The organism is Rahnella sp. R3(2024) (genome assembly GCF_042920125.1).
Lineage (GTDB): Bacteria > Pseudomonadota > Gammaproteobacteria > Enterobacterales > Enterobacteriaceae > Rahnella > Rahnella rivi.
Map to the genome: position 1 here is coordinate 3,343,431 of NZ_JBHGBU010000001.1, position 56,824 is coordinate 3,400,254.

General features: G+C 54.0%; 54 protein-coding genes and 1 tRNA gene (2 of these 55 only partly in view). 26 read left to right on the forward strand and 29 right to left on the reverse strand.

All coding sequences use genetic code 11. The features are described from left to right. The 3 genes from ABSH60_RS15000 to tesA all read right to left on the reverse strand — a co-directional run. Positions 1-455: the 5' portion of a co-chaperone YbbN gene (locus ABSH60_RS15000; RefSeq protein ID WP_136374687.1), read on the reverse strand. Its footprint begins 403 nt before the window's first position; 455 of the gene's 858 nt are visible here — the first part of the coding sequence; it begins with the start codon at positions 453-455; its stop codon lies off the left edge, out of view. A gap of 87 nt (positions 456-542) precedes the next feature. After that, entirely contained in the window at positions 543-1,319 is a 777-nt protein-coding gene (locus tag ABSH60_RS15005; protein WP_056771250.1) for an SDR family oxidoreductase, read from the reverse strand. Positions 1,320-1,440: 121 nt separating this feature from the next. Next, positions 1,441-2,070, reverse strand: a complete 630-nt coding sequence (gene tesA, locus ABSH60_RS15010) for a multifunctional acyl-CoA thioesterase I/protease I/lysophospholipase L1 (protein ID WP_122096121.1) — start codon at positions 2,068-2,070, stop codon at positions 1,441-1,443. Between tesA and ybbA the strand changes: the two genes are divergently transcribed. Beyond that, the gene (gene ybbA / locus ABSH60_RS15015; protein ID WP_056771257.1) at positions 2,041-2,727 is read left to right on the forward strand and encodes a putative ABC transporter ATP-binding protein YbbA; all 687 of its coding nucleotides are present in this window, start codon (positions 2,041-2,043) and stop codon (positions 2,725-2,727) included. The two genes, tesA and ybbA, sit on opposite strands and share 30 nt — an antisense overlap. Continuing rightward, entirely contained in the window at positions 2,724-5,156 is a 2,433-nt protein-coding gene (ybbP, locus tag ABSH60_RS15020) for a putative ABC transporter permease subunit YbbP (RefSeq protein WP_056771261.1), read from the forward strand. Before ybbA ends, ybbP begins: the two co-directional genes overlap by 4 nt. A gap of 41 nt (positions 5,157-5,197) precedes the next feature. Here ybbP and purK read toward each other — a convergent pair whose 3' ends face one another. Together purK and purE are read right to left on the reverse strand one after the other, a co-directional pair. Further along, positions 5,198-6,262, reverse strand: coding sequence for a 5-(carboxyamino)imidazole ribonucleotide synthase (gene purK, locus ABSH60_RS15025; RefSeq protein WP_122095979.1), 1,065 nt, complete (start codon positions 6,260-6,262; stop codon positions 5,198-5,200). Then, entirely contained in the window at positions 6,259-6,768 is a 510-nt protein-coding gene (purE, locus tag ABSH60_RS15030) for a 5-(carboxyamino)imidazole ribonucleotide mutase (protein WP_122095978.1), read from the reverse strand. The genes purK and purE overlap by 4 nt, the downstream gene beginning before the upstream one ends. 180 nt (positions 6,769-6,948) lie before the next feature. Between purE and ABSH60_RS15035 the strand changes: the two genes are divergently transcribed. Then, the gene (locus ABSH60_RS15035; RefSeq protein WP_056771997.1) at positions 6,949-7,581 is read left to right on the forward strand and encodes a tRNA-(ms[2]io[6]A)-hydroxylase; all 633 of its coding nucleotides are present in this window, start codon (positions 6,949-6,951) and stop codon (positions 7,579-7,581) included. On the opposite strand, the gene lpxH is transcribed toward ABSH60_RS15035, so the two are convergent. Beyond that, complete coding sequence (gene lpxH, locus ABSH60_RS15040) at positions 7,565-8,287, reverse strand: UDP-2,3-diacylglucosamine diphosphatase (RefSeq protein ID WP_056771271.1); 723 nt, start codon at positions 8,285-8,287, stop codon at positions 7,565-7,567. The two genes, ABSH60_RS15035 and lpxH, sit on opposite strands and share 17 nt — an antisense overlap. 11 nt (positions 8,288-8,298) lie before the next feature. Continuing rightward, on the reverse strand, positions 8,299-8,793 hold the full coding sequence (gene ppiB / locus ABSH60_RS15045; protein ID WP_056771274.1) for a peptidylprolyl isomerase B: 495 nt from the start codon (positions 8,791-8,793) through the stop codon (positions 8,299-8,301). A 227-nt stretch (positions 8,794-9,020) separates the two neighbouring features. On the opposite strand from ppiB, the gene cysS reads away from it, so the two are divergent. Then, positions 9,021-10,412, forward strand: a complete 1,392-nt coding sequence (gene cysS, locus ABSH60_RS15050) for a cysteine--tRNA ligase (protein WP_136375631.1) — start codon at positions 9,021-9,023, stop codon at positions 10,410-10,412. 75 nt (positions 10,413-10,487) lie between these two features. Further along, entirely contained in the window at positions 10,488-11,351 is an 864-nt protein-coding gene (alkA, locus tag ABSH60_RS15055; RefSeq protein WP_390975779.1) for a DNA-3-methyladenine glycosylase 2, read from the forward strand. On the opposite strand, the gene ABSH60_RS15060 is transcribed toward alkA, so the two are convergent. From ABSH60_RS15060 to ABSH60_RS15070, 3 genes are all read right to left on the reverse strand, one after another. Further along, entirely contained in the window at positions 11,348-14,341 is a 2,994-nt protein-coding gene (locus ABSH60_RS15060) for a PAS domain S-box protein (RefSeq protein WP_390974612.1), read from the reverse strand. The two genes, alkA and ABSH60_RS15060, sit on opposite strands and share 4 nt — an antisense overlap. Before the next feature lie 281 nt (positions 14,342-14,622). Beyond that, positions 14,623-16,062, reverse strand: a complete 1,440-nt coding sequence (gene mgtE, locus ABSH60_RS15065; protein WP_056771295.1) for a magnesium transporter — start codon at positions 16,060-16,062, stop codon at positions 14,623-14,625. A 9-nt stretch (positions 16,063-16,071) separates the two neighbouring features. Then, on the reverse strand, positions 16,072-16,290 hold the full coding sequence (locus ABSH60_RS15070) for a YfgG family protein (RefSeq protein ID WP_056771298.1): 219 nt from the start codon (positions 16,288-16,290) through the stop codon (positions 16,072-16,074). A gap of 513 nt (positions 16,291-16,803) precedes the next feature. Between ABSH60_RS15070 and ABSH60_RS15075 the strand changes: the two genes are divergently transcribed. Beyond that, positions 16,804-19,044 (forward strand): EAL domain-containing protein, encoded by a 2,241-nt coding sequence (locus ABSH60_RS15075; RefSeq protein WP_056771301.1) that lies wholly within the window; start codon positions 16,804-16,806, stop codon positions 19,042-19,044. An 84-nt stretch (positions 19,045-19,128) separates the two neighbouring features. Here the strand turns inward: ABSH60_RS15075 and ppx are convergent, their stop codons facing one another. The 5 genes from ppx to purM form a co-directional block, all read right to left on the reverse strand. Then, positions 19,129-20,676, reverse strand: a complete 1,548-nt coding sequence (gene ppx, locus ABSH60_RS15080) for an exopolyphosphatase (protein WP_056771304.1) — start codon at positions 20,674-20,676, stop codon at positions 19,129-19,131. A 23-nt stretch (positions 20,677-20,699) separates the two neighbouring features. After that, complete coding sequence (ppk1, locus tag ABSH60_RS15085; protein WP_056771308.1) at positions 20,700-22,769, reverse strand: polyphosphate kinase 1; 2,070 nt, start codon at positions 22,767-22,769, stop codon at positions 20,700-20,702. A 310-nt stretch (positions 22,770-23,079) separates the two neighbouring features. Next, the gene (gene speG, locus ABSH60_RS15090) at positions 23,080-23,655 is read right to left on the reverse strand and encodes a spermidine N1-acetyltransferase (protein ID WP_056771309.1); all 576 of its coding nucleotides are present in this window, start codon (positions 23,653-23,655) and stop codon (positions 23,080-23,082) included. Between the two features lie 223 nt (positions 23,656-23,878). Continuing rightward, on the reverse strand, positions 23,879-24,517 hold the full coding sequence (gene purN / locus ABSH60_RS15095) for a phosphoribosylglycinamide formyltransferase (protein ID WP_390974616.1): 639 nt from the start codon (positions 24,515-24,517) through the stop codon (positions 23,879-23,881). Positions 24,518-24,552: 35 nt separating this feature from the next. Then, the gene (gene purM / locus ABSH60_RS15100; RefSeq protein ID WP_056771315.1) at positions 24,553-25,590 is read right to left on the reverse strand and encodes a phosphoribosylformylglycinamidine cyclo-ligase; all 1,038 of its coding nucleotides are present in this window, start codon (positions 25,588-25,590) and stop codon (positions 24,553-24,555) included. Between the two features lie 232 nt (positions 25,591-25,822). On the opposite strand from purM, the gene upp reads away from it, so the two are divergent. From upp to hda, 3 genes are all read left to right on the forward strand, one after another. Beyond that, positions 25,823-26,449, forward strand: coding sequence for a uracil phosphoribosyltransferase (upp, locus tag ABSH60_RS15105; RefSeq protein ID WP_056771320.1), 627 nt, complete (start codon positions 25,823-25,825; stop codon positions 26,447-26,449). Between the two features lie 80 nt (positions 26,450-26,529). Beyond that, complete coding sequence (gene uraA, locus ABSH60_RS15110) at positions 26,530-27,822, forward strand: uracil permease (RefSeq protein ID WP_056771322.1); 1,293 nt, start codon at positions 26,530-26,532, stop codon at positions 27,820-27,822. Positions 27,823-27,998: 176 nt separating this feature from the next. Beyond that, positions 27,999-28,706 (forward strand): DnaA inactivator Hda, encoded by a 708-nt coding sequence (gene hda, locus ABSH60_RS15115; RefSeq protein WP_122096119.1) that lies wholly within the window; start codon positions 27,999-28,001, stop codon positions 28,704-28,706. 49 nt (positions 28,707-28,755) lie between these two features. Here hda and arsC read toward each other — a convergent pair whose 3' ends face one another. Together arsC and ABSH60_RS15125 are read right to left on the reverse strand one after the other, a co-directional pair. Continuing rightward, positions 28,756-29,112, reverse strand: a complete 357-nt coding sequence (gene arsC, locus ABSH60_RS15120; protein WP_390974619.1) for an arsenate reductase (glutaredoxin) — start codon at positions 29,110-29,112, stop codon at positions 28,756-28,758. Between the two features lie 23 nt (positions 29,113-29,135). Beyond that, positions 29,136-30,671, reverse strand: a complete 1,536-nt coding sequence (locus ABSH60_RS15125) for a M48 family metalloprotease (RefSeq protein WP_390974621.1) — start codon at positions 30,669-30,671, stop codon at positions 29,136-29,138. A gap of 259 nt (positions 30,672-30,930) precedes the next feature. Between ABSH60_RS15125 and ABSH60_RS15130 the strand changes: the two genes are divergently transcribed. After that, positions 30,931-31,995: an AI-2E family transporter gene (locus tag ABSH60_RS15130; RefSeq protein ID WP_056771333.1), complete on the forward strand. Its 1,065-nt coding sequence runs from the start codon at positions 30,931-30,933 to the stop codon at positions 31,993-31,995. A 77-nt stretch (positions 31,996-32,072) separates the two neighbouring features. On the opposite strand, the gene bcp is transcribed toward ABSH60_RS15130, so the two are convergent. Further along, positions 32,073-32,546, reverse strand: a complete 474-nt coding sequence (gene bcp, locus ABSH60_RS15135; RefSeq protein ID WP_056771336.1) for a thioredoxin-dependent thiol peroxidase — start codon at positions 32,544-32,546, stop codon at positions 32,073-32,075. Positions 32,547-32,571: 25 nt separating this feature from the next. Further along, positions 32,572-33,138: a glycine cleavage system transcriptional repressor gene (locus tag ABSH60_RS15140; RefSeq protein WP_056771339.1), complete on the reverse strand. Its 567-nt coding sequence runs from the start codon at positions 33,136-33,138 to the stop codon at positions 32,572-32,574. A gap of 145 nt (positions 33,139-33,283) precedes the next feature. Between ABSH60_RS15140 and dapA the strand changes: the two genes are divergently transcribed. The 7 genes from dapA (at position 33,284) to ypfH (ending at position 40,461) form a co-directional block, all read left to right on the forward strand. Continuing rightward, positions 33,284-34,165, forward strand: coding sequence for a 4-hydroxy-tetrahydrodipicolinate synthase (gene dapA / locus ABSH60_RS15145; protein ID WP_056771342.1), 882 nt, complete (start codon positions 33,284-33,286; stop codon positions 34,163-34,165). Positions 34,166-34,181: 16 nt separating this feature from the next. After that, positions 34,182-35,261, forward strand: coding sequence for an outer membrane protein assembly factor BamC (gene bamC / locus ABSH60_RS15150; RefSeq protein ID WP_056771343.1), 1,080 nt, complete (start codon positions 34,182-34,184; stop codon positions 35,259-35,261). A 56-nt stretch (positions 35,262-35,317) separates the two neighbouring features. Continuing rightward, positions 35,318-36,031: a phosphoribosylaminoimidazolesuccinocarboxamide synthase gene (gene purC / locus ABSH60_RS15155; RefSeq protein WP_056771346.1), complete on the forward strand. Its 714-nt coding sequence runs from the start codon at positions 35,318-35,320 to the stop codon at positions 36,029-36,031. A 226-nt stretch (positions 36,032-36,257) separates the two neighbouring features. Next, positions 36,258-37,136 (forward strand): neutral zinc metallopeptidase, encoded by an 879-nt coding sequence (locus ABSH60_RS15160; protein WP_390974624.1) that lies wholly within the window; start codon positions 36,258-36,260, stop codon positions 37,134-37,136. A 123-nt stretch (positions 37,137-37,259) separates the two neighbouring features. Continuing rightward, positions 37,260-37,712 carry a DUF441 domain-containing protein gene (locus tag ABSH60_RS15165; protein ID WP_056771350.1) on the forward strand — a complete coding sequence of 151 codons (453 nt, stop codon included), beginning with the start codon at positions 37,260-37,262 and terminating at the stop codon, positions 37,710-37,712. 1 nt (position 37,713) lies between these two features. Continuing rightward, complete coding sequence (locus ABSH60_RS15170) at positions 37,714-39,708, forward strand: GNAT family N-acetyltransferase (RefSeq protein ID WP_390974626.1); 1,995 nt, start codon at positions 37,714-37,716, stop codon at positions 39,706-39,708. Between the two features lie 108 nt (positions 39,709-39,816). Next, on the forward strand, positions 39,817-40,461 hold the full coding sequence (gene ypfH / locus ABSH60_RS15175) for an esterase (protein ID WP_183848872.1): 645 nt from the start codon (positions 39,817-39,819) through the stop codon (positions 40,459-40,461). Between the two features lie 44 nt (positions 40,462-40,505). Here the strand turns inward: ypfH and ABSH60_RS15180 are convergent, their stop codons facing one another. The 4 genes from ABSH60_RS15180 to ABSH60_RS15195 are packed head-to-tail and all read right to left on the reverse strand — an operon-like array spanning position 40,506 to position 42,891. Beyond that, positions 40,506-40,691: a YpfN family protein gene (locus ABSH60_RS15180; protein WP_056771358.1), complete on the reverse strand. Its 186-nt coding sequence runs from the start codon at positions 40,689-40,691 to the stop codon at positions 40,506-40,508. A gap of 10 nt (positions 40,692-40,701) precedes the next feature. Further along, the gene (locus ABSH60_RS15185; RefSeq protein ID WP_390975781.1) at positions 40,702-41,367 is read right to left on the reverse strand and encodes a D-alanyl-D-alanine carboxypeptidase family protein; all 666 of its coding nucleotides are present in this window, start codon (positions 41,365-41,367) and stop codon (positions 40,702-40,704) included. 11 nt (positions 41,368-41,378) lie between these two features. After that, positions 41,379-42,506, reverse strand: a complete 1,128-nt coding sequence (dapE, locus tag ABSH60_RS15190) for a succinyl-diaminopimelate desuccinylase (RefSeq protein ID WP_056771365.1) — start codon at positions 42,504-42,506, stop codon at positions 41,379-41,381. Between the two features lies 1 nt (position 42,507). Further along, positions 42,508-42,891 carry an ArsC family reductase gene (locus ABSH60_RS15195; protein ID WP_056771368.1) on the reverse strand — a complete coding sequence of 128 codons (384 nt, stop codon included), beginning with the start codon at positions 42,889-42,891 and terminating at the stop codon, positions 42,508-42,510. A 199-nt stretch (positions 42,892-43,090) separates the two neighbouring features. Between ABSH60_RS15195 and ypfM the strand changes: the two genes are divergently transcribed. After that, complete coding sequence (ypfM, locus tag ABSH60_RS15200; RefSeq protein WP_112168684.1) at positions 43,091-43,150, forward strand: protein YpfM; 60 nt, start codon at positions 43,091-43,093, stop codon at positions 43,148-43,150. A 194-nt stretch (positions 43,151-43,344) separates the two neighbouring features. On the opposite strand, the gene acrD is transcribed toward ypfM, so the two are convergent. Beyond that, positions 43,345-46,500, reverse strand: a complete 3,156-nt coding sequence (gene acrD, locus ABSH60_RS15205; protein ID WP_390974629.1) for a multidrug efflux RND transporter permease AcrD — start codon at positions 46,498-46,500, stop codon at positions 43,345-43,347. Between the two features lie 303 nt (positions 46,501-46,803). Here acrD and ABSH60_RS15210 point away from each other — a divergent pair, with 303 nt between their 5' ends. Together ABSH60_RS15210 and nudK are read left to right on the forward strand one after the other, a co-directional pair. After that, entirely contained in the window at positions 46,804-47,088 is a 285-nt protein-coding gene (locus ABSH60_RS15210; protein WP_056771375.1) for a helix-turn-helix domain-containing protein, read from the forward strand. A 70-nt stretch (positions 47,089-47,158) separates the two neighbouring features. Continuing rightward, positions 47,159-47,779, forward strand: a complete 621-nt coding sequence (gene nudK / locus ABSH60_RS15215) for a GDP-mannose pyrophosphatase NudK (protein WP_390974631.1) — start codon at positions 47,159-47,161, stop codon at positions 47,777-47,779. A 93-nt stretch (positions 47,780-47,872) separates the two neighbouring features. Here nudK and ABSH60_RS15220 read toward each other — a convergent pair whose 3' ends face one another. Then, positions 47,873-49,048 carry a hypothetical protein gene (locus ABSH60_RS15220; protein WP_390974633.1) on the reverse strand — a complete coding sequence of 392 codons (1,176 nt, stop codon included), beginning with the start codon at positions 49,046-49,048 and terminating at the stop codon, positions 47,873-47,875. Positions 49,049-49,328: 280 nt separating this feature from the next. Here ABSH60_RS15220 and ABSH60_RS15225 point away from each other — a divergent pair, with 280 nt between their 5' ends. Next, on the forward strand, positions 49,329-50,387 hold the full coding sequence (locus ABSH60_RS15225) for a DUF1176 domain-containing protein (protein ID WP_390974635.1): 1,059 nt from the start codon (positions 49,329-49,331) through the stop codon (positions 50,385-50,387). Positions 50,388-50,481: 94 nt separating this feature from the next. Here ABSH60_RS15225 and ybcJ read toward each other — a convergent pair whose 3' ends face one another. Together ybcJ and folD are read right to left on the reverse strand one after the other, a co-directional pair. Next, a complete protein-coding gene (ybcJ, locus tag ABSH60_RS15230) occupies positions 50,482-50,703 on the reverse strand; it encodes a ribosome-associated protein YbcJ (RefSeq protein WP_056771387.1) in 222 nt (73 codons plus the stop codon). Between the two features lie 32 nt (positions 50,704-50,735). Further along, a complete protein-coding gene (gene folD / locus ABSH60_RS15235; RefSeq protein WP_056771390.1) occupies positions 50,736-51,608 on the reverse strand; it encodes a bifunctional methylenetetrahydrofolate dehydrogenase/methenyltetrahydrofolate cyclohydrolase FolD in 873 nt (290 codons plus the stop codon). Between the two features lie 173 nt (positions 51,609-51,781). Between folD and ABSH60_RS15240 the strand changes: the two genes are divergently transcribed. Together ABSH60_RS15240 and ABSH60_RS15245 are read left to right on the forward strand one after the other, a co-directional pair. Beyond that, a complete protein-coding gene (locus tag ABSH60_RS15240; protein WP_390974638.1) occupies positions 51,782-52,693 on the forward strand; it encodes an L-lactate dehydrogenase in 912 nt (303 codons plus the stop codon). Between the two features lie 146 nt (positions 52,694-52,839). After that, positions 52,840-52,916, forward strand: a tRNA-Arg gene (locus tag ABSH60_RS15245). A 100-nt stretch (positions 52,917-53,016) separates the two neighbouring features. On the opposite strand, the gene ABSH60_RS15250 is transcribed toward ABSH60_RS15245, so the two are convergent. Further along, the gene (locus ABSH60_RS15250) at positions 53,017-53,730 is read right to left on the reverse strand and encodes a DUF2461 domain-containing protein (RefSeq protein ID WP_056771397.1); all 714 of its coding nucleotides are present in this window, start codon (positions 53,728-53,730) and stop codon (positions 53,017-53,019) included. Positions 53,731-53,961: 231 nt separating this feature from the next. Here ABSH60_RS15250 and ABSH60_RS15255 point away from each other — a divergent pair, with 231 nt between their 5' ends. The 3 genes from ABSH60_RS15255 (at position 53,962) to ABSH60_RS15265 (ending at position 56,443) form a co-directional block, all read left to right on the forward strand. Next, positions 53,962-54,267, forward strand: coding sequence for a hypothetical protein (locus ABSH60_RS15255; protein ID WP_217204955.1), 306 nt, complete (start codon positions 53,962-53,964; stop codon positions 54,265-54,267). Positions 54,268-54,472: 205 nt separating this feature from the next. Further along, positions 54,473-55,036: a DUF1440 domain-containing protein gene (locus tag ABSH60_RS15260; RefSeq protein WP_056771403.1), complete on the forward strand. Its 564-nt coding sequence runs from the start codon at positions 54,473-54,475 to the stop codon at positions 55,034-55,036. A 396-nt stretch (positions 55,037-55,432) separates the two neighbouring features. Further along, on the forward strand, positions 55,433-56,443 hold the full coding sequence (locus ABSH60_RS15265) for a substrate-binding domain-containing protein (protein WP_390974641.1): 1,011 nt from the start codon (positions 55,433-55,435) through the stop codon (positions 56,441-56,443). Here ABSH60_RS15265 and ABSH60_RS15270 read toward each other — a convergent pair. Beyond that, on the reverse strand, positions 56,440-56,824 hold the 3' portion of the coding sequence (locus ABSH60_RS15270; RefSeq protein WP_390974643.1) for a sucrose-6-phosphate hydrolase. It continues 1,055 nt past the right edge of the window; only the last 385 of its 1,440 coding nucleotides appear in the window; its start codon lies beyond the right edge, outside the window — the gene reads right to left on this strand; the stop codon is at positions 56,440-56,442. The genes ABSH60_RS15265 and ABSH60_RS15270 overlap by 4 nt on opposite strands.

A 56,824-nucleotide genomic window follows, 5' to 3' on the forward strand; every position in this document is an offset into this window, starting at 1 on the left:
CCGATATCACTGCGCTGATTGCTCAGCTGCCAGGCCTCTTTGAGCAGCGGCAGGGCTTCGGCCGCATTGCCTGCCTGCAACAGTTCCTGTGCCTGAGCCAGCTTCAGCTCTTCTTCTTTCGGCAGCACTTTTTGCAGCAGTTCGCGGATCACCTCTTCAGGCTGCGGGCCCTGGAAACCATCGACTGGCTGACCGTCTTTAAACAGGTAAACCGCCGGAATCGAACGCAGACCAAACTGCTGAGCGACCATTTGCTGCACATCGCAATCGACCTTCGCCAGAATCAGCTGACCGGCATATTCCACCGCCAGTTTGTCGAGAATCGGCCCGAGTTGCAGGCAATGCTGACTGCGTTCTGACCAGAAATAGAACATCACCGGCACAGACATGGATTGCTCCAGTGCCTGTTGCAGGTTTGTTTCGTCAATATCAATAATCGTAGGTTGTGCAAGCATGAATTCGTTCTCTCTGACTAAGGCGTTTAAAGCGTTAAAAATGAGATGGGGGCGACTCTTACTGCTTCAACCCCCCGGCGCTTTTACTTAGCTGTTTCCGCGCAATATTTTATCCAGCAACCGGCCGGGCAACAGGCGTTTGAGCACCGTCAGAGCATGGGCGACCAGGGTCACCGGATAACGCAGGCGCGCACGCGGGTTCTCCAAAGCATGGTGCAGTTTGGGTAAAACTGCCTCCGGCTTGAGCGTAAAACGACGGGCGATGCCCGGATTTTCTACCGGCTGGTCAGCTTGTGACTGACTGACGTTGGCGGTGAAATTGCTGCTGAGCGGGCCGGGTTCAATCAGGCTGACCTGAATGCCCGTGCCGTGCAGCTCCATGCGCAGCGTGTCGGACCAGGCTTCCAGCGCGAATTTACTGGCGGCATAAACGCCACGGCGGGGCGTGGTAATCAGCCCCATCACCGAACTGGTCTGAATAATGCGGCCTTCGCCGTGCGGCAGCATGGCGGGCAACAAAAGTTGAGTCAGCTGATGTGTGCCGAACAGGTTGGTGGAGAATTGTTTCTCGAACTGCGCGCGGCTGATGCTGTTCAGCGGGCCGTAAACGCCATATCCGGCATTGTTGAACAGGCCATACAGGCGGTTGCCGGTCAACGCGATCACCTGCGCAGCGGCGTGTATGACGCTCTCTTCATCATCAAGATCCAGCGGTATGGTTTCAAAACCCATCTGCTGAAGTGTGTCGATATCCTGCGGTTTCCGGCATGCAGCCAGCACCCGGTAACCACGGCTGCGCAAATCTTGTGCAGCCACCAGCCCGATACCGCTGGAACAACCGGTGATTAATACTGCTTTTTGCATAACTTTACCTGTGAGGTGTCCCTATTTTTTATGGCTGTGATTTACTAGGGAGTCGGGTGAAAAAGGTAACGTCCTGGTTTTACTCACGTCCCGGTATTATTTTATTTTTCGTATTTTAAACCTAATGCGTCAGCAGCGGCGTGAGTTTTTCAGACATCCAGTCGGCAATAAACGACTGGGCTGCCAGCGCCGGGTGCAAGCCGTCATCCTGCATCCATTCCGGTTTCACGGCGACCTGTTCCATAAAGAACGGCACCAGCGGGATATTCTCCTGCTTCGCCAGCGCCGGATAGATGGCATAGAACGCATCACCGTAGCGGCGGCCATAGTTTGGCGGCAGGCGGATTTGCATCAGCAACGGCTGGGCATCGGCGTGTTTAACCTGAGCGATAATTTGGGTCAGGGTTTGCGAAATGGTTTGTGGCGGGAATCCGCGTAAACCGTCGTTGGCACCCAACTCAATCAGCACCCAGCGCGGATGATGTTGTTGCAGCAGCGCAGACAATCGCGCCAGCCCTTGTTCGGCGGTATCTCCGCTGATGCTGGCGTTAATAATGGTGGGTTTCCCCCCTTCTTTTTGCCATTTTTTATTCAGCAGTGACGGCCATGATTCGGCTACAGGCAGGCGATAGACAGCACTTAAACTGTCGCCAATAATCAGCAAGTTATCAGCAGCAACGGCGCGAAAACTCAATAATCCTAACAACATAAGGAAGGGGAGATGCCAGCGGAAAACGTTCTTGAAGTTCATCATCTTAATAAGCACGTCGGTCAGGGTGAAGGACAGCTCACCATCCTGTCCGGTGTGGAGCTGGTTGTCAAACCGGCGCAGACAATTGCGCTGATTGGGGAATCCGGTTCCGGTAAATCCACCCTGCTGGGCATTCTTGCCGGGCTGGATGACGGCACCAGCGGCGATGTGGTTTTGCTCGGCAAATCTCTCAGTAAACTTAACGAAGAAGGTCGCGCCGCGCTGCGGGCAAAAAATGTGGGCTTCGTGTTTCAGTCCTTCATGCTGGTGCCGACGCTCAACGCGCTGGAAAACGTCCAGCTTCCGGCATTGCTGCGCGGCGAAAGCGACAGCAACAGCCGTCAGCAGGCGGTGCAGTTACTGGAAAGTCTCGGGCTCGGCGGGCGTCTGCACCATCTGCCTGCGCAGCTTTCGGGCGGCGAGCAGCAACGCGTGGCGCTGGCGCGGGCATTTATCGGTAAACCTAAACTGCTGTTCGCCGATGAGCCGACCGGCAATCTGGATCGTGCAACCGGCGAACGCATTGTCGATCTGCTGTTCTCCCTGAACCGCGATGCGGCCACCACCCTGATTCTGGTCACCCACGACGAGCAACTGGCGGCGCGTTGCCAGCGGCGCTTGCGTCTGCGTGACGGGAAGTTGTGGGAGGAAGCATGATCTGGCGCTGGTTCTGGCGCGAATGGCGTTCGCCTTCGCTGCTGATTGTCTGGCTGGCACTGACGCTGGCGGTGGCCTGCGTGCTGGCGCTCGGCAGCATCAGTGACCGCATGGACAAAGGGCTGAGTCAGCAAAGCCGCGAGTTTATCGCCGGTGACCGTGTGCTGCGCTCCGCCCGGCCGATCACTGAAGCCTGGTTGCAGGACGCGGAAAAGCAGGGGCTGAAGGTCAGCCGTCAGCTCTCTTTCATGACCATGACGTTTGCCGGTGAAACGCCACAGCTGGCGGCGGTAAAAGCCACCGATCTGGCTTACCCGCTGTATGGCACGTTGCAAACCGAACCCGCCGGGCTGAAACCTGAGCCGGGCACCGTGCTGGTTGCGCCGCGTCTGCTGGCGCTGCTCAACGTGAAAGTGGGTGACAATCTGGACGTGGGTGACTCCACGCTGAAAATTGCCGGTGTGGTGGTGCAGGAGCCGGATTCGGGCTTCAACCCGTTCCAGACCGCGCCACGGGTGATCATGAATCTGGCGGATGTGCCGAAAACCGGCGCGGTTCAGCCGGGCAGCCGCCTGACCTACCGTTATATGTTTGCCGGTTCGCCGCAGGCGATTCAGATCTATGGCGATGCGATAAAAGGGCTGCTGAAGCCCGATCAGCGCTGGACCGGGATGGAAGATTCCGACGGTGCGCTGGGGAAATCGTTGCAGCGCTCGCAGCAGTTCCTGACGTTATCAGCATTGCTGACGCTGATGCTGTCGATTGCCGCCATTGCCGTGTCGATGGGGCACTACTGCCGCAGCCGTTACGATCTGGTGGCGGTGCTCAAAACCCTCGGCGCGGGGAAAAAAGCCCTGCGCAGGCTGATCATCGGCCAGTGGGTTGCGGTGATGGTGCTGGCGGGGATTTGCGGCAGTCTGGTCGGTCTGGCATTTGAAGCGGTGCTGATGAAAGTTCTGGCACCGGTACTGCCTGCGGCGCTTCCTCCCGCCGGTGTCTGGCCGTGGGTCTGGTCGATGGGCGCGATGGTGGTGATCTCTTTCCTGATTGGTATTCGCCCTTATCGCCAGTTACTGGCTACGCAGCCATTGCGCGTGCTGCGTAATGATGTGGTCGCCAACGTCTGGCCGCTGCGCTACTTCCTGCCGGTTATGATTCTGGTGGTGGTCGGTCTCCTGGCGGCGCTGATGGGCGGAAGTTCGCTGCTGTGGTCTTTGCTGGCTGGCGTGCTGGTGCTGTCGTTGCTGCTGGGCGTGATTGGCTGGGGGGCGCTGTTGTTACTGCGTCGTCTGACTTTCCGTCAGTTGCCGCTGCGTTTAGCCGTTAACCGCCTGCTGCGACAGCCGTGGGTGACGCTCAGCCAGCTGGCGGCGTTCTCCATGTCGTTTATGTTGCTGGCTTTGCTGCTGGTGATGCGCGGGGATTTGCTGGATCGCTGGGAGCAACAGCTGCCGCCGGACAGCCCGAATTACTTCCTGCTCAATATCACCAAAGAGCAAATTCCGCAGGTGACGGATTTCCTGCATCAGCATAAAGCGCAGCCGGAAACCTTCTATCCGATTGTGCGGGTTCGCCTGACCGGGATTAACGACAAGGTCGCCACCGAGATCATCAAACCGGACGACGCGGGCGGTGAAGCCGTAAACCGTGAACTGAATCTGACCTGGATGGAAGGGCTGCCGGATCATAATCCGCTGGTGGCAGGCAACGGACCGCCGAAAGCCGGTGAAGTGTCGATCGACGAAGGGCTGGCGGGGCGTCTGGGGCTGAAACTCGGCGATACCGTTACGTTCAGCGGCGATACCCAGGAGTTCAGCGCCAAAATAACCAGCCTGCGAAAAGTGGACTGGGACAGCCTGAAGCCGAATTTCTACTTCATCTTCCCGCCGGGCGCGCTCGACGGCCAGCCGCAAAGCTGGCTGACCAGCTTCCGTTATCACGGCGATGACCGCACCATCACGCAGCTCAACCGCCAGTTCCCGACGGTGAGCCTGATGGATATCGGCTCGATCCTGCGTCAGGTAGGGCAGGTATTGCAGCAGGTGAGCAGGGCGCTGGAAGTAATGGTGATTCTGGTGATGCTGTGCGGCGGTTTACTGCTGCTGGCGCAGATTCAGGTCGGCATGCGTCAGCGCCGTCAGGAGCTGATCGTTTACCGCACGCTGGGCGCCAGCAAAAAGATGCTGCATCGCACGCTGTGGTGTGAGTTTGCCGTGCTCGGGCTGGTGGCCGGTGTCGCTGCCGCCATCGGTGCGGAAGCCGCATTGTGGCTGCTGCAACGCAAAGTGTTCGATTTCCCGTGGGAACCGAATTACCTGATGTGGATCGCCGTACCGGTGGTGAGCGCGTTGCTGCTGTCGGTCTGCGGTGGCTGGCTGGGTGTGCGGTTACTGCGGGGAAGGGCGTTGTTCAGGCAATATGATTCGTAGTGTTTAAACTCCTCCCCTTCACAGGGGAGGAAGCCTGAAAATCACAGCTTTTCAATCGCCCATTCAATACCGCTGGCGTATTCTGCCGGCAGCATCGGGATCAGTGCGTTGAGATTGTCTTTCAGCAGGCTGGCGCTGGCGTCGTTGAGATTCAGGTGTCCGACTTTACGCCCAGGACGCACTTCCTTCTCATACCAGTGCAGATTGACCAGCGGCAGACTCAGCCATGCTTCTGACACCTCTGTTCCAATCAGATTCACCATCACCGACGGCGTACTGACCACCGGTTGCGGCAACGGCAGACCGAGGATCGCGCGCAGGTGCATTTCAAACTGGCTGTAGGATGCACCGTTTTGCGTCCAGTGACCGCTGTTGTGCACGCGCGGGGCCAGCTCGTTAATCAGCAAACCTTCACTGACCACGAAACATTCCATCGCCATCACGCCGACGTAATTCAGTTCGTTGAGGATGGCTGACAACATGCGTTCAGCCTGCTGTTGCAGGGCGGCGTCCGGCTGCGGCAGCGCGACGCTGGTGCGCAGAATGCCATCCTGATGCAGGTTATGGGTTAGCGGGTAAAACACGGTTTTGCCGTCATGACCCCGCGCACCGACCAGCGACACTTCGCCGGAAAAATTGATGCCCTGTTCAACGATGCATTCACCGTAGCAATCCTGCGGCAGCGTATTTTCTTCGCCGGAGCGCAAACGCCACTGACCACGGCCGTCGTAACCGCCGACGCGACGTTTCACAATCGCCAGTTCGCCAATTTCGGAGAATACCTGCGGCCATTCGGCGGCATCGGCCAGTAACTGCCAGGGTGCGGTTGCCAGACCGAGCTGATCGAGCAACTGTTTTTGCGTCAGGCGGTCGGCCAGACGCGGGAAGATTTCGCGGTTAACAAACGCATTGTGTGTCGCCAGTTCGCGGGTCAGCGCGGTTTCCGGCCAGCGTTCGATTTCAGCGGTAATAACGCTTTGCTGATACGGCACGGCTTCCGGTTCGGCATCCAGGCCGACGGGAAAAACGGCGATCCCCAGCGGTTCACCGGCCTGACGCAGCATTCTGCCTAACTGGCCGTTTCCGAGCACGCAAACCGGCTTCATGCTTGCTCCCGTGGATCGGGATTATTCAGCACTTCATCGGTTTGCGCGGTGCGCCATGCGGCCAGACTTTTCGCAATCTCAGCATCGTGCAGCGCGAGAATCTGTGCGGCCAGCAGCGCAGCATTTGCCGCACCGGCTTTACCAATCGCCAGTGTCCCAACCGGAATGCCGCGCGGCATTTGTACGATGGAATACAGGCTGTCGATGCCGCTCAGCGCAGCACTTTGCACCGGCACACCGAGCACCGGCACCAACGTTTTCGCTGCCAGCATACCGGGTAAATGCGCCGCGCCGCCTGCACCCGCGATGATCACATCAAAGCCATTCGCCGAAGCCTGTTCAGCGAAAGTGAATAATTTGTCCGGCGTGCGGTGTGCGGAGACGATATCGACATGGAAAGGAATATTCAGCGTTGTGAGGACTTCGGCGGCGAACTGCATGGTCGCCCAGTCACTTTTAGACCCCATAACGATGGCGATTTTTGCCGGGGTAACGTTGGATGACATGTCTGTAAAGCTCCTGTGATTCGGAAATAGAAACTGCGAGGGCGCAAATGATATCATGCTCACGGAGCAAGGAAAACGGTTGCGTCGCCGGAATACGGTGCATTTTTGATGAGAAGTGGCGGGCAGATTTGTATAATCCGGACCACACTATGATGAGCAATCAACACTGGAAACTGAATGATGACGCAGGCTTTACTGGCACCGATTTATGATTTTCTGCACTGTGAAACACCGGCTTTGTGGGTGGATGTGGCGCTGGAAAATCAGGCGGTGATGCTGATTGATCACGCCAACTGTGAAAAAAAAGCGGCGGCCACGGCGATGAGCCTGATGACGAAATATCTGGATCGCACTGAACTGCTGTTTTGCGCGGCGCGCCTTGCGCGGGAAGAACTTCATCATTTCGAGCAGGTGGTGGAAATCATGCAAAAACGCAATGTCACCTACACTCAGCTTTCACCGTCGCGCTACGCCAGCGGGATGATTAAACATACCCGTCATCATGATGATTTAAATATTCTGGTCGACCGCCTGATTATCGGGGCGTATATCGAAGCGCGTTCCTGCGAGCGTTTTGCCAAAATCGCGCCGCATCTCGATGACACGTTGTCGCGTTTTTACACTTCGCTGCTGCGCTCAGAATCACGTCATTTTGCCGATTATCTGGCGCTGGCGGAGCAATATGCCGGAGGAGACATCAGCGATCGGGTAGAGTTTTTTGGCAGAATAGAAGCGGAACTGATTTTGGCGCCGGATGAGCAATTCCGTTTCCACAGTGGTACGCCGGTGTGCAGCCTTAAAACGGGAAACTGATCAGCTCTACGTTATCGGCGGTGACTTTGACCATCGACCCTTCTTCGTGCCACGCCCCTAACACCACGCGGTGGCCGGTTTTCGCCCCAAGCTGTACATCATGGATAGCGGGGCGATGGGTGTGGCCGTGGATCATCCATTCTACGCCTGCCGCCTGCATGTCATTCACCACCGCCTGCGGGTTCACATCCATAATTTCCTGTGATTTTCCCTGATTAGACGCTTTGCTGTTGGCGCGCATTTTGGCGGCAATACCTAAACGCCATTTCAGCGGCAGCATCAGGAACAACTTTTGAATCAGCGGATTATGCACTTTCTTGCGGAAGTTCTGATAGGCAACGTCGTCGGTACACAACGTATCGCCGTGCAGGATCAGGACGCGGCGGCCATAGAGTTCGAGGACTTTTTTCTCTGGCAGCAGGGTCATCAGGCTGTCGCGCGCAAAGCGGCGGCCAAGCAGAAAATCGCGGTTGCCGTGAATGAAGAAGCAGGGAACGCCTTGCTGGTGTAAGTGGTTTAACGCCGCAGCGATGTCTGCGTGTAACGGCTGTGGATCATCGTCGCCAATCCAGGCTTCGAATAAATCCCCGAGAATGTACAGCGCGTCGGCCTGCGGCGCATCTTCGCGTAAAAAACGCAGAAAACCGGCAGTGATTGCCGGTTCCTGTGCGCAAAGATGAATATCTGCGATAAAAAACGTGGTCATCCCGACGTTGATTATTCGCTGACTGTGACGCTTTTGATCACAACATCTTCTTTTGGAACATCCTGGTGCATGCCGCTGCGGCCGGTTTTCACTGCGCGGATCGCATCAACCACATCCTGACCTTCAACCACTTCTGCGAATACGCAGTAACCCCAACCCTGTGCGTTTTTGCCGCTGTGGTTCAGGAAATCGTTGTCAGTTACGTTGATGAAGAACTGTGCAGTGGCAGAATGCGGATCGTTGGTACGCGCCATCGCCAGCGTGCCTTTGGTGTTTTTCAGGCCGTTGTCTGCTTCGTTTTTGATCTGTGCGTCGGTGTTTTTCTGGTTCATGCCTGGCTCAAAACCGCCGCCCTGGATCATGAAACCATCGATAACACGGTGGAAAATTGTGTTGTCGTAGAAGCCTTTACGGCAATAGTTCAGGAAGTTTTCAACCGTAACGGGTGCTTTGTCAGCAAAAGTTTTTACTACGATGTCGCCGTGGTTGGTGTGGAAAGTGACCATATTAATCATCCTGCTTATGTTGATGTGTGCTCTCAGTAAGAGCCGCTACTATAGCCTTTTCTTATACCATAACTCAAAAGTTGCCGTCAGCAGGCGGTTTGTGAGGACTAAAGCCCGTCCGGCGGCCTTATGCCGTTTCGGTGAAGGCGTTTTCGTTATATTATGAGCCCGAGCGTCGCGAAAGCGCGCAACCATCATTTTCTACGCCCAACACACGGAATAGCCTGATGCTGAAGATTTTTAATACCCTGAGTCGCCAAAAAGAGGAATTCAAGCCAATTCATGCCGGTAAAGTCGGGATGTACGTGTGTGGGATCACTGTTTACGACCTGTGTCACATTGGTCATGGCCGGACTTTTGTGTCTTTCGACGTGGTGTCGCGTTACCTGCGTTACCTCGGTTATGACCTGAAATACGTGCGTAATATCACTGACATCGACGACAAGATCATCAAACGTGCCGCTGAGAATGGCGAGAATTTCTCCGCACTGACCGACCGTATGATCGCTGAAATGCACAATGATTTTGCTGCGCTGAATATTCTGCCGCCGGACTCTGAACCGCGCGCGACGCAGCATATTCAGGAAATTATCGATATCGTGCAGAAGCTTATCGACCGCGATCACGCCTATGTGGCCTCAAACGGCGACGTGATGTTCTGGGTGGAAAGCGATCCTGATTACGGCCTGTTGTCCCGTCAGGATCTGGACCAGCTGCAGGCGGGCGCCCGCGTGGAAGTGGAAGCCAATGTAAAACGCAATCCGATGGATTTCGTGCTGTGGAAAATGTCCAAGCCGGGCGAGCCGAGCTGGACGTCACCGTGGGGCGAAGGCCGTCCGGGCTGGCATATCGAATGTTCTGCGATGAACTGCAAACAGTTAGGCGATCATTTTGATATCCACGGCGGCGGGTCTGATCTGATGTTCCCGCACCACGAGAACGAAATTGCGCAGTCCAGCTGCGCGCATGACGGCCCGTATGTGAACACCTGGATGCATTCCGGCATGGTAATGATCGACCGCGAAAAGATGTCCAAATCGCTGGATAACTTCTTCACCGTGCGCGATGTGCTGAAATATTATGATGCCGAAAGCGTGCGTTACTTCCTGATGTCTGGTCATTACCGCAGCCAGCTGAACTACAGCGAAGAGAACCTGAAACTGGCGCGTACCTCGATGGAACGTCTGTACACCGCACTGCGCGGGACGGATGCTGCCGCAACGCCAGCCGGTGGTGACGCTTTCGTTGCCCGTTTCCGCTCCGCCATGGACGACGATTTCAATACCCCGGAAGCCTACTCCGTGCTGTTCGATATGGCGCGCGACATCAACCGCCTGAAAGCGGAAGACCTGTCGGCGGCCAACGGTCTGGCGGCAGAACTGCGTCAGCTGGCGGGTGTGCTCGGTCTGCTGGAGCAGGATCCGGAGCAGTTCCTGAAATCCGGTGCGCAGGCGGATAACGACGATGAGGTCGCTGAAATCGAAGCGTTGATCAAACAGCGCAACGATGCCCGCGCCAGCAAAGACTGGGGTATGGCGGACAAAGCGCGTGACCGTCTCAATGAAATGGGCATCGTGTTAGAAGATGGTGCGGCGGGCACCACCTGGCGTCGCAAGTAATCTCATTGCTACCTGAAATGACACCAATGGCTCCCAACCGGGGGCCATTTTTATAAGGATTGTCCTGTGAGCAACATGCTTCTGACGTATCAGCCTCCGTATGACTGGCAGTGGATGACGGCGTTTCTCGGCGCGCGGGCGTTGCAGGGCGTTGAGCAGCAGGACGGCGATGATTATCAGCGTACCCTGGCGGTGTTACACAACGGCGAGCGGCTGACCGGCTGGCTGCGGTTGCGGCCTGTACCGGCGGAAAATCGCGTTGAACTGGAACTCTCACCGTCGCTGGAGCCGGCTGCCGAAAAGGTTGTGCAGCAGGTGCGGCGTTTGCTGGATCTGGATGCCCGACCCGACGTGATTGCCGCCGGGCTGGGGGCGCTGGCGGACAATGCGGCGGGACTCAGATTACCGGGATGCGTTAACCGTTTTGAGCTGACGGTCCGGGCGATCCTCGGGCAACTGGTCAGCGTTAAAATGGCGGCGACGCTTGCCACCCGGCTGACGGAAAAATGGGGCGAACCCGTGAACACGCCGTTTGCGGCCCTGACGCATCTGTTTCCGTCTCCGGCCGCAATCGGGCAATTAACGGTGGATGATTTGCGCGGTATCGGCGTGCAGGCCAAACGCGCAGCCTGTCTGATCGGGCTGGCGCAGGCGGTCGAAGCAGGGGAGTTACCGCTGGATACCATAACCGATGCGCAGGAAGGGATCCGATTGCTGCTGGCAATGCCCGGCATCGGCAGCTGGACCGCCAGTTATGTCGCGATGCGCGCCTGGTCGGCGCCCGACGTTTTTCTCGGTGGGGACTATCTGATTAAGCAGCGTTTTCCCGGGATGACGCCGGGTAAAATTGCCCGTTACGCCGAAGTCTGGCGGCCATGGCGCACTTATGCCACGCTGCATTTATGGTTCAATAATGACTGGCAGCCCGATACGCCTTAGTGAATGCCGAAGTAACCGGTATTGAGCAGTTTTTCCAGTGAGGTTTCCGGGGCAATGGTATCGCCGCCGACCAGATCGATGCCAATGCCGGTGAGTTTATCCAGCGTCTCATTGATATCCGCCGGGCCCGCCAGCGTCTGCGCATTTAAGCGGTGAGTGTTGCCATGCAGGATCGTCACCAGCACTTCATGCATCTGGTTGTAGTGGATCTGTGCCATAAAGCTCGGATCAATCTGCACGTAATCCACCATATTCGCCTTCAACTGGTTAAATTCGAGCATATTTTTGCCGATATTCTGCACCACGATCTTACATCCCTGCTGACGGATACCGGCGATAAACGTCCGCAAATCGGGATGCTTGAGCAAGACGGCATCATCAATCATCAGGGTGATCGACGACAGCGGCAGCGGCGTGGTCTCCAGCAGATGCAGCAATTCATCACGCAGCGCCGGTTGCAACAGACCTTCGGTTGAGAGCGGGATGGCCACACAAATGCCTTTATTGGCGATGCCTTGTCCGTAATCCAAAAGCACGCGCCGTAACAGCCAGCGGTCAACGTCCGCCATCATGTCGTAAAAATGGGCGGCCTGCAGGAACAGCGCTGCCGTTTGCACTATCTGATTGGGGATCGCCAGCTGTACCGATATCTGATAGAAACACACCGACAGCGGCGTTTTCGGCGGCGATGCGGCGCGGCAATGCAGCGTCAGCTGATTTTCGGTGAGAATGCGGGTGATATCTTCCGGGCGGAACAGCGCCGTGTGTGAAGACAGTTGCAGTTTTTGCCGCGATTCATAGGTAAAGACCCGGCCGCGCCCGTTGTGTTTGGCGGTGTAACAGGCGACGTCGGCCTGCGCCATATATTCGCTGCCGCTGATCCTGGCATCGTTAATTTGCGTCAACCCGGCGCTGGCGCCGATGCGGTAAATCTGTTCTTCCCAGATAAACTGGAACGCGTTGATTTTGTTCACCAGTTGCTGAAGGGTTAACAACCCCTGTTCCAGCGGACAATCAAACAGGATCAGTGCAAACTCATCGCCGCCCAGGCGTGCCAGACGGTCGCTGTTACGGATGTGATCCTGCATCAGCGTGCTCAGCTGGCGCAGCAGTTCATCCCCCGCCGCGTGGCCCGCCGTGTCATTGATCGCCTTAAAACGGTCAAGATCGATAAACGCCAGACTGTGCGGCTGCTGATGTATGGCGGTCAGGCTCAGTGCTTTTTTCAGGCTCTTTTCAAAGCTGCCACGGTTGGCTAAACCGGTGAGTAAATCATGTGATGCGCTGTAGCTGAGTTTGCGCATCAGTTCGCGGGATTTACTGACGTCCTGCAACACCAGCACAATGCCAATGGGTTCATCTTTTAGGGTGCGCAACGGCGAGACGGCCAGCTGGACGTCAAACATGCCGGTATTGTGGCCGTGCAGCACCAGAGACTGTTCGACGGAGGAGTGCAAATTCTCGTTGATATCGAACTGCTGCAAATTACCCAGCAGCGGCCCCTCCGGCCCTTTGGTGATGTGTACAATGCGCCCGACCGGCTGACCCTGTGCCTGAAACTCTTTCCAGCCGGTCATGTTCTCGGCGACCGGATTCATGAAGGTGACGTTCAAATCCCGGTCGGTGGAGATCACGGCTTCGTTAATGGAATTGAGCGTGATGTGCAGCAGTTCTTTTTCTTCATGCAGCGCTTCGGACAGCCGTTTGTTAGTCACTTCGGTATGTTTCAGCTCGGTAATATCTTCGATTTGCGAGATGAAATAGAGCGGTTTCTGATCTTCATCACGCACCAGGGAGACGGCCAGCAACACCCAGACCATTTCACCATTGCGGCACAGGTAGCGCTTCTCCATGGTGTAGCTCTGAATTTCGTCATCCAGCAATTGCTGGAGCAAGGCGAGGTCTTTACCTAAATCTTCCGGATGAGTGATGTCCTGAAAAGACAAGGTTTTCAGGTAGTCGGCTTCATAGCCCAGCAGCTTACACAGCGATTTATTCACCTGCAGCCATTTACCCTGCGGGGAAACCAGCGCCATACCGATTGCCGAGTATTCCATGGCATTGCGAAAGCGGTTTTCGCTCTGCGTGATATGTGACTTTTCAGTACGCAGGGTGTGCATCGCCATCGCCATCGCATTGGCGGGCAGCAGGATCAGTAACAGCGGCAGGAAGATCAGCCCTTGCGGGATCTGTATGGCATGGGGCTGGACGGTGATAATACCGCTGGTTTGCAGCAGGGCGATCATCAGCGTCATCGACAGGAAAATAATAAAGGCTTCAAGGCGCGGCAGGCGGATAGCTGACCAAAGCAACGGAATAGTGATAAAGGCAAAGGTATAAGGCAGCCATTTAAGCGCCATAAAACCGAGTGCCAGCGTGATGACCAGAGTGGCAAGCAGTTCAACAAGACGACGTGAAGTCAGAATTTGTTTGAGGTAGCCGCGCTGATAAATCAGCCCCAGCGGCGTCAGCGCGAGGATAGCCACCGCTTCTGACATATACCAGGTGGCAAAACGATCCTGCAATTCCGCCGCGGTGTGGATGTGCAGAATGAACAGCATCATAAACACCGAGCTTACCAGCGGGCAGAAGATCACCGCGATCACCAGAAATTTGACCCAGTGGCTCAGGCCGGAAAGTGGATCTTGTGCCGGTAACGCGCGGCGCAGCAGCAAGGCGCAGAGCGTGGCTTCAATCAGATTATTCACCGTGTAGGGCAGGTAAAGCAGCACCGGCGTACCCGCGATAAAATGCGCGGCAACAATCCCCAGCGCCGCAGCGCAGAGCAGCGGGATCCAGTCGAGATAGCGGTGATGAAACAGCACCGGGATCAGCAACGCCGTCGGCAACCACAATCCGGCCAGACTCGAGGTTTTTTGAATGATTCCCAGGCAGGCAAGGGCCAGCAGACAAATGGCAATGCCCGTCAGCAGAGGCACCTTCCAGTTGACCTTTTCCGAAAAGAAAGTGGTCTGTTTTATTTTTTCCACGGTGCAAACCTTTTTCTGACTGGCCGTGAGTGGCAGGCAGTTACGGTGAAACTTGTTTTTTCTGTTATTAACCCCCGCATCACCTGAGACAACGTCTGTTAAGACGACATTCTTCGCGTCGGAGGGATATCTATTTTTTTAAGATTATTAGTATGAATTCTACATCACTCTTACAGCGATAACGAATAATCAGTAGCAGAAATCAAACGCGTTTCTCAGCGGGTATTATCGGGAAAATTCTGCGGGAAAGCGTTTACCGGCCCGCAGGCCGGAAAAGAGGTTTAGATCAGGAATATAGTGGCGAGGCCGAGGAAGATAAAGAAGCCGCCGGTGTCGGTCAGTGCGGTAATCATCACGCTGGAACCGATGGCGGGGTCGCGGCCCATGCGGACCATCGTGAGCGGGATAATGACGCCCATCAGCGCCGCCAGCAGCAGATTGAGGATCATGGCCAGGGTCATTACGCCGCCCATCTGCCAGTCGCCGTACAGCAGCCAGGTGACGATACCCATCAGTCCGCCCCAGACCAGACCGTTAATCAACGCCACGCCAAGCTCCCTGAACATCAGAAATTTCAGGTTCCCTACCTGAACATGGTGCAGCGCCAGACCGCGCACGATCATCGTGATGGTCTGATTCCCGGTGTTACCGCCGATGCCCGCCACAATCGGCATCAGGGCGGCGAGCGCCACCAGCTGCGAAATCGTGTGTTCAAACAGACCAATCACGCGCGAAGCCACAAAGGCGGTACACAAATTGATAGCCAGCCACGCCCAGCGGTTGCGTACCGCTTTGCTGACCGGAGAAAAGACATCTTCTTCCGGGCTTAACCCGCCCATCCGGCGCAGATTGCTGTCGGTGTCGTTGTTGACGAAATCAACGATCTCTTCCACCGTCAGCCGTCCCATCAGCTTGCCTTTTTTATCCACTACCGGCGCGGTGATCAGGTCATAACGTTCGAACGCGCTGGCGGCGTCTTCGGCTTTATCTTCCGGCTCGAAGCTGGTGAGATCGGTAATCATCACGTCAGCGACTTTCGTCTCCGGCGGATTGAGTAAAATGGTGGTCAGCGGCAATTCGCCAAGCAGGGTGTTTTTGCGGTCAGTGACAAAGAGCTTGTCGCTGGCCTGCGGAATGATTTTGCGGGAGCGCAGAAAACGCTGAACGGCGCCGAGCGTGACGTCCGGACGGACGGTCAGCAGCTCGAAATCCATGATTCGGCCAACGCATTCTTTGTTGAACTTCATCACTTCGCGGACTTTTTCCCGCTGCTTTGGCTCCAGCGAAGTCAGTACACGGCCAGTCAGGTCACGGGGAAGATATTCTGCCAGATACACCTGATCGTCTACATCAAGCAGCGACATGGTTTTCAGCAGGTCTTTGTCGCTCATCTCTTCAATGAGGCTGTCCCAGACGGTTTCGGAGACTTCGACCAGTGCTTTACCGCGCGCTGCCGGTTCGACCAGACGCCACAGCGCCAGACGTTCGCGGATCGGCAACGCTTCCAGGACGTCGGCGACGTCGGCTGCGTGGAGTTTTTGCACCCGCGAGCTGAGCTCTGCGGTGTAATCCATCAGTTGCGCGCGCGTGGCGTCATCAACGTCAGGTTCCTCGCCCAGAATACTGTCGGCGAGGTCATCGGTGTTCAGAAGGAGATCGAGGATCCTGCTGCGGCTTTCGGCCAGTTTCTGGCCGTAGTTTTTCGGTTTTTCACCCGACATTTGAGATCCTTAGTCCTTTGAGTAACGGCAGGTTTTCAGCGTACCGGTACAGGTTTTTTCCGGCGTCTGTTGCTGTGGCCCCACTGTCTGCGTATCGGTCTGCGTTTGCTTTTGATTCTGGTGATGTGAATACGCGCCGAAAGCGGAGTAAACCAGTCGCCCGAACAAAATAATGAAGCTTACCGAAAGAACAATTTTCGTCATCTTGATGTTGGATTTTCGAGACATAGTCGTGTCGGCTCAGTGGATCTTTGCTCCGGTAGAAGTGATGAAAGAGTGTAAATGATAACGTTTACAATATAACGCACAACTAAACGACGCTCCAGATAAAGGAAAAATGCAAAAAGTGCGGTTTATTTTCACCGGTAAGTAAAGTCGCACGATAACTTTACCATTCAGACAATCTATACGTTTAAAGTTAATCTCATGGATTTGAATGTATTTATTATTTGGTTAATCACGTGCGAAATTGTTTGAGCTTCATTTAGCGGATATTTGGAAGAATGTGTTTATTGATCAGCATCAAGAGCATTAATATAAAGCCGATTAGAATTCAGCCATAATTTGTGATTCATGACACCAACCTCCGCTGTTTCTATTCTTTCTGCGTTTTTCAGTGAAAAGATGTTTATGCCGATAACTGCGCGCGGAACCCGTTGTCACTGTCACCCGGCGTTTTACACACGCCCGTTTCATCCTGACACCTATACTGCGTCATGACTTTCATACGCGAAACTTACGATGGATCCGATGCAAAAACTCTTCTCGTGGAATGAACTGCGCCATAAATGGTGGGGGCTTCCGATCTTCTGTGCGCTGGTGCTGATCCCGCTCAGCTCGTCGCTTTCTCCGATCATTTTCTTGCCGGAAGGTCGCACCTATCTGATTTACATGCCGCTGGCGACCTGTGTGGCCTTGCTGATGGTGTTTGACTGGGCGGCATTCCCCGGCATTGTGCTGACGCTTTTCCTGCGCTACTACCTGCGCGTGGGCGCGGAAATGGGAACGCTGATGACGGTGATTTATTTCACGTCACTGTTTCTTGCCTGGCTGGGCTACCGCTGGCAGGCGGGAAGCCGCTGGTCTGCACCGCTCGGGCTGATGAATCAGGCCTGGGTGCGGGTCGGCTGGCTGCTGATTTTCCTGACGTTCTTCTTCATTATTGTGCTGCAAATTGTCGTGGAAAGCGGCCTGCTGCCAGAATATCTGGGGATGGCGACACGCGATTTTATGACGCTGCGTACGCTTATCAATCTTCAGGCGATGATTCTGGGTATTCTGCTCAACTCGCATCTGATCTATCTGATTATCCGCATTATCCGCCGCCCGCGTTACTGGCGCGTGTTGCGCATGATGTTGCGAAAACAATGTGCGCCCGGTGTGAAACCGGCTGAAATGGTGCTGTGGTTTATTGTGCTGGGCACAATGGTGGCGCTGCTTTGCATTCAGGGGCTCAGCGAGCCTTTCATGAAAATCCTGCTGAGTGATTACACGCTGACGTTGCTGTTCCCGGTGTTACTGTTCGGTGCACTGCGCTATGGCTATTACTTCATCAGCATTGTCTGGACTATCACGCTCACCATTTTATTCCATTATTATCAGGGTTTTATCTCTGACACTAACTTTGTCCATAATCTGGTTTTCGTCTCTGCCCTGATGCTGGTTTATACCATCACGCTGTTGCTGATGGCGGTGATCTCCTCCCGCCAGCGGCTGCTGATGAAAAAATTCAAAGCTGCCGCATTACAGGATCCGGTTTTCGCCTTGCCAAACCTGCGCGCTTTTAACCGTGATTTGGCGATTTATCCGCGCTCCTTGCTGTGCTTTGTTCGTGTTTCCGATATGGATGTGCTGAGCCGTAACTACGGTATGCAGCTGCGTATTCAGTTTAAGCAGCAACTGGCGATGGGGCTGAAGCCGTATCTGCAGCCGGGCGAAAAAGTGTATCACTTACCGGGTTACGATCTGGTGCTGCGGCTTAACAGTGAAGACGTGGAAGGCAAACTCCAGCAACTGTATGAGTATGTTGAAGATTTTCGTCTGATCTGGAACGGATTACCGCTCCATCCTAATATCGGTCTGTCTTATTGCACGGTCTACTCACCGGTCGAGCATCTGCCAATCTTGCTGGGCGAACTGAGCGGGATTGCCGAAGTGTCGCTGACCACCGGTAAACCGGAATCGAACAAAAGCGATCACAGCCAGGTGCAGCTGGAAATCAGAGAAAAGGTCGATATGCTGCATAAAATCCAGCGCGCGCTGGATGACGATCGCTTCGTTCTGATGGCGCAACCTATCTCAGGCGTGCGGGGTGACAATTATTATGAAATCCTGCTGCGCATGTTCGATGGCGCGCAGGAAAATCTGGTCATGCCGGATAAGTTCCTGCCGGTTGTGCATGAGTTTGGGCTTTCCTATCAGTTAGATATGTGGGTGCTCAGGCACACGCTGATGTTTATCAACGCGAACCGTTCGCGTCTGCCGAGCCTGCGTTTTGCCGTCAACTTTACGCCATCGACGCTGTGTCGCCCGACGTTCACCCGTGATTTCAAAACCCTGATGGCTGAGTTTGAGGTGGAGCCTTTCCAGATCGTTCTGGAGGTGACGGAATCACACTTATTGCAGGACGTGAAATACGCTGACTCTGCCATGCGCGAGCTGCGTAATTACGGCTGCCGGATTGCCATCGACGATTTCGGTACCGGTTATGCCAGTTATGGCCGTCTGAAAGCCATTCAGGCCGATATCATCAAAATTGACGGCAGCTTCGTCCGTAACATGCTGACCAATTCGCTGGATGGCTATATCGTGCAGTCGATCTGTCAGGTCGCCAGAATGAAACATCTGAGCATTGTGGCGGAGTACGTCGAAACCGAAGAGCAGAAGGCAGCACTGCATGCGCTGGGGGTTGATTACATGCAGGGTTATCTGGTGGGCAAACCTGAACCTTTGGCGTCCCTGCTGGCGTTTCGCAAAGACTGACCTTCAGTTTTCATCCTAAGAATAAAAAACCTCTGACGCCTTCGCGTGCAGAGGTTTTTTTTAGTGGTTTATCGCCGGGAAGGCTTAGCTTTCTGAAGACCCCACGTCTTCTTCTTCCAGCATCAGTTTCCAGCCGGTGACGTCATCCCAGTAACTTTGTTCACGTTCGAAATCCAGCTGAACCAGGTTGTTCTGCGCCAGATAACCGGCAGGGAAGCGCAGCGTCCAGTGATTATCATCCGTCGATAACCGCAGAGATTCCGGCGTCGTGGTGGACTGACGCTGGTTATTGAGCAGTGCCCCGAGGCGCAATAGCTGGATCAGCGGAATATAGTGCTTCTTCTTAAACAAATTCAGGCGCGGCAACTCTTCCAGCTTGATCGCTTTACGATGGAAACGCACCAGCGTTGCCAGCAGCGTTTGCTGTTCCTGATTGAACCCCGGCAAATTGGTGTTTTGCAGAATATAGGAAGAGTGACGGTGCATACCGGTGTGGTTGATGCTCAAACCTACCTCATGCAGCATGGCGCTGAATTTCAGCAGTGATTCGAGCTGCGGCTGAACCAGTTTGGTGTTCTGCGCCAGCCACTGGCTGTAAAGCTGCTCGGTGGTTTCCAGTACGCGGCGCGCCTGTTCCCGGTCGATGTTGTAATGCTCGGCCAGGCTTTTCGCGGTACGCGTGCGGATATCCTGATGACGGAAGCGGCCTTCCATTTCATACAGCACGCCTTCACGCAGCGCGCCGTCAGAAAGACGCAGTTCTTTGACCGCCAGCGCATCAAATACGCCACGCAGAATGGCCAGCCCCGGCACGAAAACTGACTGACGATCTTCTGACAGCCCCGGAAGATCCAGCGCGTCGAAGTTCTTGAAGTTCAGCACCGCTTCGGTAAGCATTTCCAGACGTTCAGGCGTAATCAAACCGTCCTTTTCGCCCATTTCCACCAGGACTTCATGCGCGGCCTTAATACTGCCGGATGCGCCAAGCGCATACTGCCAGCCTTGCAGACGGTATTGCCATGCCAGCGTTTCCAGTTTTTGTGCGGCGGCGAGCTGGGCGCGTTTAAAATTGCTGCGGCTGATTTCACCGTTGGGGAAAAACATCTGCGCAAAACTGACGCAGCCCATGCGGCGGCTCTCGGCCAGCAATGGCTCGAAATCCTCCCCGATGACCAGTTCCGTAGATCCGCCACCAATATCGACCACCAGTTTGCGGCCTTTTTCCGGCTGCGTATGCTCCACACCCATGAAAATCAGGCGAGCTTCTTCCTGACCGGAAATGATTTCGATCGGGTAGGGGATGACTTCTGCGGCGCGCTTGAGGAATTCCTCAGCATTCACCGCCTGACGCAGAGTGTGCGTCCCGACGATGGTGACGTTGTTATCCGGAAAACCTTGCAGGCGTTCGGCAAACAAAGCCAGGCAATCCAGCCCACGTTGAATGGCTTCTTCACTGAGCACATTTTTACTGTCGAGGCCGTCAGCCAGATGAACGCGTTGTTTCAGGCGACCTAAAACCTGTAATGCGCCGTTAACGACGCGCGCGATCACCATGTGGAAACTGTTCGACCCGAGATCGATCGCCGCAATTTCCTGTGGCTTGGCACTCAATGAGCTGTTTTTAAGGGGCATAGTTATGTAACGCTCCAGGGGGTTCAGGCTTGCTGACTCTGTTGTTCCAGATCTTTCAGATAGTCGTAAATCGCCAGCTGCGCACGGACTTTGCGGCGATTTCCGCGTGGAACATACCGGTTGCTCAGTTCTTTATCAATCACTCTGGCTTTGACTGTGTCATTAAACAGCAACTCCAGAATGTCCAGCACGCGCTGTTTAAGCCGCGGATCGAGCAACGCGACGGCCACCTCGATACGGTAATCGATATTACGCGTCATCCAGTCAGCGGAAGACAGGAACACTTTGGCATCGCCGCCGTTTTCAAACACGTAAACGCGATCATGTTCAAGATAACGGTCGATGATACTGGTGACCTGAATGTTTTCGCTAAAACCGGGCAGATTAGGCACCAGTGAACACATCCCGCGGATCAGCAGACGGATTTTCACCCCGACGTTGGATGCCACGTAAAGACGGTCGATCAGCCCTTTGTCCACCAGGTTGTTGATTTTCAGCGTAATACCGCCGGTGCCGCCGGCCTGAACATTGGCAATTTCCCGGTCGATCAACCGGTATAGCATGTCCCGCGAGTTCTGTGGCGATACCATCAGATGCTCAAAGGACACCGGACGGTAAGGGTTTTCGATAAAGTTGAACACCCGACGGACTTCGTTAGTGATTCGCGCATCCGCGGTGAGCAGCGAATAGTCGGTATAAAGGCGTGCCGTTTTCTCGTTAAAATTCCCGGTCCCAATATGAGCATAGCGGACAATTTCGTCGCCTTCGCGGCGGGAAATAAGAAAGAGTTTTGCGTGAATTTTCAGGCCCGGCGCAGAGAAAATAACGTGTACACCGGCTTCCGTCAGACGTTTCGCCCAGTGAATATTTGCCTCTTCGTCGAAGCGCGCCTGTAACTCAACCACCACAGTGACTTTCTTGCCGTTGTGCGCTGCGTGGATCATCGATTCAATAATGCGCGAGTCTTTGGCGACGCGGTAAATATTGATTTTGATCGACAGCACGTTCGGGTCGAATGACGCCTGACGCAGCAACTCAAGCACGTGTTCAAACGTGTGGTACGGATAGTACAGCAGCACGTCCTGCTCGCGGATCGCTGCAAAACCATTGCGGAATTTATCGAACCAGAGATGCCGCAATCTTGGCAGCGGGCGGTTCACCAGATTGGCTTTACCGACATTAGGGAAACCGATGAAATCTTTGAAATTATGGTATCGGCCACCGGCGATCACTGAATCGTAGTTAGAAATGCCGAGCTTACCGCGCAGCAATTCGACCATCTCATTGGGCATATCGCGCTGATAAACAAACCGCACGGGTTCGGCGGTCAGACGCTGTTTCAGGCTCGATGACATCAGTTCCAGCAGGCTCGATTCCATTTCCGTGACCAGATCGTATTCGGCGTCACGGGTCATTTTCATCGAATAGGCGTTCAGCGCGTCGTAATCGAAGAAGCCTTTGAAAATGTCGTCCAGACAGTAACGCAAAATGTTGTCCAGCAGGATCATTGGCTTACGGCGGCGTGGCGCTTCCGGCGGCAGATTGACGAAACGTGGCACTTTATCGGACGGGATTTCCAGCAGCGCGTAATGGATCTCTTCGCCACGGATAATTTCGACCGCCAGATAGGTGTAATCGTCTTTCAGGAACTGCACCAGATTGGTGTCGTGATTGATAAGAATTGGCGTGATAAATTGGCGCAGATGATGTTTGAAGTACTGTCGCAGCCAGAGCTGTTGATTCTCAGACACCTGACGCTCGTTAATCAGGAAAATCTGATTACGCGCCATTTCCAGCAGCAAATCGTTATAAAGGCTGTCGAATTCCTGATCGATGCGCAGCACCTTCGCCTGAATTTTTTTCAGCAAATGCCGGGAAGCGCCAAGAAATCCCTGCTCCTCACTGATGAGGATGCGTCGTTTTAAGTCGGCAAACCGGACTTTGTAAAATTCATCGAGGTTGTTGGAATAAATGCCTAAAAACCGCATCCGTTCGATCAGGGGATTACTTTTGTCTGCTGCTTCCTGCAAGACGCGTTCATTGAAGGACAGCCAGCTTAGTTCTTTCTCGATATAAAGCTTTTCCTGACCCATTTTCACTCCGTTCGTTTAGCTTGCAACCTGGCCCATACAGGCAAAATTTTGCCTGAAAACACCGCAATTTAGCTCAACATCATCTTCGTGCCGTTCGCTTTTCGAAACCGTCAGCGTAACAGCAAGCCTTTTGTGTGAGGGGCCTAGTGTCTACTAACAATATTGCGAAAGATTGACAGGAAAGTCCAACATAACAGGGAGAGTTTTAGAAGAAGGAATAAAAGAGGGGGAAATAGGGGAAAAGTCTTACGGGTGAAGGACATTCACGCCCTTCACCCGCAGAAAATGAGTCAGGATCCGCTGAATTAAATCAGACTGCGCCTGCGCCAATCACCGCTTCCGGTTTGATCTGCACCGGTTTGGTTTTATATTTCGCCAGGAATTGCGGCTGGAAAATACACATGCGGATGGCGCTGCGATATTCTCCGTTCACAAAGAACTCCTGTTTCAATTCGCCTTCCAGTTCAAACCCTAATTTGCTGTAGATATGGATCGCCTTTTGGTTTTCTTTATCGACGATTAAATACAGTTTATAGAGGTTGAGCACAGAGAAGGCGTAATCCATTGCCAGACGCACGGCGTCTCCGGCGAAACCTTTGCCCTGATGCTGCGGGTCAATGATGATCTGAAATTCCGCGCGGCGGTGGATGTGATTAATTTCCACCAGCTCCACAAGGCCGACAGGTCCGCCCTGGAATTCAATGATAAAGCGGCGTTCGCTTTGGTCATGAATATGCTTGTTATAAAGATCGGTCAGCTCGACAAAGGCCTCATAAGGCTCTTCAAACCAATAACGCATAATGCTGGCGTTATTATCAAGACGATGAACAAACGACAGGTCGTCCTTTTCCAGTGGACGTAATCTGACGCTGTTATTGCTAAACATGGGGTGTTCCTCAAAAAATCAAAAGCCGTTTTACCTGAGGTAACCTTCCTGAAGATGAAATCTGAAACGACTGAGTTTCAGACGAAGGTCGGCGCACAAACGACGTTTAAACGTGCGCCGGGAAGGGGATTATATCGGCTAAACTGTAAACAAGTGTCAAATGACAGGAAATAAAAAACCGGCACTGGGCCGGTTTCTGGTGAAATCATCGCGATAAGGCAGATTAATCCGCCGCGTAACCCTGTTCGGGGAGTGGATTATCATCCAGTAAAACTTGATCGTTTTTCAGGGATAAACGTCCTTCAACGAACCAGCTGACCACCAGCGGATAGATATTGTGTTCCTGCGTTTGCACGCGGGCCACCAGATCGTCTTCGCTGTCGTCACTGAATACCGGCACTTTGGCTTGCAAAATAACCGGGCCACCGTCGAGTTGCTCTGTCACGAAATGCACGGACGTACCGTGCTCATCATCCTGATTGTCAATCGCCTGACGGTGAGTGTGTAAACCGGGATATTTCGGCAGCAGGGAAGGGTGGATGTTGATCATGCGCCCGGCGAAACGCTGGACGAAATCCGCGGTAAGAATACGCATATATCCCGCCAGCACCACCAGATCAGGCTGATAAGCCTCGATGGCATCGGCAAGCGCCATATCAAATGCCGCGCGGTCTTCGTAGGCTTTAACATCCAGAGCATGTGCCGGAATGTCTGCCAGTCGCGCGCGCTCCAGACCGTAAGCGGCGGATTTATTACTGAAGACAGCGCTGATCTGCGCGTTAATTCGTCCCTGCTGGCAGGCATCTATCAGAGCCTGGAGATTGCTCCCTTCGCCCGATACCAGAACCACAATCCTTTTCATATCAGTACCTGTCTTCAGTCAGTTGATTTACCTGATTATTCAATGATTACGCGTTCAGCGGAATCAGAGGCTTTAACATAGCCAATTTTCCACGCTTTTTCACCATTGTCATTCAGTAAAGCAATCGCCTGGTCGGCAAGCTCTGCCGGAAGTGCCACGACCATGCCCACGCCACAGTTAAAGGTGCGGTACATTTCATGACGGCTGACGTTACCGGTGGTTTGCAACCAGGTGAAGACGTCCGGCCATTCCCAGCTGGATTCGTTGATAATGACCTGCGTATTGTCCGGCAAAACGCGGGGAATATTTTCCCAGAAGCCGCCACCGGTCAGGTGAACGATGCCGTGAACATCCACGTTTTCGATCAGATTAAGGATCGATTTCACGTAGATTTTGGTCGGTGCCAGCAGGTGATCGGCCAGCGGTTTGCCTGCCAGATCGGTGGTTTCCGGATTGGTGTTGCTGACTTCCAGAATTTTGCGCACCAGAGAATAGCCGTTGGAATGCGGGCCACTGGCGGCAAGACCGATAAGCACGTCGCCGTCAGCCACTTTGCTGCCGTCGATAATTTCTGATTTTTCCACCACGCCGACACAGAAACCAGCGACGTCATAATCTTCGCCGTGATACATGCCCGGCATTTCAGCGGTTTCACCACCGACTAACGCACAGCCCGATTGCTTACAGCCTTCGGCGATCCCGGTGATTACGCTGGCGGCGATATCGACGTCCAGTTTGCCGGTGGCATAATAGTCGAGGAAGAACAGCGGTTCAGCACCCTGAACGATTAAATCGTTGACGCACATCGCGACCAGATCGATACCAATAGTATCGTGGCGTTTCAAATCCATCGCCAGACGCAGCTTGGTGCCAACGCCGTCGGTGCCCGAAACCAGAACGGGTTCACGGTATTTTTGCGGCAGCGCGCAGAGAGCACCAAAACCGCCCAGTCCACCCATCACTTCCGGGCGGCGAGTCTGTTTTACTACACCTTTAATGCGATCTACCAATGCGTTACCGGCATCGATATCTACGCCTGCGTCTTTATAGCTGAGAGAGGTTTTGTCGGTCACTGCGAAGTCCCCACGGCGGTTTGGGTTGGTGGTTGAAGAATAAAGCGGGGCAATTCTAACAGCGCAGGCAAACGTTTGCGAGCGCCTTATTCGATGATGATTTTTAGGCTGTCTATACTCTATCGGGGCTCCTGATGATCCAGATCAGGCTATAAGCTATGGCGTTGAAAAAAAATGGCGTTATAATCTCGCGATTTTTTTTTGCAGCTCAACCACCTTAGGAGAATAAAAAATGAAGATCGTCGAGGTGAAACACCCGCTGGTGAAACACAAGCTGGGCCTGATGCGTGAGAACGACATCAGCACGAAACGTTTTCGCGAACTGGCTTCTGAGGTGGGAAGTCTGCTGACGTATGAAGCGACTGCCGATTTAGAAACTGAAAAAGTGACGATTGAAGGCTGGAATGGCCCGGTCGAAATCGATCAGATCAAAGGTAAGAAAATCACCGTTGTGCCTATCCTGCGTGCCGGTCTGGGCATGATGGAAGGCGTACTGGAGCACGTACCGAGCGCACGCATCAGCGTGGTTGGCGTGTACCGTGATGAAGAAACCCTTAAGCCTGTGCCGTATTTTCAGAAACTGGTTTCTAATATCGAAGAGCGCCTGGCGCTGGTTGTTGACCCGATGCTGGCGACCGGTGGTTCTATGATTGCCACCATCGACCTGCTGAAAAAAGCCGGCTGCCAGAGCATTAAAGTGCTGGTACTGGTGGCTGCACCGGAAGGGATTGCCGCGCTGGAAGCTGCGCACCCTGACGTTGAGTTGTACACCGCCTCGATTGATCAGGGGCTGAATGAAAAAGGCTACATCATCCCGGGACTCGGTGATGCGGGCGATAAGATATTTGGTACGAAATAAGCAGCAAGCAATAAGCCGACTAAGCAGTCGGCTTTTTTTTGAGATTTTTTTACCCGCCATTTTTTACAGAGGATCAATCCATGACCCGTCGTGTCATCGGGGTAAGCGAACGTCCGCCGTTATTGCAGACGATTCCCCTGAGTTTCCAGCATCTTTTTGCCATGTTTGGTGCCACCGTTCTGGTGCCGATTCTGTTCAAAATCAATCCGGCGACGGTGCTGCTGTTCAATGGCATAGGGACTTTGCTGTATCTGTTTGTCTGTAAAGGGAAAATACCCGCTTATCTCGGTTCGAGTTTTGCCTTTATCTCGCCGGTACTGCTATTGCTGCCGATGGGTTATGAAGTGGCACTCGGCGGGTTCATCGCCTGCGGGCTGTTGTTCTGCCTGGTGGCGCTGATTGTGAAGAAAGCGGGCATTGGTTGGATCAACGTGATGTTCCCTCCGGCGGCGATGGGCGCAATCGTTGCCGTCATCGGTCTGGAGCTGGCCGGTGTGGCGGCGAATATGGCCGGGCTGCTGCCTGCTGATGGCGCACCGGTGGATTCCACCGCCGTGACCATTTCAGTGGTGACGCTGTCGGTGACCATTTTGGGTTCGGTGTTATTCCGTGGTTTTCTGGCGATTATCCCAATCCTCATCGGTGTGCTGGTCGGTTACGCGCTCTCCTTCTTTATGGGCGTGGTGGATGTTTCCGCGATTGCCAGTGCGCACTGGTTTGCACTGCCGACCTTCTACACTCCGCGTTTTGAATGGGTGGCGATCCTGACCATCCTGCCTGCGGCGCTGGTGGTGATTGCAGAGCACGTCGGGCATCTGGTCGTGACGGCAAACATCGTCAAAAAAGATTTGCTGCGTGACCCCGGCCTGCACCGTTCAATGCTGGCGAACGGCCTGTCGACGGTGCTGTCTGGATTCTTCGGTTCTACGCCCAATACCACCTACGGCGAAAATATCGGCGTCATGGCGATCACCAAGGTCTACAGCACCTGGGTCATCGGCGGCGCGGCAATACTGGCGATCCTGCTGTCGTGCATCGGTAAATTAGCGGCAGCCATTCAGGCGGTGCCGGTTCCGGTGATGGGCGGCGTGTCGTTGTTGTTGTACGGCGTGATCGGTGCATCGGGTATCCGCGTGCTGATCGAATCAAAGGTCGATTACAACAAAGCGCAGAACCTGATCCTGACGGCGGTGATCCTGATCATCGGCGTCAGCGGGGCTAAGATCCACATCGGCGCGGCGGAGCTGAAAGGCATGGCGCTGGCGACCATCGTCGGCATCTTCCTCAGCCTGCTGTTTAAGGTGATTGAGATCTTCCGTGGCGAAGAAAAGATCATTGATATTGAAGACGAGCGGGAGAATCCGCCTGTCTGATGGCGATATTTTCACGAAACACCTGACCGGCGGGCGCAGCGCTTCCCGGTCAGGTGCTCGGATCACAAGCGGTTGCACTCGGCAGAGTTCATTTCGTTGCGGATCCTTGCTAGAATTCGGTCGTTCCTTTTTATTGACGAGACAACATCTGCGGTCTTCATACCGCTTTGGTTGAGGTGCTTCTGAATACGCCGGCACAGCTTTCCCTGCCACTTTATCTTCCCGATGATGAAACCTTTGCCAGTTTTTATCCGGGTGAGAATCCCTCTCTGCTATCTGCTATTCAGACCGCATTGCATCAGGAACACGGCACGTATATTTATTTCTGGTCACGCGAAGGCGGCGGCCGCAGCCATCTTCTTCACGCGGCCTGCGCGGAATTATCCCAGCGTGGCGAAGCCGTGGGGTATGTGCCCTTAGATAAACGCGCCTATTTTGTGCCAGAAGTGTTGGACGGCATGGAGCATCTTGCGCTGGTCTGCATTGATAACATCGAGGGCATTGCCGGAGATGACGAATGGGAAGCGGCAGTTTTCCATCTCTATAACCGCATTCTTGAAACCGGCCGCACGCGTCTGTTTATTACCGGCGACCGTCCTCCGCGCCAGCTGAACCTCAGCCTGCCGGATCTGGCTTCGCGCCTCGACTGGGGGCAAATCTATAAACTGCAGCCACTCTCCGATGAAGAAAAACTTCAGGCATTACAGTTGCGCGCAAAACTGCGCGGATTTGAATTGCCGGAAGATGTTGGCCGTTTCCTGCTTAAACGTCTGGATCGGGAAATGCGCACGCTGTTCACAACGCTCGATCAGCTCGATCGTGCATCGATTACTGCTCAGCGGAAACTGACCATCCCGTTCGTGAAGGATATTCTTGGGCTGTAAGCGGAAAGGTGTCCGGGTTCGCATCACGAACCCGAACCGGCGTGCGGGGTTACAAAATCTCTTTGACTTGTTCCGGTGGCCGCCCTAAACGCGCTTTGCCGTTTGCCAGTACAATCGGACGTTCAATCAGCTTTGGATTTTCAGCCATCGCCTGCAACAGCTGTGTTTCACTCAGGCTTTTCTCACCCAGATTCAGTGTTTTATACATCTCTTCGCCTTTGCGCATCAGTTCGCGTGCCGAACTGAACCCCAGCTTGTTCAGCAGATCCTGCAAGGTCGCAACGGTCGGTGGCGTCTCCAGATATAAAATCACTTCCGGTTCGATCCCGGCATCTTCCAGCAATTTCAGCGTTTCGCGGCTCTTTGAGCAGCGCGGGTTGTGGTAGATAGCGACATCTTTTGGCATACACTCTTCCTTAATCATCAAATTCAGCCTTTCTGATACTGGCGGAAACGTCCCTGCAACTGACGCAACTGGTCGATACGTGCGTCGTAGCGGGCTTGTTCCAGACTGCCTAATTTTTGCAATGCGCTGGCGTTACTCAGCATTTCTATCGCCTGATCTAACCTGCCGATCAGCGCCATGCTTTCAGCGCGTGCAGCCAGTTCCTGCGCGCGCATCCCCTGCGCGGCAGACGCCTGAGACAGTAAATCCCATCCGTTAGGATCGCCCGGATAATTGAACGTATAACGGTTGAGGATCCTGCTGGCATTGGCCGGTTTCGCGCCTTCTAAATAGGCATTCGCCAGATTGAGCTGAAGCACCGGATTGGTGCTGCTGGCGGCCCCTGCGGCTTCGAGACGGGCGATAGCCTGAGGTGCGCGTTTACTTTCGAGATCGTTATCAGTTGATAAATCCAGCAACCAGTCATTGCCCGGATTCTGCGCCAGCAGCGGATCCAGTATTGCCCGTGCCTGATCGTATTTTTTGGCTTTATAAAACTGCAGCGCCTGACCGTATTTCGCGGCGAGTTGTTCGCGCACGTTGCCGTTGCTCAGTTTTTGCAGATAGTCATCGGTCAGCGGGAAGCTTTCAGAACCGTACATACCGAGCATTCGCACTTTCGCCATCAGGTAATTTTGCGAAGACTGCACCACCGTGTGCGGCATCTGATTGGCACGGTTACGCACGTCCGCCAGACGGCTGTCGGGCAGGGGGTGCGTCAGCAGCATTTCCGGCGGACGGGTGGAATAACTTGCCTGATCGGCGAGTTTCTGTAAAAACGCCGGCATTGCCTGCGGATCAAACCCGGAGCGCTGTAAAACCTGCAAACCGATACGGTCCGCTTCCTGCTCGTTGCCCTGGGTGAAACTGATCATCCCCTGTTGCGTGCCTGCCAGGGTGCCGGTCAGCGCCGCCATCCCCATTTGCGGGCTGGCCATCGCCAGAAGAATAGAGCCCAGCGCGCCGACCCAGGTCAGTGGCGCATTGCGCTGCTGATCTTCCATCGCACGGGCCAGATGGCGCTGGGTGACGTGGGAGATTTCATGCGCCATCACCGATGCCAGCTGGCTTTCGTTGTCGGTATAACGAAACAGCGCGGAGTGAAGCACCACGTTGCCACCGAAGAAAGCGAAGGCGTTAAGCTCGTCGTTATTCACAATAAAGAAATGGAACGGCGTGCGGACTGAATAGGCATGAGAAACCAGACGCTGCCCGAGTTCATTGATGTACTGATTGAGCAAAGGGTCGTTAATCAGCGGGGTACTGGCGCGCATCTGACGGACGTAGAAATCGCCCATCTGCAATTCCTGATTAATGCTTAACGTTCCGCCCGCCGTGGTGCCAATATCCGGTAACTGATCGCTCACCGAAGGCGCTAAGGGGGATGTCGTCGTTTTGGCGGAAGACGTGGCCGGTGTCGACCAGAATGAACTGTCATCAGCGCCTGCCGGAAAAATTGCGCTACTGAACAGGCTGCCCAGACACAGGGCGATCACGGTTTTTTTCAATCGCATTACCATATACATTTGCTTCCCAATAATTTATCCGCACACCGATGAGCTTTAAGAGCTTTTCTTCCGTGAACTGAAGGGATGAACATTATTTCTGGCGCTATTGTTTGCGCTGAACTTTATAGTAGCTATCCTCGTGAGAGTTTAAAACACTCTGCGGCTACAGTTGTGTGACAACAAATATAAAAGATAGTTACTTGTGTCAGAGTGCGCAGGGAACGAAGAGCGCAACCCTACCAGATACCGGAATTTACAGGAGCATTCTCTGATGTTGGACATGTTATTACAGTGGTATCGCCGCCGGTTTACCGACCCGCAAGCCATTGCGTTGCTGGCAATTTTGGTTGCAGGTTTTTGTATTCTCTACTTTCTCAACGGTATTCTGGCACCCCTGCTGGTGGCGATAGTGCTGGCGTATTTGCTGGAATGGCCAACTGTGCGCCTGCAACATGTCGGGCTTTCGCGCACGCTGGCGGTCAGCGTGGTGCTGATTCTGTTCGCCGGTATTCTGATGCTGGGCATTTTTGTTGTTGCGCCGGTGACCTGGCAACAGGGCGTTAATTTGCTGGCGGATTTACCCAGCATGCTTAACCGTTTCTATGATTTTGCCGCTACGCTGCCCCGGCGTTATCCGGCGCTGGTTGATGCCGGTATCATCGACATGATGGCCGAAAATATGCGCAGCAAACTTTCCGGGCTGGGCGAATCGGTCGTGAAGTATTCAGTGGCCTCGCTGGTTGGTTTGCTGACGCTGGCGATTTACCTGATTCTGGTGCCGATGATGGTCTTCTTCCTGCTCAAGGATAAAGAGCAAATGTTGAATGCCGTGCGTCGCGTTCTGCCACGCGATCGCGGGCTGGCGGGGCAGGTCTGGGCAGAAATGAATCAGCAGGTCACTAATTACATTCGCGGCAAAGTGCTTGAGATGATCATCGTGGGTGTCGCCACCTATCTGGTGTTCTGGGTGATGGACTTGCGTTATTCGCTGCTGCTGGCGGTGCTGGTGGGGATCTCGGTGTTAATTCCTTATATCGGCGCCATGCTGGTGACCATCCCGGTGGTGATTGTGGCGATGTTCCAGTGGGGACTGGGTGCCGATTTCTGGACGCTGCTCGTGGCCTATCTGGTGGTACAAGGCGTGGACGGAAACGTGATTGTGCCGCTGCTATTCTCGGAAGCCGTGAATCTGCACCCGCTGGTGATTATCCTGTCGGTTGTCGTGTTCGGCGGGTTGTGGGGGTTCTGGGGCGTATTCTTTGCGATCCCGCTGGCGACCCTGGTCAAAGCTGTGGTGCACGTTTGGCCGGATGAACTGCTCAACGAAAGCGTCTGAACCGGCAGGGCGAAATGAAGGAAATAAAAAAAGCGCGTCTGCGCTTTTTTTTATGAACGTGGGTCACCCGTGAGTTATCAGGCGGACTTCTCGTTCAGATAGGCCATCACGATGTCATGATGGTTAGTGGTTTTGAAGTCGTCGAACACTTTCTCGACCTTGCCAGTGCCGTCAAGCAGGAAGCTGATGCGATGAATACCGTCGTAGGTTTTCCCCATAAAGGATTTTTCACCCCAGACGCCAAACTGCTCGCAAACCTGATGATCTTCATCGGACAACAGCGTGAAGTTCAGCAGCTCTTTCTCAGCAAAACGCGACAGTTTTTCAGGTTTATCCGTGCTGATACCCAGCACTTCCACACCCTCACTTTTCAACTGATCCATGTTATCGCGCAGTCCACAGGCCTGTACGGTACAGCCAGGGGTCATAGCTTTTGGATAAAAATAAACCAGGACTCTCTGTCCCTGGAAGTCGGCCAGATTAATTTGTTCACCGTCTTGGTCGGGTAAACTAAATTGCGGCGCAGGATCACCGGCTTTCAGTGGGCTCATTGTCTTTCTCCGTATCTCTTAGCGATTACTGCAGTTTATTTTCATTCTCGGAATAACTGACGACGTTAATACTGCCTTGCGCATTCAGTTCTGTACATAGCTGATGAAAGGCTTGTTCAATAATTACCGGATCGGTATTAGCAGCACTGTGCGCCGTCATCTGAATGGAAAGCTGGGCGGGCGTTGTGCCCTCAGCAGGACGGGTTTTTGACGCCAGTTCTGCAATGTTCATCTGGTGCGTATCGAATAAATCCGTGAAACGCTCGATCAGGTGCGGGGAGTCTTTGACTTCCACTTTCACCCATACGGTCGCTGGCATCGGCGGGCGTTCCGGCGCGTTGGTGCGCTTCATCACGATCAGCAATTCCAGCTCGGCGCCTTTTTGCGGCAGTGTCGATTCAATCAACGTAATCGCGTTCCAGCTGCCGGAAAGCAGCATGATGAAGGTAAATTCATCACCGAGCATCGCCAGCCGGCTGTCCTCAATATTACAGCCGCAGCTGCTGACCTGGCGGGTGATGGTATTGACGATACCTGAGCGATCGGCACCTAACGCGGTGATAACCAGATAATGTTGTTGTGGCTGCGGCAAAATGGGTCTTCCTGTCGTGCTTGGGAGTATTCCCAAGGTAAACATAAAAAAAACCGCCGGACAAGCGCTTACAACACGTTGTTTGCTTGCTTTTGCAGTGGTGTCAAAAGTACCATGAGTGACCTGTTTGTGGAGGGGAAGGTCAATGTTTACGGGAAGTATTGTTGCACTGGTTACGCCGATGGACGCCAAAGGTGCTGTCGATCGCGCGAGTCTGAAAAAACTGATTGATTATCATGTGTCCAGTGGTACTGCGGCGATCGTTTCCGTTGGCACAACAGGCGAGTCGGCGACGTTAAGTCATGACGAACACGGTGACGTGGTCATGCAAACGCTGGAACTGGCCGATGGACGCATTCCTATTATCGCAGGCACCGGGGCAAACGCCACCGCCGAAGCGATTTCACTGACGCAACGTTTTGAAAAGAGTGGCGTTGTGGGCTGTCTGACAGTCACCCCATATTACAATCGTCCGACTCAGGAAGGTCTGTTTCAGCACTTTAAAGCCATCGCTGAAAATACCTCTCTGCCACAAATTCTCTACAACGTGCCTTCACGTACCGGCTGCGATATGTTGCCGCCGACCATCGCGCGTTTAGCCAAATTAAAGAATATTGTTGCTGTTAAAGAAGCAACAGGGAACTTAAGTCGTGTTAGTCAGATCCAAGTGCTGGTTGATGATGAAGATTTCATTCTGCTGAGCGGCGATGACGCCAGCGGTCTGGACTTTATGCAACTCGGTGGCAAAGGGGTGATTTCTGTGACGGCCAACGTGGCTGCGCGTGAAATGGCTCAACTTTGTGAACTGGCGGCATGTGGCAACTTTGCCGAAGCGCGTCGCCTGAATCAGCGCCTGATGCCGTTGCATCAGAATTTGTTTGTAGAAGCAAACCCAATCCCGGTGAAATGGGCCTGTAAGGCACTGGGGTTGATGGCAACAGATACTCTGCGTCTGCCTATGACGCCGTTAACAGATGCTGCCCGTCCGGTCGTGGAACACGCATTAAAAAGCGCCGGTTTGCTGTAACTCTTAGGAAGATTTGATGGCCTCTTTATTTGACAAGAATAGTTTCCAGATGACCCGATTGCAGAAATCAGCCGTAGCGAAAGTGGTTGGGGTTTCCCTGATCATGCTGCTGGCGGCCTGTTCAAGCGACCAGCGCTACAAGCGCCAGGTGAGCGGCGATGAATCCTATCTGGATGCACCCGCCCTGCATGAGCTGAAAGCCCCTGCCGGGATGATTCTGCCTGTACAGAACGGAACGTACGATGTTCAGGCCGGTGCAATGCAAGGTGCGGTGGGCAAACAGCTCGACATCCGTCCACCGATGCAGCCTCTGGCCTTGCTGAACGGTTCACAAACGCAATTCTCCGGCGACAGCAGTACCGTGCTGCTGGAAAACACCGCTCAGAACCGTGATTTGTGGAACAACGTGGTGAAAGCCGTTCAGCAAAACAATTACACCATCGCTAACCGTGATGATGCTAACCAGACGCTGACCACTGATTTCGTTAACTGGAATCGTGCAGATGAAGACTTCCAGTATCAGGGCCGTTATCAGATCAGCGTGAAACAGCAGAGCTACCAGTTAGCCCTGACCGTGAAAACGCTTGAACTGAAACAGCAGGATAAAGCGGTCACCACATCGGCTGAAATCCAGCGTTATAACAGCCAGATGATGAACTCCATTACCGCAAATCTGGATAAAGTGCAGCAGGATACGCAAGCCCGTCTCGATAATCGTCGCGTTGGCGAGATCGACGTGCAGAGCGGCGCAGACGATACCGGCCTGCCGGTGCTGATCGTGCGTACCAGCTATGGCGTGGTGTGGGATCGCTTGCCGAATGCCCTGGCGAAAGCCGGCATGAAAGTGACCGACAGCAGCCGTCCGCAGGGCACAATATCCGTCACCTACAAACCGTTGAATGACGATGCGTGGCAGACATTGGGTGCGAAAGATCCGGGTCTGTCATCCGGTGATTACAAACTTCAGGTTGGCGACCTCGACAACCGCAGTAGCTTGCAGTTCCTTGATCCAAAAGGACATGCTCTCAGCCAGTCGCAGAACGACGCGATGGTGGCGGTCATGCAGGCCGCATTTAGTCAGAGCAGTGCAAAATAATACCAAGGGGCTTCGGCCCCTTTTTACATCTGTTTTTTCCACTGGAGTAAGTAAAGATGCAAAAGTTAGCTGAGTTGTATCGCGGCAAGGCGAAAACCGTCTACACCACAGAAAACCCGGACCTGCTGGTGCTGGAATTCCGCAACGATACGTCAGCACTGGATGGTCAGCGTATTGAGCAGTTCGACCGTAAAGGCATGGTTAACAACAAATTTAACCATTTCATCATGGCTAAGCTGGAAGAAGCCGGTATTCCGACACAAATGGAACGCCTGCTGTCTGACAACGAAGTGCTGGTGAAAAAACTGGATATGGTCCCGGTTGAATGCGTTATCCGTAACCGTGCTGCAGGATCGCTGGTAAAACGTCTGGGCATTGAAGAAGGTCTGGTACTCAATCCACCGTTGTTCGATCTGTTCCTGAAAAACGATGCGATGCATGATCCGATGATCAATGAGTCTTACTGCAAAACCTTCGGTTGGGTGAACGAAGAGCATCTGGCACGGATGAAAGAGCTGAGCTACAAAGCCAACGACGTGCTGACCAAACTGTTTGATGATGCCGGTCTGATTCTGGTCGATTTCAAACTCGAGTTCGGTTTGTTCAACGGTGAAGTCGTACTGGGTGATGAATTCTCGCCAGATGGCAGCCGCTTGTGGGATAAAGAAACCCTGAACAAGATGGATAAAGATCGCTACCGCCAGAGTCTGGGTGGCCTGATCGAAGCCTACGAAGAAGTTGCTCGCCGCATCGGTGTGAAACTGGACTGATCGTCAGTCAGTTTTCAGCCCTGACGCGCAATCGTTTACGTAGCGGGGCTGTATCAAACCGGGTGGTATTTGTGTGCCACCCGATTTCTTCCTGCGCATTTAATTTCCCCTTTTCCCCACTGTTTTATTTCATTTAATGCCTTCTGACCTAAAATTACGTCCTTGCGCAGATGGTATTAACCGCGCGCGCTGGCTAGTCTTTATAAAAACAGTCTGGAGGTGGAGTATGCGTTGGCAAGGGCGTCGCGAAAGCGACAATGTGGAAGACAGACGCGGACAGGGATCCAACTCCGGTGGTGGTCCGGGCGGTGGCGGAATGCGTCTGCCGATCCGTGGGAAAAGTGGCATCGTGATTATTATCGTGGTGCTGGTCGCCGGTTATTACGGCATTGATCTGACACCGCTTATCGATGGCGGGCAGTCCGGTGGTGTGCAAAAGCAGACACAATCGCAATCCATCAGCCCGAAAGATGACGAGCAGGCGAAATTCACCTCGGTGATCCTCGCTTCTACAGAAGACACCTGGAAAGAAATCTTCCAGAAACAGGGGATGACTTACCGCGAACCGAAACTGGTGATGTACCGTGGCGCAACCCGCACCGGCTGCGGTACCGGCCAGTCGGTTATGGGGCCGTTCTACTGCCCGGCGGACAGCACGGTGTATATCGATCTCTCCTTCTATCAGGAACTGCAGAACAAACTGGGCGCGGGCGGTGATTTTGCACAGGGTTACGTCGTGGCGCACGAAGTCGGCCATCACGTACAAAATCTGCTGGGCATTGAACGCAAGGTGCGCGAGATGCAGCAGGGCGCATCGCAGGCGGCGGTGAATCAGCTGTCGGTGAAAATGGAACTCCAGGCTGACTGCTACGCCGGCGTCTGGGGACATGCCATGCAGCAACAAAATGTGCTTGAAGAGGGCGATCTGAAAGAGGCGCTGGACGCCGCGCAGGCGATCGGCGATGACCGTCTGCAACAGCAAAGCCAGGGGCGCGTGGTGCCGGACAGCTTTACGCACGGCACATCTCAGCAGCGGTATACCTGGTTCAAGCGCGGTTTTGATACCGGTAATCCCGATCAGTGCAACACCTTTGCCAGCCTCTGATTCGGCGAAATGCAGGCTATTCAGTTCTGGTCTGGCTGCAAAAACTGTTCAATAATCAATGACCGATTCAAAAGGCTCCCCGGAGCCTTTTTTACTTCCTGACAGGAAAACGCAGGGAACGCTATGGCTTTTCTCGATCCAACCCTTTTGATCTTACTGGTGTTTGCCGGGCTCGGCATTATCAGTCATAACAGCGCGGTGACTATCGCGATGTTTTTCCTGCTGACGGTACGTATCACGCCGCTGAACAACTTCTTCCCCTGGATAGAAAAATACGGCCTGACCATCGGCATTATCATTCTGACTGTCGGAGTGATGGCGCCTATTGCCAGCGGGAAAATCAGTGCCAGCACCATTGTGCATTCCTTCCTGCACTGGAAATCTATTGCCGCTATTTTGGTCGGCGTGCTGGTGTCGTGGCTGGGCGGGCGCGGTCTGACGCTGATGGGAACGCAGCCCCATCTGGTTGCAGGTTTGCTGGTCGGCACCGTGCTCGGCGTCGCGCTGTTTAAAGGCGTGCCGGTCGGGCCGCTGATCGCCGCCGGTTTACTGTCGATGCTGGTAGGGAAAAGCTGACATGCCTGCCACGTCCCTGACCTCATTACAGCATCAGATGCAGCACCAGGGTGTGCGGCGTTTACTGGTATTTAGCGGGGAAGCGGGCTGGTGTGAAGAGCAGGCCAGACATGTGTCGGCAGGCTGCGAAGGCGACTGGCTGTGGCTCAGTGATTCGCCGCCCGCCGGCGTGAACGCCTGCTCACCCTCTGCGGCCCGGACGCTGCTGGGTCAGGACGTTTTACACGGCATTTTTGATGCGCGCAGCGGGCTGGATGTTGAGGCACTGGCTGCATTTTCCGGCACGCTGAAAGCAGGAAGCTGGCTGATTTTGCTGGTGCCGCCATGGCAGCTTTGGGCGCAACAGCCCGACAGCGACAGCCTGCGCTGGAGTGAACAGCCGCAACCGATCGCCACGCCCCGTTTTATCCATCGTTTTCAGCGTTTGCTGCAAAACGCGCCGCACGTTGCACTGTGCAGACAAGACACCGATTTTGAACTTTCCCCGTTGCCCGTTGCGGCACGGTGGCTGCCGCCTGATGGTCAGCCAACGCCGCAGCAGCAGACGATTCTGCAACGGCTGATGCAGGCAAAATCCGGTGTGTGGGTGCTGACTGCGCCGCGTGGCCGTGGCAAATCAACGCTGGCAGGTATGCTGACAGCACAGTGGCCGGGCATCTGCTGGGTGACGGCGCCGGGCAAACGTTCGGTTGATCACATTCTCTGTCATGCACCGGAGTCGGTACGGTTTATAGCGCCTGATGCTCTGCTGACCTTGTGTCGCGAAGGGGCGGTCAACGGCGCTGACTGGCTGATTATCGACGAAGCCGCAGCCATCCCTGCGCCGATGCTTTCGGTAATGGTCAAAGCTTTCCCGCGTGTGTTGCTCACCACCACGGTAGAGGGCTACGAAGGCACCGGGCGTGGTTTTTTGCTGAAGTTTTGTGCATCACTGCCGCAATGGCACGATCTGCGGCTGCGCGCACCGATACGCTGGTCGGAACAGGATCCGCTCGAGCCATTGATCAGTGAACTGCTGCTGTTTGAAGAACATCTGCCAGACGTGCATAACACCGGTGAAACACCGGAAATTTTCCCGGTTGATGCCGCTCGCTGGTGTCAGGAGCCCGCGCTGCTAAAGGATTTTTACGGCCTGCTGACCAGCGCGCATTACCGAACTTCGCCGCTGGATTTGCGTCGTTTACTGGATGCGCCGGGGATGACCTTCAGCGCCGCCAGACAAGGTCCGACGTTAACCGGTGCGCTGTGGCTGGTGGATGAGGGCGGACTTAGCGAGGAGCTGGCGCAGGATGTCTGGGCGGGGCGGCGGCGGCCGCGTGGCAATCTGGTGGCACAGTCGCTCGCGGCTCACGCAGGTTTCCCCGAAGCCGCCGTATTACGTTCACGGCGCGTCAGTCGCATTGCAGTACATCCGGCGCTGAGGCGGCAGGGGATCGCCCGCGATTTACTGGCGGAACAGCAAAAGCGTGCGCAGCAGGCGGGGCTGGATTTTCTGTCGGTAAGTTTCGGTTATACCGAAGAACTTGCCGCGCTGTGGCATCAGGCCGGTTTTCAGCTTGCGCGTATCAGCACGCAGAAAGAAGCCGGTAGCGGGTGTTATGCCGCGATGGCGATATTACCGCTCAGCCCAGCGGGGCATGAACTGGCTCAGGCAGCATTAAATCAGCTTCACCGTGACTGGCGCTGGCTGTCGACATTGACCGATATCCGGCTGCCGTTCCCGCCTGAGGGTGATACCCGAATGAATGACGCCGACTGGCGCGAACTGGCAGGATTTGCCTTCGCGCATCGGCCTGCACAAAGCAGTCTTCCCGCCCTCAGCCGCCTGCTGATGGCCAGCCCGCTGCCGCTGCAGGCGCTGCGTGCCTGGTTACAACAGGGAAAAAGCACCGCGGAAATTGTGCAAATGTTGCAACTAACCGGCCGCAGGGCGCTGCTGGCCCGCTGGCGACAGGAAACGCAGCAGGCACTCAAAGCCTGCGGACGGGGGGAATAACGGGCAGATTTCATTGCAAAAAATGGAAAGACTCATTCAATAAAACCCGATTTCACTCACCGGCAGGCGGCGTATAGTGACGGCATTAACCTAAAACGGGAGAAACCCATGAGCTCAGAACAGATTATCGTCCAGCAGCCGGAAGCGCGTGCTAACCAGCTGATTTTATTATTTCACGGCGTGGGCGATAACCCGATTTCGATGGGTGAAATTGGCAAGTTTTTCGCCGTCTCTTTCCCGCAGGCTCAGGTCGTCAGCGTCGGCAGCCCGGATATTTGTGACTTTGGCCGTGGGTTTCAGTGGTTCTCAGTACAGGGCGTGACGGAGAAAAACCGCCAGCCGCGTATTGATGCCGCGATGCCGCTGTTTATTGAGATTGTCCGCGACTGGCAGCAAAAAACCGGTGTCACTCCTGAAAATACCACGTTAGTCGGTTTTTCACAGGGCACCATCATGGCGCTGGAATCCACCAAAGTGGAAGAACATCTCGCTTCGCGCATTATCGCTTTCAGTGGCCGTTTCGCTAATCTGCCGGAAAAACCCATTGCGGCAGGCACTGTGGTGCATTTTATTCACGGCGAGCAGGATCCGGTGATCAATCCGTTCCAGTCCAGAAGTGCGGCCGAACGACTCAACGCTTTAGGCTGCGTCTGTACCCTGAATATTCAGGCGGGCATGGCGCACGGGCTGGATTCGCACATGATCAACACCGCCATTTCGCATTTGCAGAATGACGAACCACCGGTGCATTGATCAAAAAAGGTAGCCAGTTTGGCTGCCTCCGTTTTTAACTGCTTTTACTTCTTCTTCGGCCATTCATCATCTTTGTCCCACTCGGCATTATTATCGCGATGCGGTGGAATTTCAGGTTTGTCGTTGAGGTATTTTTTCACATCAACGCGCCGCAGTTCTTTCACACCGCTGATCAACATACCAATCAGAATGATCAAAATGATCCACCAGTAATCTTTAATCCACTCCATGGCGTGCTCCTTAAATGTTGTTTGTTGGTAGGGCGATGAATCTCGGGAAGAGGGTAGCCATCTCACTGATAACCCAGTCAGAACCCGCCACATCTTGCCCTTGCCATGCACTGATAAGCACCTCCGGCGTCAGTTGCGATGCACACAACTGCGCCAGCGGGCGATAACTCAGGTGCCAGGGTTCAACAGCTACCCCGCCACGGTCTTCAGCATACGGACGATAAAAACCAAACTCCGCCATATGGTCTGACATCCAGTTGTTCAGCGAATAAAAATACCCGCCTTGCTCATATTCCCACGGCTCCAGCTGTAACGTCTGGCCGGCAGGCACCCGACGCGGATCGTACACATCCAGATCGCTGCCCCAGTGGTGGCGGCTGGCGCCCGGCAATGCCGACCAGCGCATGATCAGTTCGCACCGCTGTCCGGCAGACAATCCGCTGACGTCTGCTGGCTGGCTGTCCTTATCTAATACTGGTCGCTCACCGCGAAATTTTCCATTCCAGATAGCCAGTTGGCGATCAAAATCACGAAAGGTACTGGCTGGCTGGAGATCAAACCCCGCTTCACGCGCTGCCTGCTGCATCCGGGCAAACGCCTGTGCCGCCTCTGGCTGCAAACGGTGTGGGCCGTCGCCCAATGTGACCAGGTGAGCGGTAGAGCGTCCGGTCAGCATCTCTTGGGTTATCATGCGACTAACTGCTCCATGATGCGCTGATACATACGGCTGAGAACCTGAAGATCGGCGGCATGAACGCATTCGTTGATTTTGTGAATGGTGGCGTTTACCGGCCCCAGTTCGACCACCTGCGCGCCCATCAGTGCGATAAAGCGTCCGTCGGAGGTTCCGCCGGTGGTTTGCAGCTCGGGAGTCATCTCAGTGTAGTGGCGAACCGCGTTAACCACGGCTTCGACCAGTGCCCCGCGTGAGGTCAGGAACGGCTGGCCGGACACCACCCAGTTCAGGGTATATTGCAGATTATGGCTGTCCAGCAGCGCGGCGACGCGCTGTTTGATGATTTCATCAGTCAGTTCGGTACTGAAGCGGAAGTTAAACTGCACATACAGCTCGCCGGGAATGACATTGTTGCTGCCGGTACCGGCATTGATATTGGCGATCTGCATGCTGGTTGGCGGGAAGAATTCATTGCCATTATCCCACAGGGTAGCCACCAGTTCGTTCAGCGCAGGCATGGCGCGATGCACCGGATTGTCAGCCAGATGCGGATAGGCTACGTGTCCCTGAACGCCGTGAACGTGAAGGTTGGCGGTCATGGAACCGCGACGGCCATTTTTCACAATGTCACCTACGCGGGTGGTGCTGGAAGGCTCGCCAACCAGACAATAATCCAGGCGCTCATTACGTTCCATCAGGGCATTGACCACTTTTACCGTGCCGTTGACCGCGCTGGCCTCTTCGTCAGAGGTAATCAGAAAGGCAAGACGCCCTTTGTGATGCGGGTTGGCGGCCACAAAGCGTTCTGCTGCAACCACCATTGCCGCCAGCGAACCTTTCATGTCCGCCGCGCCGCGGCCATAAAGCATGCCGTCGCGCAGGGTGGGTTCAAACGGGCCGGTGACCCAGAGTTTGTGATCGCCGGTCGGCACCACGTCGGTGTGTCCGGCGAAGGCCAGCGTTTTGCCTTCACCGCGCGTCGCCCAGAAATTCAGGGTATCGCCAAAATGCATCGGCTCAACGTGGAAACCAATGGCCTCGAGGCGGGCGATCATGATCTCCTGGCAGCCTGCATCGTCCGGGCTGAGTGACGGACGACGGATCAACTGTTGGGCAAGATCGACAACGGGACAGCTCATGTTATTTTACCTCCGCAAGGAATTGCTGATAGCTCTCTGGTTTGAATCCCAGCAGAGACTGGCCATTGGGTGCCAGTAAAAAAGGGCGTTTGATGACAGCCGGATGCGCCAGCATCACCGCTTTAGCGCGGGCTTCATTGTCACAGCCTGCACGGGTTGTTTCATCGAGCTTGCGCCAGGTGGTGCCACGGGTATTTAGCATCGCTTCCCAGCCCTGTTTGTCGATCAGGTTCTGCAACAGGCTGTCATCCAGCCCCTCAACCCGGTAATCATGAAACTGGCAACTGACACCGTTTTCTTCCAGCCAGCGACGGGCTTTTTTCACGGTATCGCAATTTTTAATGCCATAAAGAATAAATGGGGCTGAAGCCGAAGTCGTTGCCATAGAAAAACGTAACCTGTCAGTAATTATGAACTTTTCACCAGCACAGAATGCGGGCGCGAGGATAGGGCACATAATGAGGCAAAACGCGGGCAGGATCCAGACGGGGCGGGATTGTGATCCAGGTTATATAAGCGGTCGGTATAATTTGTTTGTTTAAAATATAACCGTATAATCCCCTCATCCAATCAAGGGGAGCAAAATGTTAGAGCAAGAATTAGGAAACTGGAAAGACTTTATCGACCGTATGTTGAACGCGTAACAGCCACACCGTGACAGTAAAAGCATAGCCGGTAAAGCACACAGATTTATTCTCAGTGTCAGCACGTCATTATAAAAAACGTTTGTTCAGGAAGACCATTACGTCCAGTTAGCGACGGTTCTCACAGCCAGTAAATCAATAATAAAAAAGGCGTTAATTCTCATTAACGCCTTTTTTGTCGACTTTTTTTACCGTTATTTGAGTTCTGCCGGTGCTGTCTCAACGATATCGGCTATCACCGGTTCCGTGGTTTTCCCCGGAAAACGACGGCGGATCAGCACGAAGAACAACGGCACGAAGAAGACTGCCAGCACAGTCGCGGAAATCATCCCGCCGATGACGCCGGTACCCACCGCGTGCTGGCTGCCAGAACCTGCGCCGGTGCTGGTCGCCATCGGCAGTACGCCGAAAATAAAGGCCAGCGAGGTCATCAGGATAGGGCGCAGGCGCATTCTCGAGGCTTCCAGCGTAGCTTCTAACAGTTCCCGGCCCCTGACGTTCAGATCATTGGCAAATTCGACAATCAGAATGGCGTTTTTCGCCGACAGCCCGATGATGGTCAGCATCCCGACCTGGAAATACACGTCGTTTTCCAGCCCGCGCATCCAGGTGGCAATCACCGCACCGAGCACGCCGAGCGGCACCACCAGCATGACTGAGAACGGAATCGACCAGCTTTCATAAAGTGCCGCCAGACACAGGAACACCACCAGCAGGGAAAGGGCATACAGCGCAGGCGCCTGTGAACCGGATAAACGCTCCTGATAGGACAACCCGGTCCATTCGAGGCCAATCCCGGTCGGTAATTTCGCCACCAGCTTTTCCATGGTATCCATCGCCGTACCGCTGCTGACGCCTTCTGCCGGTTCCCCGACAATCTCCAGCGCGGAATATCCGTTGTAGCGCTCAAGGCGCGGCGAGCCGGTCAGCCAGTATGATGTGGCAAACGCGGAGAACGGCACCATGGTTCCTGTGGCGTTTCTGACATACCAGCGGTTAATATCGTCCGGCAGCATACGGAATTTTGCACCGGCCTGAACGTAGACTTTTTTGACGCGGGCGCGATCAACAAAGTCGTTGACGTAAGTCGACCCCCAGGCGGTGCTCAGCGTGCTGTTGATATCTGTGATCGACACGCCCAGCGCCTGCGCTTTGACCTGATCGATGTCGATTTGCAACTGCGGGCTGTCATCCAGACCGTTATGACGCACGCGGATCAGATTGCTGTCTTTGGCGGTCATATCCAGCAACTGATCACGCGCTGACATCAGTGCCGCGTGGCCCAGCCCGGCGTGATCCTGCAATTCCATGTCGAAACCGGTGGCGCTGCCGAGGCCGTTAATGGCTGGCGGACTGCTGGCGATCACTCTGGCTTCGGTAATCTTACTGAATTCTTTGGTGGCCTTTTCAATCAGCGCAAAGGAGGAGTCATCCGCACCTGTACGCTCATCCCACGGGGTCAGGCGCACGAACATACGAGCGACATTTTGCCCGTTACCGCCCGGCCCTGCGCCGATGGTGGAAAACACCGAAAGCACATCTTTTTTATCGGTTTTCAGGAAGTAGTTTTCGACTTTCTCGACCACTTTTTGCGTTTGCTGCAGCGTCGAACCCGGCGGTAACTGCACCTGAACCGTGAAGACACCACGGTCTTCCAGCGGCAGGAACGAGGTCGGTAACTTAATAAACATAAATGCCAGCAACGCCACCAGCGCGGCATAACACAGCATCCAGCGCAGGCTGTTGCGTAAAATCCCCGCCACGCCGTTTTCATAGCGGCGTGCGTTGCGGTCAAACATGCGGTTAAACCAGCCAAAGAAGCCGCGTTTGCCGTGATGGTGCCCCTTCGCAATAGGTTTCAGAAGTGTTGAGCACAGCGCCGGTGTCAGCGTCAGCGCGACAAACACCGACAGCACCATCGCTGACACAATCGTGATGGAGAACTGACGGTAAATCGCGCCGGTGGTGCCGCCAAAGAACGCCATCGGCACGAACACGGCGGAGAGCACCAGGGTGATACCGACCAGCGCACTTTGTATCTGCCCCATCGATTTACGCGTAGCGTCTCTGGGGCTGAGGCCTTCCTCGCTCATCACGCGCTCAACGTTCTCCACCACCACAATGGCATCATCCACCAGCAGGCCGATCGCCAGTACCATCGCAAACATGGTTAAGGTATTGATGCTGTAGCCGAACTGATGCAGCACGGCAAAAGTGCCGAGAAGCACCACCGGCACGGCAATGGTCGGGATCAGCGTTGCGCGGAAGTTTTGCAGGAACAGGTACATCACCAGAAACACCAGCACGATGGCTTCAAACAGCGTTTTCACCACATCAGTGATCGCCGCTTTAACGAACGGCGTGGTTTCATACGCCACTTCCGCTTTCAGGCCGTGAGGGAAGTAATGGGAAAGTTCTTCAAGGCGCGCGCGCACCGCTTTGTCGGTTTGCAGTTCATTCGCGCCGGACGCCAGTTTCACCCCCATACCGGACGCGGCCTGACCGTTGTAGCGGCTGAGCAGGCTGTAGTTTTCAGCACCCAGACCAATTTCAGCCACATCACCCAGTTTGACCTGCGAACCATCCTTATTCACTTTCAGCGTGATCTGGCGAAATTGCTCCGGCGTCTGTAATTGCGATTGCGCATTGATCGTGGCATTCAGCGCCTGGAAATCGACAGAAGGTGCGCCGCCGAGCTGCCCGACCGCCACCTGACTGTTTTGCGCTTTGATCGCGGTGACCACATCGGCAGTGGTCAGCTGGTAATTAGTGAGTTTGTCCGGGTCAAGCCAGATACGCATGGCGTACTGTGAACCGTAAGCATCGATGCTGCCAACGCCGTCCACGCGGCTCAGCGGATCCTGAATGTTCGAGGCCACATAATCGGCGATATCCTGCTTATCCATACTGCCGTCGGTGGAGACAAACGCCACCATCATCAGGTTGGTATCACCGGTTTTCGAGACGGTCACCCCCTGCGTTTGCACATCCTGCGGCAAACGTTTCAGCGCCTGTTGCAGCTGGTTCTGCACCTGTTGCAGCGCTTCATTCGGGTCAGTGCCGGCGGTAAAACTCAGTGTAATCTGCGATTTACCGTCATTACTGCTTTGCGAAGACATGTACATCAGATTGTCGAGGCCGGTCATGTTCTGCTCGATAATCTGGGTAACCGTATTTTCTAATGTTTGTGCTGATGCGCCGGGATATGTTGCCGAGATGCGAACATTAGGAGGGGCGAGATCGGGATATTGTTCGACCGGCAAAAAGTAAATCGCCAGTGCGCCGGACAAAGACAGAATGATCGCTAATACCCAGGCAAAAATCGGGCGATCGATGAAAAGATTGGCCATGCGTCAAAAACCTCGTTATCACTCTGGCGGGAGTGACTCACATCAGCAAACAAACAGAATGTCAGTAATCTGACAAAAAAATCCACTGAGAAGATTTTCCCAGCGGCAGTACTGTCCAAACAGGACGGAGTGAATGTTAGAGTGTCGTTCTACGTCTAAGCACTTTACCTTCTCAGGGCGAATAAAACGTGGAGAAATAAAGGAGATAATGTAAAAAAGCCCACCTGAACACGGGGTTATATTTCACCAGACAGTCTACGCTTTTGATGGATCCTTTTAATGACAACGCCCGGAGCGTTCAACATGATGTTAAATTCGGTGTTTGCCCGCCGCCTCTACCTTTGCTGGTTGCTGGACAACGAACAAAAACCCAACGTGCCGAAGCTGATGGAAATCACCGGCTGGCCGCGCCGCACCTTGCAGGACGTACTGAAAGCGCTGCCGGGAATGGGCGTTGAACTGGATTTTATCCAGCAGGGAATACGCAATAATGACGGCTACTACCAGCTTTCCAGCTGGGGGCCGCTGGACAGGCAATGGATTGAACGCCACCGCGAACAGCTTATCGCGGCAATAGCGCAGGGTTGAGTATGGCGGGAGAAGTAGAATACGGCTATGATGCCTGGCTTCTCTCACCACTTCTGAGCGGGGGCATTGAATGTCATCTCACGACACTTTTTCTCAAGAAACAGCATCTGACCCAACATCTTCCAGAATCGAAAATGTCCAGAGCGAGTTGCTCTCTGACAACTGGTATGTTCTGCGTAAATTCTCCTACGACTTAATCAAACGCAATGGCGAACGCCAGCCGCAAACCCGTGAAGTGTATGACCGTGGGAATGGCGCGACGATCCTTCTTTACAGCAAAATCAAAAAAACCGTCTTGCTGATCAAACAGTTTCGTATGCCGACCTACGTCAACGGCAACAGCACCGGAATGCTGCTGGAAACCTGCGCGGGCCTGCTGGACAACGATTCCCCTGAAGATTGCATCCGTAAAGAGGCGATCGAAGAAACCGGTTTTGCAGTCGGTAAAGTCGATAAACTGTTTGAGGCTTACATGTCGCCGGGCAGCGTGACGGAAATCGTGCACTTTTTTGCGGCGGAATATGATGAGTCGCAGCGTCAGAACGCCGGCGGTGGGGTCGAGGACGAAGACATCGATGTGCTTGAGGTGCCGTTCAGCCAGGCGCTGGCCATGATCAAAGACGGGCGTATCAAAGACGGTAAAACCATCATGCTGTTGCAATACGCCCAGATTCAGGGATGGATGGCCTGAACCGCGCTGGTACGTTCAGCACTGATTTCAGCACTTAAGAATGAAGAAGGCACCCGAAGGTGCCTTTGTTGTTTTTGCATGACGCTACAAGCGTTACTGCACCGTGGCGACCGCGGCAGTGCCAGCCTGCTTCTTGATCGCTGACCACGGAAGAACTGACCATTCAGGCCCTTCGCATGAGCGCTGAACACGGGCAAAACTCGGATCAAAATAGAGCCCGGCAGGGGTGAAATACCACGCCGGGAACTGCCAGATTTCCGGTTGCGAGTAATCGCAATCGTCATCACTTTCTTCGGTCGGTTTCTTCATTTCTGCCGGATGCGCCAGCGTCAGCTCTTTAACCAACCAGGGCGCCCATTTCTTGTCGCGATACTGAGCAAAGGTGTCGAAATCGACATCATTTTTACCGGTGGAGACGCCATCTTCTGCATTGAGATAATGGAAAGGGGCGCCTTCGCCGACCCAGACCACGTCTTCCAGCGTCAGCGATTCTGCCGTTTTGGCATTCATATTCACCGGCGCTTCACCGAAATCAGGGTGCGCACCACCGCAATCGTAAGAGGTGAAAATACTGATACTGACGATGTCTTTACTCAGGTATTTCGGCGTCACGGTTTGCATATATTCACCCTGACCGAAGCGGTTTGCGCCGAGCATACAGGCATGCCAGCCGCTGACTTCCTGCCACAGGCGGGTGCGCAGCTTCTGATTGATCGCGTGCAGCTCGGCGTCAAGGTAGCCTGAGGCAATTTCGAACAACGTAATTTTGGATTGCGGCTCCGTCCACCATTGCAGCTGATACCCCATGAAATTTTCGCTTTTACCGGCGGTCAGTTGCAGGCCTGAAAGGCGTAAAAACTCATAAGGTTCGATGTGAGCAAGTGCGGTCAGCCAGGCATCATCGGTGGTGACGGCAGGTAACTGCGCAGGTTGCAGTTTCACCGGCAAGGTTTTGCCTTGCGGATTGGTCCAGCTCCCTTGCCAGTTGCCTTTCTCATCTTTGGTCAGGGAAAACTCAGGGCGCGGGGTGTCATCAAAATCATCCAGACCTTCCTGAAGTTTCAGCTCCTGCCCGTCCAGCGAGCCATTAAGCGGCAGGTCGAGACGGTATTTTTGATAGAAGTAACGGCCCGTCACTTCATCGGGTTTATTTAAATCCAGCTCGACCACAATACTGGTTTTACCCAGCGTACCGGAATACACCACAGGCGGCTCTTCAGCCAGAGCAGGCAATGCAAGCAGGGCTATCAACCAAATCCACAACTTCATCAGTATCTCCCAGAGAAATAAATCATCCTTTGCGCCATTATTTTTTCGTTATAGGCAATGACGTGCGAAAGCCAGTGTACTGAAAGTTTCGTTACGTCACCATTACGTGATCTGATAAGTAGAAAAAAATTATCGTTTGCCCAAAAAAGCCATCGGGAAAGGTATCTCTTTCTAATTTCGAATAAAAAAATGCTGGTTTGTTAGCAGTCTCCCGGCGGAGGTTACGCTATTATCAGGGAGATAACTTAGAGAAGAGCTGAGACTCATAATGTGCAGATGGATGACCTCCCTTTTATGCCTGCTGGCCGGAATGCTGGCTTTTAGCGTGCAGGCCGAGCCGATACAGGCAATGTATAACGACTGGCAGGTGAGCTGCGATAACCTGAACCACTGCGCTGCGCGCAACAGTCAGGATGGTCAGGAACTGGTGATGAAAATCACCCGCGAAGCCGGGCCGGAGGGCAAATCAACCCTCAGTATTGATTACCAGCGTAACAGCGACGAGCAAAGCAGCGATGCGCCGATTGCCGGGCGTTTGCAGATGAACGGAAAAACGCTGAGTTTTAATCACCGCGAATGGGATATCAGTAAAAAGCACCTTTCGGGCAGTAACCGTCTGGTGGTCAATGATTTCATCGCCGCCATTCGTGAAGGCAGCAGCATTCAGCTGTCAGGTAAATCGGATCCCGCGCAGCCGGTGAAACCGATGATTTCGCTCAAAGGGTTGAAAGCGGTGCTGCTGGCCATCGATGCCCAGCAGGGGCGGGTCGGCACCAAAACGGCCTGGGCCAGCCGGGGCACGAAACCGGCGAATACCGTGCCACCTGCGCCGGTCGCGCCGGTATTGCCACGTTTTAGTGAACCGCACGCCTTGTCCGAGAGTGAGATCTCAGCCATCACGCAGAACGCTGCGACCACCATTGAGAACAATGATTGCAGCCTCGATCCTTCAGAACGTGAAGTGCACATTTTCGCCCTGAGTAACGAGAAGGCGCTGATGACCGTCAACTGCGACATGGGGGCTTACAATCTGTTTGCTCTGGGATTTTTGGTATCGCGTCAGGCACCTTACAAAATGGAAAATCTGGCGCTGAACATGCCGTTCAAACTGGGTGAGGATGAACAGGCGCCCGAGCTGATTAACGCAGATTTCGACCCGAAAACCGGCATGCTTTCGACCTATGATAAAGGCCGTGGGATCGGAGATTGCGGCGTCGCCTCGCGCTGGGTGTTTGATGGCAAAGCGTTCAGGCTGGCGGCATTTTCGTCTGAACCCGCCTGTGACGGCTACAGCAGCGGCGGAGAATGGCCGGTTCTGTGGGTGACCCAGGCGCCTTAATTCCCGCTGCGGCGTTATGTTGCGGATAAAAAAATGCCCTGTGAGCTTACGCTTTCAGGGCATTTTCTTTTATCGCGGTCTGCGTCGTTGAACGTTATTCAACAGACGCTTTGACGACAACCATATTGCTGGCGAATTCGACTTGCTGATCGGCAACGATTTTGCAGCGCTTACGGGTTTCTACTTTACCGTTGACCTTCACCTGGCCTTCAGCGATGACCGACTTAGCGGAACCGCCGCTGTCACACCAGCCCATAAATTTGAGCAGGTCGCACAGTTCAACGTGCGGGTGCTTTTCGAGAAAAAAAGTTTCCATGTATTCCTGACTTTGTGTTTGGTACGAATGAATTAAGACTTAATGGCGCTGATGTCATGATATTCCTCACACGCCTGCAAGGTATTTTGAATCAGCGTCGCGACCGTCATCGGGCCTACGCCGCCCGGCACCGGTGTGATAAAGGAAGCCCGCTCAGCGGCGGCATCATATTCCACATCGCCGACAACTTTACCACTTTCCAGACGGTTAATACCGACATCAATGACAATCGCACCCGGTTTAATCCATTCACCCGGAATAAAGCCCGGTTTACCGACCGCCACTACCACCAGATCGGCATTCTCAACGTGATGACGAAGATTTTTGGTGAAGCGGTGCGTGACGGTAGTGGTGCAACCTGCCAGCAGCAGTTCCATGCTCATCGGACGGCCCACAATGTTGGATGCGCCGATCACCACGGCGTTCAGCCCGAAGGTATCAATACCATAACGCTCAAGCAGGGTGACGATGCCGCGCGGCGTACATGGGCGCAGTGTGGGAGCGCGCTGGCACAGGCGTCCGACGTTATACGGATGGAAGCCATCGACGTCTTTGTCCGGATGAATGCGTTCCAGAACCTTGATGTTATCGATGCCCGCTGGCAGCGGAAGTTGCACCAAAATACCGTCGATTTCACCGTCGTTATTCAGATCGTCGATCAGTTTCAGCAGTTCGCCTTCAGAGGTGGTGGCGGGCAAATCGTAAGAGCGGGAGATGAAGCCGACTTCTTCGCATGAGCGACGTTTGCTGGCGACATAAATCTGTGATGCCGGGTTTTCACCGACCAGCACCACAGCCAGGCCGGGAGCGCGTTTACCTTGCGCCAGTCGTTGTTGCACACGCGCCGCCACTTCGCTTCTGACTTGCTGCGCAATCGTTTTACCGTCAATAATCTTTGCTGCCATCGGGGAATAAATCCATCAATTAAAAAATGCAGGGGATGTGCCTATTTTGTCAGAAGCGGCGGGCGCTGTCAGGCGTTGAATGCGAATTACTTGTTCGAAAATTCACTGAGACAGTGCTTAAAAAAGTGTCTATTTTAGAAACAGGTCTTTTTAAATCATCAGGAAAGGAACCCATGACACGTAAAGTCGGGATTATAGGCGCAGGCCACGTAGGGGCTGACGTTGCATTTTCATTGGTCACACAGGGATTGTGCGACACGATTGTTTTGCTGGATGAAGACGAAAAAAAGGCGGGCAGTCAGGCACTCGAACTGCGCGACATGGCATCTCTCACCGCGTCACGCGTTAAGATAATCGCTAACGATTACAGCGAATTGCACAACGCAGATGTGCTGGTCATCGCCGTCGGCCCGAAAACGCTGCTGCGTGAAGATCGCCTCGAAGAACTGGCAGAGACGCGCGCCGCCGTGCGTGAAGTGATCCCGCGCGTGATTGCCAGCGGTTTTGGCGGCGTTATCGTCAACATCACCAACCCGTGCGATGTCATTACCCAGATTATTCAACAAACCAGCGGCTTCCTGCACTCTCAGGTCTTCGGCACCGGCACGTCGCTCGATACCGCACGCATGAAGCGCGTCGTGGGCGAATTCTTCGATATCGACCCCCAAAGCGTCACCGGCTACGTGATGGGTGAGCACGGCGAATCACAGTTTGTCGCCTGGAGCACCGTGACTGTGGGCGGATGTCCGGTGGCACAATTGGCGGGCGACCGTGACGTTGACTGGGCCAGCATGCAGGACGCCGTGCGCGGCGGTGGCTGGGAAATTCTGCAAGGCAAGGGCTGGACCAGTTTCGGCATTGCCACGGCAACGGCCCGTCTGGTGGACGCGATATTATCTGACGCGCACAGCGTATATCCGGTGTCGGCGTGGGATGAAGAGCTGAACGTGTACATCGGCCAGCCTGCGGTGATCGGCAAAAACGGCGTGGTTCAGACATTGCGGCCAGAGCTGACCGTTTACGAAGGCGTGGCATACCATGCTTCTGCACGCGTGATTGCCGCGGCGCTGAAGTCTGAAAAATAATCCAGACGCATCACATTCCGCTGCGGGGCAGGCCGGGAATAACCTGAAATTGTTCAGGCATTAAGCAGAGAGTTCGAAAGCCATTGACTCATCCCGGTCTGCCCGTATAATCCGAACCCGCAACGCTCCCGAATGGGACAAGCAATGCGCCCTTAGCTCAGTTGGATAGAGCAACGGCCTTCTAAGCCGTAGGTCACAGGTTCGAGCCCTGTAGGGCGTACCATTTTCGCGGTGTAAAACCGGAAAAACAGACGCCCGCTGGCGTCTTTTTTTATGCCTGAAATTCAGTGTGCAAGATGTCCTGTACTGCTCTTCCTGCCGCCTCAGAAATCCAGCTCAAGTGCAAAACACAGGTAAGCCATCAGTGGCGCACAATGCCTGAACTGCGCCGCGCAAAACTCGACCACATCAGGTTTGCACAAATCTTCAAAGGCGATATTTTTAATCGCGATAAAATCTTTGCGCTTTAATTCCTCTAACAACGGGTGGTTTTTGTCGTAGCCTTTTGGCGGTCGAATCAGGCTGTCGCCATCCATCACGAATCCGTTGTCGTGCAATGTCTTAAGGGCTTTCTTGTAGGCGTTCGGATTCTCATCAATGCACGTACGGATCGCATTTAACGCTTTAGATTCCGGATGCCAGATCCCCGCCGCGAGAAAACAATTATCTTCGGCAATGTGCAGATAGAGTCCAGGAGCGTGAACATCTTTGCCCTGAAAATGGCGAAACTGGATGCCGACATTGGTTTTGTAAGGCGTTTTATCTTTGCTGAAACGGCTGTCCCGCTGCGGACGCATAAGGCTGCCGCCCACTTTTCTGGCGACGGCAGTCAGCCTCGGGGAAATGGCAATAATCTCTGGCTGCATGTGTTCGATAAACCGCAGTGCGGGGGTTCTCAGCGTATTTTCGTATTCATCCTGATTCGCTTTGAACCAGTCGCGGGAGTTGTTTTGTGCGAGTTTATTCAGAAATTGCAAACCGGCTGCGCTAAAAATTGTCCCTGCCGGAACCGGCGTTTCAGGTGTCTGGGTCGTCATTATCGATAAGCCTTAATCACTGCCATGAAAAGAATCAGAGGAGATCCTGACGCCAGAGACGGCTCAGTGCAAACTGAAAAGCAAAAATTTTTCTGACAACCGAGGAAAACGCAGTGGCCGCCTGAAAGCCTGCCAGAATCAGGTGGGAGTTGGCGGCCATGGAGCAGACTTATTCTGTTAAATATAATTCAGAGCAATATAATAGGGTAAACATCAGCCGCAGAGATTTCTATGGATAATATTGATCATGCTAAACGCGTCTTAGAGGATAATACCAACGTGCTTTACGGCATATTTGGTATCATCAGCGGTTCTGGCTATTTTCCTCCGTTGCCTTTCCTGAATGAATTCTTCCTGGCGGGCAGTGATCCCTGCGATCAAGATGGTCGGATGGGACGTTGGCGGCGCTTCGCACTGACCCTCTCTGAATATGAAGTGGTGAAAGCGTGGTGGATTGAAAACAACCCTAATACCATCGAGACGCAACTTGGGTGCGATTGCTGGAATGATTGGGTTCAGGAGATTTTGGAGCGGTAAGTAAAGTCATCATAGGGTGACAAAATCCTACGCGAATAACGCATGAGCTTTGCCATCTGCATATTCTCTTTCTGTCATGCGTCAAAGGGTTTATCCCTGTAAATCTTCTGTTTATGAGTAAAATCCATAGAACCCTGATCAAGATCAACGGTAACAATCTGTAAAGTTTTACTCTTTACGGAAATTTACTGACTACTGGGGATCTATGAAAATTAAAGACTTTTTTGTGATGACTGCACCGAACCGTCGCCGTTATGGCGTGGCTTTTTTTGTCGGTATTATTGCCGGTGTGATGTCAGCTTTCGTGAAGTGGGGCGCAGAAGTGCCTTTACCCCCGCGTACTTTCTCAGGCGGTCGCGATGAATTTAACCCGCCGTATTTGTTCCTGAGAGATTATCTGGGCATTGATCCGACGCATGCCGTTTACCAGTTCTCTGAACATATTATTAATCCTGTCCATATTACCCATATTATTTTCTCTCTGGTCTTCGCGATAGGCTATTGCCTGGTCGCGGAAGTCTTCCCGAAAGTAAAATTATGGCAGGGTGCGCTGGCCGGTATTATTGCGACTGTTGCCGTCCACTGGATAAGTTTCCCGTTGCTGGGTCTGACACCGCCATTGTCCGGGCTTCCGCTGGATGAATATGTGTCTGAATTACTGGGCCACATCTTCTGGTTCTGGGCGATTGAAATGATCCGCCGTGATTTGAGAAACCGAATCACGCATGAACCCGATGCTGAAGTGCCGATGGATTCGCCTTTCCGTTAATGCATCATCCTGAGTATCAAGCCCGCCTGACTTAGTCGGCGGGTTTTTTTATGTCTGCTTATTATCATTAAAATAAAGAACGGAACAATTTTTTATAGGGAAGGTTTGCTCTAATTTCTTAAAAAATACCTATGATCCGCGCATGATATATTGATATAAAATCCCGCGTCATATTACGTTGTGTTAATTTCATTGTTATGCGTATATCAATTCAATAATCACCTTTATCAATGTTAAGTGCAGATAGAGAAAAGACACCAGCGAAAGGTGTCTTTTCTTCTTGCGCCTGCCTGAAAAGTTCAGGTGAGAATTAACCCGCCGTCACAGATTTAGGCTTACGCTACCGGCGTTTTTGTGTGTAGGATCAGGGCTGTAAAATTGCCAATCGGGAGAGTTATGGCTTCGCTGAAAGAAGTAGCACAACGGGCATCCGTCTCGCTGATGACGGTGTCCCGCGCCATTAATGAGCCGCAAAGGCTGAAGCCGGAAACGCTGGCGCGTGTGCAGGAGGCCATTGACGCACTTCACTATGTGCCGGATTTCTCGGCGCGCAAGATGCGTGGCAAAAGCAGCAAAGTCTCCACGCTCGGCGTGCTGGCGCTCGATACCGCCACGACGCCATTCTCCGTTGAACTGCTTCTCTCGATTGAACTCACGGCCCGCGAATTTGGCTGGAACAGTTTTCTGGTCAGCATTACCTCGCAGGAAGACAGCGAGCGCGCGGTCAGCCAGCTGCTTTCCCAGCGTCCGGACGGCATTATTTTTACCACCATGGGGCTGCGTGAAGTCGATATTCCCTCGCGTCTGGTGGATAAAAATCTGGTGCTGGCGAATTGCCTGAGCCGTGAACACGCGCTGCCGGGCTACATTCCTGATGATTTTGACGGCCAGTATCAGGCGACCAAGCTGCTGATCCGCAAAGGCTACCGCCATCCGCTGTGCATTTATTTACCGGAGTCCATCCCCGCCGGAACCCGCCGTCGCGCTGGTGCGGAACAGGCATGGCGCGAAGCGGGGCTGGCGGCAGAACATCTTCGTCAGCTGCATATGGCGCTGGGCGATGAGCATTATCGTGATGTTGTGACAATGCTTGAGGACTTTATCCCCGGCGGAAAGCCGGATTTCGACGTGCTGGTGTGCGGCAATGATCGTATTGCCTTTTTGGCGTATCAGGTGCTGCTGGCGAAGGGGATTGCAATACCGCAACAGGTCGCGGTGCTCGGGTATGACAACATGGTCGGTATCGGCGATCTGTTCCTTCCGCCGCTGACCACGGTGCAATTGCCGCACAGCGAAATAGGCCGTGAAGCGGTGCTGCATCTTATTGAGCAACGCCCCAATCACGGCCTGATAAAGATCGCCTCTCCCGTGCTGGAGCGCGCGTCTTTATCGTGGGTTCAGCGTTAACCCGCGCTCAGCCTCCAGACGTCACCCTTAATCAACGCCGCCTGACCGTGAGCGGCGAAGCAGGAGAGGGCGCGCTGACCGGGCTGCGGGTAAATCCGGCTGCTTAACGTGGCTTCTCCCTGATTAACGAAAATCTCCACAGACGAGCTGTCGATAAAGATCCGCAGTTCCAGCACCTTTCCTTGCGTTAACGCCACGCTGCGCTGGTCTTTGATCCCGTGCATCGGGAAGTCCCTTTCCAGACAGAGTCTCTGCGCCCGTGTGTCCACAAAGAGGGTCACGCCGTCACCGAGTTTGATACCGAAACGTTCTGCGTCGCAGGCAGGGCGATCCCACCGGGTGATGATCTCCAGCGCCTGTGCGTCATCTGCAATGTGCTGA

Excerpts from the sequence above, each read along its gene's own strand:
- ABSH60_RS15180 (WP_056771358.1), bottom strand. The coding sequence starts at position 40,691 with ATGGAGTGGATTAAAGATTACTGGTGGATCATTTTGATCATTCTGATT.
- acrD (WP_390974629.1), bottom strand. The coding sequence starts at position 46,500 with ATGGCCAATCTTTTCATCGATCGCCCGATTTTTGCCTGGGTATTAGCG.
- ABSH60_RS15005 (WP_056771250.1), bottom strand. The coding sequence starts at position 1,319 with ATGCAAAAAGCAGTATTAATCACCGGTTGTTCCAGCGGTATCGGGCTG.
- bamC (WP_056771343.1), top strand. The coding sequence starts at position 34,182 with ATGGCCTCTTTATTTGACAAGAATAGTTTCCAGATGACCCGATTGCAG.
- ABSH60_RS15075 (WP_056771301.1), top strand. The coding sequence starts at position 16,804 with ATGGATCCGATGCAAAAACTCTTCTCGTGGAATGAACTGCGCCATAAA.
- ybcJ (WP_056771387.1), bottom strand. The coding sequence starts at position 50,703 with ATGGAAACTTTTTTTCTCGAAAAGCACCCGCACGTTGAACTGTGCGAC.
- ppk1 (WP_056771308.1), bottom strand. The coding sequence starts at position 22,769 with ATGGGTCAGGAAAAGCTTTATATCGAGAAAGAACTAAGCTGGCTGTCC.
- ybbP (WP_056771261.1), top strand. The coding sequence starts at position 2,724 with ATGATCTGGCGCTGGTTCTGGCGCGAATGGCGTTCGCCTTCGCTGCTG.
- ABSH60_RS15250 (WP_056771397.1), bottom strand. The coding sequence starts at position 53,730 with ATGACGACCCAGACACCTGAAACGCCGGTTCCGGCAGGGACAATTTTT.
- bcp (WP_056771336.1), bottom strand. The coding sequence starts at position 32,546 with ATGAGCCCACTGAAAGCCGGTGATCCTGCGCCGCAATTTAGTTTACCC.
- ABSH60_RS15070 (WP_056771298.1), bottom strand. The coding sequence starts at position 16,290 with ATGTCTCGAAAATCCAACATCAAGATGACGAAAATTGTTCTTTCGGTA.
- tesA (WP_122096121.1), bottom strand. The coding sequence starts at position 2,070 with ATGAACTTCAAGAACGTTTTCCGCTGGCATCTCCCCTTCCTTATGTTG.
- ABSH60_RS15265 (WP_390974641.1), top strand. The coding sequence starts at position 55,433 with ATGGCTTCGCTGAAAGAAGTAGCACAACGGGCATCCGTCTCGCTGATG.
- ABSH60_RS15130 (WP_056771333.1), top strand. The coding sequence starts at position 30,931 with ATGTTGGACATGTTATTACAGTGGTATCGCCGCCGGTTTACCGACCCG.
- purE (WP_122095978.1), bottom strand. The coding sequence starts at position 6,768 with ATGTCATCCAACGTTACCCCGGCAAAAATCGCCATCGTTATGGGGTCT.
- ppx (WP_056771304.1), bottom strand. The coding sequence starts at position 20,676 with ATGCCCCTTAAAAACAGCTCATTGAGTGCCAAGCCACAGGAAATTGCG.
- ABSH60_RS15185 (WP_390975781.1), bottom strand. The coding sequence starts at position 41,367 with ATGCTGACCGGACGCTCTACCGCTCACCTGGTCACATTGGGCGACGGC.
- nudK (WP_390974631.1), top strand. The coding sequence starts at position 47,159 with ATGTCATCTCACGACACTTTTTCTCAAGAAACAGCATCTGACCCAACA.
- purK (WP_122095979.1), bottom strand. The coding sequence starts at position 6,262 with ATGAAGCCGGTTTGCGTGCTCGGAAACGGCCAGTTAGGCAGAATGCTG.
- ypfH (WP_183848872.1), top strand. The coding sequence starts at position 39,817 with ATGAGCTCAGAACAGATTATCGTCCAGCAGCCGGAAGCGCGTGCTAAC.
- ABSH60_RS15035 (WP_056771997.1), top strand. The coding sequence starts at position 6,949 with ATGACGCAGGCTTTACTGGCACCGATTTATGATTTTCTGCACTGTGAA.
- ABSH60_RS15160 (WP_390974624.1), top strand. The coding sequence starts at position 36,258 with ATGCGTTGGCAAGGGCGTCGCGAAAGCGACAATGTGGAAGACAGACGC.
- mgtE (WP_056771295.1), bottom strand. The coding sequence starts at position 16,062 with ATGTCGGGTGAAAAACCGAAAAACTACGGCCAGAAACTGGCCGAAAGC.
- purC (WP_056771346.1), top strand. The coding sequence starts at position 35,318 with ATGCAAAAGTTAGCTGAGTTGTATCGCGGCAAGGCGAAAACCGTCTAC.
- alkA (WP_390975779.1), top strand. The coding sequence starts at position 10,488 with ATGCTTCTGACGTATCAGCCTCCGTATGACTGGCAGTGGATGACGGCG.
- ABSH60_RS15240 (WP_390974638.1), top strand. The coding sequence starts at position 51,782 with ATGACACGTAAAGTCGGGATTATAGGCGCAGGCCACGTAGGGGCTGAC.
- cysS (WP_136375631.1), top strand. The coding sequence starts at position 9,021 with ATGCTGAAGATTTTTAATACCCTGAGTCGCCAAAAAGAGGAATTCAAG.
- folD (WP_056771390.1), bottom strand. The coding sequence starts at position 51,608 with ATGGCAGCAAAGATTATTGACGGTAAAACGATTGCGCAGCAAGTCAGA.
- arsC (WP_390974619.1), bottom strand. The coding sequence starts at position 29,112 with ATGCCAAAAGATGTCGCTATCTACCACAACCCGCGCTGCTCAAAGAGC.
- ybbA (WP_056771257.1), top strand. The coding sequence starts at position 2,041 with ATGCCAGCGGAAAACGTTCTTGAAGTTCATCATCTTAATAAGCACGTC.
- ABSH60_RS15125 (WP_390974621.1), bottom strand. The coding sequence starts at position 30,671 with ATGGTAATGCGATTGAAAAAAACCGTGATCGCCCTGTGTCTGGGCAGC.
- ABSH60_RS15195 (WP_056771368.1), bottom strand. The coding sequence starts at position 42,891 with ATGGCAACGACTTCGGCTTCAGCCCCATTTATTCTTTATGGCATTAAA.
- ABSH60_RS15260 (WP_056771403.1), top strand. The coding sequence starts at position 54,473 with ATGAAAATTAAAGACTTTTTTGTGATGACTGCACCGAACCGTCGCCGT.
- lpxH (WP_056771271.1), bottom strand. The coding sequence starts at position 8,287 with ATGACCACGTTTTTTATCGCAGATATTCATCTTTGCGCACAGGAACCG.
- dapE (WP_056771365.1), bottom strand. The coding sequence starts at position 42,506 with ATGAGCTGTCCCGTTGTCGATCTTGCCCAACAGTTGATCCGTCGTCCG.
- ABSH60_RS15170 (WP_390974626.1), top strand. The coding sequence starts at position 37,714 with ATGCCTGCCACGTCCCTGACCTCATTACAGCATCAGATGCAGCACCAG.
- ABSH60_RS15220 (WP_390974633.1), bottom strand. The coding sequence starts at position 49,048 with ATGAAGTTGTGGATTTGGTTGATAGCCCTGCTTGCATTGCCTGCTCTG.
- speG (WP_056771309.1), bottom strand. The coding sequence starts at position 23,655 with ATGTTTAGCAATAACAGCGTCAGATTACGTCCACTGGAAAAGGACGAC.
- ABSH60_RS15165 (WP_056771350.1), top strand. The coding sequence starts at position 37,260 with ATGGCTTTTCTCGATCCAACCCTTTTGATCTTACTGGTGTTTGCCGGG.
- ABSH60_RS15255 (WP_217204955.1), top strand. The coding sequence starts at position 53,962 with ATGGATAATATTGATCATGCTAAACGCGTCTTAGAGGATAATACCAAC.
- ABSH60_RS15210 (WP_056771375.1), top strand. The coding sequence starts at position 46,804 with ATGATGTTAAATTCGGTGTTTGCCCGCCGCCTCTACCTTTGCTGGTTG.
- upp (WP_056771320.1), top strand. The coding sequence starts at position 25,823 with ATGAAGATCGTCGAGGTGAAACACCCGCTGGTGAAACACAAGCTGGGC.
- ABSH60_RS15225 (WP_390974635.1), top strand. The coding sequence starts at position 49,329 with ATGACCTCCCTTTTATGCCTGCTGGCCGGAATGCTGGCTTTTAGCGTG.
- ppiB (WP_056771274.1), bottom strand. The coding sequence starts at position 8,793 with ATGGTCACTTTCCACACCAACCACGGCGACATCGTAGTAAAAACTTTT.
- uraA (WP_056771322.1), top strand. The coding sequence starts at position 26,530 with ATGACCCGTCGTGTCATCGGGGTAAGCGAACGTCCGCCGTTATTGCAG.
- dapA (WP_056771342.1), top strand. The coding sequence starts at position 33,284 with ATGTTTACGGGAAGTATTGTTGCACTGGTTACGCCGATGGACGCCAAA.
- purN (WP_390974616.1), bottom strand. The coding sequence starts at position 24,517 with ATGAAAAGGATTGTGGTTCTGGTATCGGGCGAAGGGAGCAATCTCCAG.